Raw genomic sequence first — 57,671 nt, forward strand, 5'->3', positions numbered from 1 at the left:
TCACCCGTCCGCCGCTCGTCAGCAGAGTAGCAAGCTACTCTCTGTTACCGCTCGACTTGCATGTGTTAGGCCTGCCGCCAGCGTTCAATCTGAGCCATGATCAAACTCTTCAATTAAAAGTTTTTTGAAACCGAAGATTCGTGCTCAATGAATTCTGTATAAATTGACTATATAGTCACTCATAAGAAATTGAGACTCTAAATTTGTTTGCTCCACTTAGTAAACTAAGCTTCGCTGTTAGAACTCAATCTGTACGAGTGCCCACACAGATGATTGCTTTATATTGTTAAAGAACGTTGCGACGTTGTCGCTAGGGATGCGTATAATACACCCTTAATTTTTCGAGTCAACACTTAATTTTAAACTTTCTTTTTAGACCGTTTTAAACCGAAGCTTTACTTAACTCTGTGTCACTTTGTTCAGCGCTTTTCATTGCTGCCCGCCGTGTCAGTGGGGTCGCATTATAGGGAGATGGATTTTTTACGCAAGCACTTTTTTCAATAAAATTTAAAAAAACGTACTGTTCGCTCAGCTTTTGAACTAAACACCCTAAAACTGGCTGTTTAGCAGTCAATTTAGCTCTGTTTTGGTGTATTTATTTGCTTCGCTGTTACACTAGACTGAGCGCATTTTAAAATTAAAAGGTGAATTTATGACTATCCGTTCTTATAAAGGGATCACTCCGACATACGATAATAGTGTTTATATTGATGAGTCATCGGTTTTAGTGGGTGATATTACGCTTGGTAAAGATTCAAGTGTATGGCCTCTTGTTGCTGCGCGAGGTGATGTTAACTATATACGTATTGGTGAACGTACGAATATTCAAGACGGCAGTGTTTTACATTTAACACGTGCCTCTCAGTCAAACCCCGATGGCTACCCTCTTATTATTGGTGATGATGTCACTGTTGGTCATAAAGTTATGCTACACGGCTGCCAACTTGGTAATCGTATACTTGTTGGGATGGGCGCAATTGTGATGGACAACGCAATTGTTGAAGATGATGTGATCATTGGTGGTGGTTCATTAGTACCACCTAACAAGCGTTTAGAGTCTGGTTACCTTTATGTCGGTAGCCCTGTTAAACAGGCTCGCCCTTTAACAGAGCAAGAGCGCGCCTTTTTAAATATCTCTGCTGATAATTATGTTCAGCTTAAAGATGAATACTTAGCTGAGGGCTAAAACACCTCGGTTAATTCGATTTGTCCTGCCGAGTTATACTGCTCATCTTCGATCAGCTGCTCGGCGAGCTCTTCGTAATCGAAACGATAAGATTCAAAGTAATTAACTGCACTGCTTTGATCTGCAAAATCATACTTGCTGGTATCAATAACACACTCCACCATAAAGCCACTAACTTGGGCAAAAAACACCAACTGCTTTTCTTCAGGCTTAAATTCGAGTCTGTCTATAAATTGGATAGCTTGATTCACGCAATTTCTCCTGCTTTAAGCGCGCTAACAACGGGGATGATTTCTGGCATTTTATTGCGCCATACAAAATAAGCCTGTGCCGCTTGACCAACAAGCATGCCACAACCATCGAGAGTTAAACATGTTGGGTTAATCGACTTAACCCAACATGTAAATGTCGTATCATCATTCGCGTAAAACATATCGTAAGCGCACTGACACTTAGCAACGCACTCTTTTGCTATACCAGGCAGCTCTCCCGTTACGCTACTTGAGGTTGAATTAATCACCACATCATAGTTGTTTGCTGGGATATCATTCAAAGCAAAGCCCTGCACATCAATTTCACCATTAAAATGACTCGCTAGCGCCTTTGCTTTTTCGGCGGTACGGTTGGCTATTGTTAAGCTTTCGATTTGCTCATTCAATAATGGCTGAATGACGCCTCGCGCCGCACCACCAGCGCCAATAAGAAGTACTCGCTGCCTTTTTAAGGTGACTTTATTGGCTAAAAGATCTTTAACAAGCCCTACACCATCGGTGTTATCCCCCAGCAGGCTACCATCTTCGAGTTGTTTAATCGTGTTTACTGCTCCGGCTATTTTCGCTTGCTCTGTAAGTTCATCGACCATGGCAAACGCTTGCTCTTTAAATGGCAAGGTGACATTAGCCCCTTTACCACCCGCAGCGAAAAACTCAGCGACAGTTTTTTCAAATGCATCTGTTGGTGCTAAAATGGCGCTGTATTGTATTTGCTCGTTTAATGATGCAGCAAATTGTGCGTGTATTGCGGGTGATTTCGAATGTTTTATTGGATTTCCAAAAACCGCGTATTTGTCCATAGTGAAGCAACCTCTTCGCCCTGTAGAGCTTTATTAATATTATGATTAAACGACTTTTTTCTAAATCGAAACCAACGCCTGAAACACCTACCCCAGAAAAAACACCTTACGAAATTATTGGCGGTGAAGCAGGAGCTCGAGCAATTGCAAATCGATTTTACGACATAATGGCCACAGATGAATACGCCAAACCATTATATGATATGCATCCTCAGCCTTTAGATAGAATTCGCCAAGTCTTCTTTGAATTTTTATCGGGCTGGCTGGGCGGCCCTGACCTATTCGTTGAAAAATATGGTCACCCAATGCTAAGAAAGCGTCACATGCCTTTCCCTATTGATCAAGACCTACGTGACCAATGGATGCATTGTATGAATAAAACGCTTGATATCGAGATTGATAACCCACTCCTGCGCGAAGGGTTAAGACAATCGTTATCGCAACTCGCCAGCCATATGATCAATCAGAACTAATATTAGTAATCATATTAGACAAGTAATTCTTAACGGGTATAAGAATTACTTGTCCATAAACTTAATAACTCAAGTTTCGCTCAAAGTTTACTATGTCCACATTAGGCTTGACCTTATAGAGGTGAGCCAAGCGACCTCCGGATTTTATTTTTTCATCCACTTTTTCTAAAATATCTGCTGCATCAATACGTCTAATAATAGTCTTACGCTGAACAGGTTTTCCTAAAATTGCTTCAAGTACTGACTTAAATTGCCCAATGGTGAAAAGTTCCGGTAAACAATAAATCGGAACCATAGAATATAGAGCTTTTTGTTTAAGCCTTTGCTGAGCGTGCTCAATTATGTGCTTATGATCAAAAGCAATTGGTAATATGTCTAGCTCCTCGATCGAAACCCATTTGGCATCATCAACTGTTTCGATATGTGTTGATGCTTCCACAGCTGATGTCAAAGCATAATATACCAAAGTAACACTATACCCACGGGGATCTCTGGCAAGGCCCGAGTATGTATGTAACTGTTCAAGATACTGAGGGGCAACATTAGTTTTTTCTTTTAATTTTCGCAATGCAGTCATATCAGCACTATGATCAATATCGATGTCTATAAACCCCCCTGGCAATGCCCAGCAACCTATATAAGGCTCACTGGCACGCTTAACCAATAGTACTTTCAGCTCTTTATCGATTACGGTAAATAACACACTATCAACTGTAAACAATGGATTTTTAAAATCAGAGTCTTTATTGCCGCTCATTCTTCACCTCTATTGATGTCGTAAGGACACATTAAATATAAAACACCCCTATTTCAAGACTTACTAATTTTATAAATAGTTATTGATTATAGCTGAGCCATCTGATAAGTTAATTGTGTCACTGAGACACAAAGATAAAGGGACTTGAAATGAATATATATAGTTATAACTCAACCGGTACTAAAACACTTATTCCTTTTGAATATTTCACTTTTTCAGGTGGTGAAGAGCATATAAGGCTCTCTCACGAGCTATTATCAGACAGCGTGAAAGTCGAGATTTTTGACCGATTGACTGACTCATCAAAAATAATGCGATTGATGATAGCTGTTGATTCTTTAAAAAGAGTCATATCGGCTTACACTCCTATTGAATTAGTTATCCCATACTTTCCATATGCGCGACAGGACAGAGTATGTGTTACTGGAGAAGCCTTCGGAGCGAGAGTTATGGCTAATTTTATAAATAACTTAGGCTTTTCAAAAGTGACCATTTGGGATGCACATAGTGACGTATCCCCCGCTTTATTAGATAGAGTTGAAAATATAGAACAAGTCACAATACTTCAAAAGTGTGCGAAGTTATCAAACTTGCTTGCGAATGGAGATATCACTCTCATATCTCCTGATGCAGGTGCTAGTAAAAAAACTCTGAAAATTTCACAACAATTTAACGGCATACCCGATATTATACAAGCTAATAAGGTAAGAAACTTAAAAACAGGCGAGATCACCAAAACTGAAATTCTTGGAAATGTAAAAGGGAAGCATGTTCTGATAGTAGATGACATTTGTGACGGCGGAAGAACCTTTGTTGAACTCGCAAAAGAGCTCAAAGCTGAAGGTTCACTAAGCATTACTTTATTTATTACGCACGGAATTTTTTCAAAAGGTCTTGAAGTTTTTAATGGACTAATTGAACACATCTATACAACTGACTCATTTAAACCTGCGCATGAGTTTATTGAGAACGAAAACATTAATTTACACATCATTGAGATGTAAGGAGTACATCATGGTTATATCAGCTGCAAGTATGCAAAAAGATGTTTATAAAGAGTTTCATAGTAGAGCTTACCACCCTGACGTTACAGAGGTTTATGCCAATTACACCTCCCGCAGCGGTAAGCTCAGTAATGTGATCGACAACGACAAAGTAGCTTTTGTTGGACTGCAATACTTTATCAAAAGTTACTTGCAAGCAGAGTGGAACGATTTCTTTAATCTTGATAAACAAACCGCAGTCTCTACCCATCAACGTATAATGACTTCAATGCTCGGGTATGAAGTAGATGTGAAGTATCTAGAGGACTTGCATGACCTTGGGTATTTACCACTAAAAATAAAAGCACTTCCAGAGGGCACATTGGTACCTTATTTAGTACCACCAATAACAATAGTAAATACAAAAGCAGGGTTTCAATGGCTAACAAATATGATTGAAACTGTTTTAAGTTGTGAGAACTGGCCTATTCAAACCAGTACAACTACTTCGGTAGCATATTTAAAAACATTTAAAGAGTTTGCCAATAAAACGGGGTTACCAAAAGAATTTGTCCCGTTTCAGGGCCACGACTTCAGCTTTAGAGGGATGTTTGGCAAACAAGCTGCAGCAATGAGTGGCTTCGGTCACTTAGCATCAGGCCTAGTGGGTACTGATACTATACCTGCGGTTCTTTTTGCTGAGAAGTATTATGGAGCAAACGTCGACAAAGAACTGGTTGGCTGTTCTGTTGATGCTACAGAACATTCAGTAACTTGCTCTTGGATCTTAGAAGGCGAAATCGAATTTTTTAAGTACCTTATGAAAGAGCAATCTCCCAAAGGTATTTTAAGTGTCGTATCTGATACATGGGACTTTTGGACTTTAGTGACTGATTATCTTCCACAATTAAAAGAAGAAATCATGGCACGTGAAGGGACACTCGTTATCCGCCCAGATTCAGGAGATCCAGTCAAAATTCTTACAGGATATAAAATATCACCTATCTCAGACTATAAAGAATTATTTCAATCACAAAATGATGCTGAACTTGCTGCTAAACAGCAAGGTTATGAAGCATATAGATATAATGGCGATTACTTTGGCATAGACAATAACTGCTCTTTTAAGTTGATGGAATGTGAAGTCAAAGGGCTCATTGAGTGTTTATGGGAAACCTTTGGCGGCACTTTAACTTCAAAAGGATATAAATTATTAGATGAACATATAGGTGCAATTTATGGCGACGCTATAACATTGACACGCCAACGAGATATTCTGCAAAGGCTAATGGATAAAGGTTTTGCATCTAAAGTTGTTTTAGGTATTGGCTCTTATAGCTACCAATACGTTACTCGGGACACACATGGGTCAGCTGTAAAAGCAACAAGTGTCGTTAAAAATGGACAAAGAATTGCTATTTTTAAGGATCCCAAAACAGACGCTAAGAAAAAGTCCTCAAAGGGGTTACTTAAAGTAGAGTTAGTTGATGGTGAGCTTACATTGTTCGATGATGTTTCAGAGCATGAAGAAAAGCAAGGTTTACTTCAGACCGTATACGAAGATGGCAAACTTTTAAAAGAGACAACCCTTAAAGAAATAAGAGCGTTAATTGCTGAGCAAATTTAGTCTAAAAACATTTTATACCCTATTCGATTTAGAGATTGGCAAACTAACGAAGCTTTGCGCTATATCAATGTACGCTTTTTCTAAATAAAGATAATAAATTTTCCTTAATTTAGAAAAAGCGTCGTCAAATGAAGTCTATCCAATTTAAAATTTATGCCTTGTTGGCACTGACAGGCGTATTGGTATTATTTGCCAGTATATTCAGCAGCGCTCAGCAACAGCATGAATTAGCGCAAGATACCGTTGAAAGTAACATTAAACTGCTTGCCGATAATTATTTTGATTCTATTAACACCATGATGCTAACTGGCACCATGGCTAATCGCGAAATTCTAAGTACTAAATTAAGAAGCCATCCTAATATTGCAGACGCCCATATCATTCGTAGTCCAATCGTTAATAAAATTTATGGGCCAGGAAATGCCAACCAAGTTGCAACTAACGATGCTGAACGAAAAGCACTAACAGGCACTGAAGCACTATTTATTGATAATCAAAATAGTACGATGACTTATCTTAAGCCTATGTTTGCTCGCAGTGATTATAAAGGAACAAACTGCTTAGGCTGCCATCAAGCACAAGAAGGCGATGTGTTAGGTGTAGTAAAAATTAGTTATTCGTTGGCTGATATTGAGCAAGAAGTATCGCAAAACACCTTAATGAACACGCTACTACTAGCGGCTATTTTCATTACTGCATTTTCACTACTGGCTGTGATGTTTAGAAAAATATTCATCAAACGCTTAAAAGTCATAAGCCACACCATGCACTTGGCAACCACCAATAAAGATTTAAGCCTCACGGTAAATGACAGTAATAATGACGAGCTTAGCTCTCTCGCCACCAGCTTTAATCACATGATAGGCGCGTTTAAAGATAATATTGCCCAAGTCTCTCATTCTTCTAAGGTATTGATCCACTCTGCCGAAAGCATTTATGCCTCAGCGGATACCACCGAGCAAGCGATCTTAAAGCAAAAGCAAGGGACAGATTCGGTCGCTGCCGCCATCAACGAATTAGAAAGCTCATCAAGCGAAGTAAAAAACACCACCCATTTTGCGTCTGAGAAGTCTGAGCACAGTAATCAACTTGCGCAGCAAAGCTTACATGTTGCTGAGCACACTGAGCAAAGTATTAATCAACTTGCGGCAGATGTTAGAGCGGCAGCTGAGCAAGTAAGTCAACTACAAACGCAAACGTTAGACGTTGGTAAAGTACTCGAGGTGATCAGTAGCATTGCCGAGCAAACTAACTTACTTGCACTTAATGCTGCCATTGAGGCCGCTCGTGCTGGTGAAGCTGGCCGAGGCTTTGCTGTGGTAGCCGATGAAGTACGTACTTTAGCAACCCGTACCCATGACTCAACCGACGAAATTCGCCGCACTATCGATAAACTACAAGCTGAAGCAGCACAAACCGTTAATACCATGAATAACTCTTGCGAAGAAGCAGACGAAAGAGCAGTTCAAGTTAAGCAAGTTGCTAAAGCTCTACGTGATATTTCTTCGCAGATGAGCGAAATAAATCAACTTAACGTGCAAATCGCTGATGCCACTGAACAGCAAAATCTAGCAGCTGAAGAAATTAACCAAAGCGTTATAGCAATTAGTGACAATGCCGAGCACTCATTGGTTGATGCCCATGAAAACCAAAAAGTCAGTGAAGAGCTGTTGTCGTTAGCACGGTCACTGGATGAACAAGTAAGACGCTTCAAATTAAGCTAAATTGCGCGCTTTTCGTGCAACTGCTAGAGTTGTTATATACATTTCATAGTAAATAAGGATGTTTAAATGAAATTTATAACAACTCTTTTAGTCTGCATTGGGATTATTGCAGCGCTATTATTTACCTATCAGCACAGCGTGAATGATACTGCTGATCAACTAAGCACGATTGATCAATATATTTATCAGGATGATATTCAACAGATTGCTCAATCTCTTATCAGTCAAGATAAAACCTCACAGAGCGATAAACATGAACAAAGCATTGTTGATGGTTTTGATAAGCTTATTCAGCACCCTGAATATTTTGAGGTGAAACTTGATTTCTATGCCTGTGATATTAGTCAATGCTTAACACAGGTTAATGCCCCCATTGATACACCATCTGATAAGTTAGAGATATTAAAAGCAGAAGTGCTATTTAGTGTCTTGGCAGAGCTGCCTAACAGTGACAGTGTCGCCACCCTCGTTGAGGGTGACAACACAATGTTGATTAGAGTGGTTTCAATACTTGATTAAAGCTGCCACTGACGTGCAACTAAATCTGATTCTTTGCTGTTTAACCAATCTTGCGGACGTAAATAGTACTGATACAGCTTAGCTTCTGGGCTATCTGCAGCAGGTACATAGTTATACTCCCAACGTGCTAATGGTGGCATCGACATCAAAATTGACTCAGTACGTCCGCCGGTTTGTAAGCCAAATAATGTACCGCGGTCCCAAACAAGATTAAATTCAACATAACGACCACGACGATACAGTTGGAAATCGCGTTGCTGTTCGGTTGTCGGCGTGTCTTTACGGCGCTCAATAATAGGAAGGTAAGCATCTAAATAGCCATTTCCTACCGCCTGCATAAAGGCAAAGCTTTGTTCAAAGCCGAGCTCATTTAAATCATCAAAGAATAAGCCACCAACACCACGTGTTTCGCTACGGTGTTTTAGATAAAAGTAATCATCACACCAGTTTTTATATTTGTCGTAAACTGCTGCACCGAATGGCTGACATAAATCGCTTGCCACTTGATGCCAATGTTGTACATCTTCAAATACAGGGTAATAAGGTGTTAAATCAAAACCACCGCCAAACCACCAAATTGGATCTTCACCTTCTTTTTCGGCAATGAAGAAACGCACATTGGCGTGACTCGTTGGAATATGTGGATTATTAGGATGGATCACTAATGACACACCACATGCATGAAAACTACGACCTGCGAGCTCTGGACGATGCGCTGTTGCAGATGCTGGCATTGACGCGCCAAAAACATGCGAGTAGTTTACCCCCCCCTGTTCGATGACATTACCACCTTGGATAACACGAGTACGACCACCGCCGCCTTCTGCACGTTGCCAATTATCTTCAACAAATTTTGCTTTGCCATCGGCACTCTCAAGACCCTGACAAATTGTATCTTGTAAGGCCATTAAATAGGTTTTAACTTGTTCGAGTAGCTCGCTTTGCATGTTTATCCTCTAAATACTTTGCCGGTCGCAGCGTCTTTGATCACACTTGGTTGGCTGTTGCCTCCTAACGGCTCATCAACATAAAAATCTACCGTGTCAGCAAATTCGCTTTTCGCTTGTGCGATAGTCATTACCGTTTCTTGACCGGTTAAGTTTGCACTTGTTGAAACTAACGGCTTACCAAATTGCTGACACAGGGCTTTTACTGTTGGGTGATCAGTTACACGCACAGCAATAGTATCAAATTGACCCGTTAACCACTTTGGCGTTTCTTTTGCTGCCGGCATCACCCAAGTGATAGCACCTGGCCATTGTGAAAAGATATCAGCACGTTTATCCATGGGGATTTTGGCATCATCTACATACTTTAATAACTGGCCATAATTGTCAGCAATTAAAATTAAGCCTTTTTCTACAGGGCGTTGTTTGATGGCTAAAAGCTTTTCAACCGCAGCTTGGTTATCAGGATCGCAACCAAGACCAAAAACAGCTTCGGTTGGGTAAACAATCACACCGCCTTGCTGCAAAGCGTCAATTGCATTGGCTGGTTGTGCAACAGGATCAGACAAAGAAACTCTCCTAAATAAACAAATTACAAGTGCATTAAGATTCGACTAACTTATGCATACACGACTTCTGCGGGCATTGTAACACAACACCTGAGGCAGTTTTCTTTTCGGTCATAATTGGCCACTGACAGGCAGGACACTCGGTCGCCACAGGTTTATGATTAAGCGTATATTTACAGCGCGGATAGCCATCACAAGAATAAAAGGTTTTGCCAAACTTATTAATACGCGCAACCAGCTGGCCTTTTTTGCATTTTGGGCAAGCAGGTAATTGAGGGGCACCGTCAGGCTCTTCATCATGTGCAATATAGTGGCACTCGGGATAGCCCGTACACCCAATAAACATGCCGTAGCGGCCATTTTTAATTACCAATGGCTTGCCACATTCTGGGCAGGCACTGTCTTCGAGTACTTTTATTTGTTGGCTATCGTGATGAGCTAATGGGCGGATGTAGTCACATTTAGGGTAACTGGCACAGCCTAAAAATGGCCCTGACTTTGAGTTGCGCATAACCAATTCAGAACCGCATTTAGGGCAAACCTCATACTCTTTTTCGAGTGCATGTTTATCTGCAGAAAAAAGAGAATGGTCGATTTTACTCATAAGATTCCTGTGGGGTTGGCTAATTTTCGCCTAATATACCCAAACTCAACAAAGATACAAGCAAAGTCGAATTAATGTAATACATCGGTTGGTTCGTCAAATATTAAGTCTTCCATTTGTGCGTAAGCTTGCTCTGATCCAGGTACATTAAATAACACCATCAGCACTACCCACTTTAGATCTTCCAAAGAAATAAATGGTTTATCTAAAGCGCAAAGCCTATCTATCACCATTTCGCGGGTTACGGTGTTAATCACACCAATTTGCTCAATAAACATTAAAAAGCCGCGACACTCAACACTTAACATTTGGCACTCACTATCTGTGTAAATACGCATAGCATGTTGTGGTTGGGCATTAAGGTACGGGTAGATATCGCTTTGTTGTAAGTCTGCAAGTTGCTCTAGCCAATCAAGGGCTTTGTAGATTTCAGGTTTATTGAAGCCAGCACGAACTAACTCATCGGTAAGTTCGTTCTCTTCAGTAAAGATTTCAGCTTCACTATGGATATAGTTTTCAAAAAGATACATGAGGATGTCAAACATGTTTATGTCCTCCCAGTCTTATATAACCATCTAGTACTCGTTCGATTTTATCTGCGAGCTCTAGGTCGAGTAACCGAGCTTGTACTTCGTCTACAGGTAATTGGCTGCGCTGTGTTATTTGATCAACACTTGTTACCTCATACCCTATACTTTTGAACACTGGGCAGTCGGGTTCATCTGCTATGGGCTGTTCTATACTATATAGACTGTTTTCACAGAAAAAGCTCACTTCATCAAGAATATCACTAATATTTTCTGTCAATTTAGCGCCTTGCTTAATTAAAAAATGACTCGCCTCTGAAAGTGGGCTTTTTATAGAACCCGGCACTGCAAACACTTCTTTATTCTGCTCAAGTGCATAGCGTACGGTAACCAAAGAGCCACTTTTAATCTGCGCTTCTACAATCAACACACCTAATGATAATCCAGAGATAATACGGTTTCGGCGCGGAAAATTAGCGGCATTAGCAGCAGTGCCTGGTAAGAACTCAGAAACCAATAAACCCCGCTCTGCAACTTGTTTAATGAGCAAACTATGGCGTTTGGGATAGGCAATATCGATACCCGTACCAAGTACAGCAATGGTGTTTCCTGTTCCTGCTAATGCACCTTTATGGGCTGCGCCATCAATGCCCAAAGCCATACCAGATGTCACCGTCATGCCAACAGAAGATAATTGATGAGCAAATTCAGCGGCTATTTCAAGCCCTGTTGGTGTGGCATTACGGCTACCGACAATTGCTATTTGTGGTGACCGTAATAGCTCAGTGTTACCTAAACAAAATAATAAGATAGGTGCACTGGCTATTTGTTTGAGTAAGGGCGGATAGTTGCTATCAAAATAACTGATCACTTTGATTTTAAGCGTTGATATCTGCTCTTGATAGTGGGCGACTAATTGCCAATCGGTATTAACTAAGTTATCGGCTTGGCTTTGTGATAAGCCCAGCTGCTGAAGCTCTAAACTAGATAACTTAAATAGCTCATCCAGTGGCTGCTTTTGACTTAATGCAATAAGGCTTTTTATCCCAAGCCCTTTACATAAATAAAAGGCAAGCCAATGGGATAGCTTGCCTGAAACCTGTGCCATGCTCCCTCCTTAGAGCGCCCAAATTGTGAGTTAGTTTATAACTGCATAATCTCCAACTCGGATCGGGTGCTGATTTTTCACAATCAATGCGTAGCTAACGTTGTCATATACCTTAAACACCATTAGTTCACCGACTTTTTCCTTTGGCATATGCCATACACTACTGTCTTCGTCACTTTCGATACCGAACAGCTCATTTGCGTCAGTCATGAATTTCTCAAGGCTGTTAGAGTCTTCGCGGTAGCGAGGACCATTGCGGCCGTCATACACTTCTGGTGATTGACGTTGAATATCGAGGACGAAACCCGGTTTCACTTGGTCCGAGCCTAAGTTTAGTACAACAATATCCATGGTACTAAATTCACGCATTTCATTAGCTGACGCGATTATCGTGCCATCTAAAGCCGTGTCTGGACGTTTCATTGTGAAATAGGCAGGCAACATCTGCCCTTCCATTGCTGGCATTAAAAAGTCATGCGGCTTAATTTCTTGTTTTACTAGCTCAACCTTAACTGAGGCAGGAACGCCATTTGCTACATCACCGCTTCTAAATGAGCGAACAATCGCCACAAGCTCAGCTTTATTCGCCAATACTTCATTGGTCTTTGGATCAACAAGGTCATTTCCTTTTCGATAAACCCCATACGCTTCATTTAAATGCAGGTCACCTTTAACATAGAGTGTATGCCCCAAGGTGTTCATTTTAGTATTAACACTAGCGCCTAAAATATAGGGTTTATCAGCAATAATTTCGGCACTAATCGCTTGCTCATAGCTTAAATATGGGCGTAATAATTCCAATGGTAAGGTAGGCACTGCATTTTTGCCTTTTGGAGTGATTCGCCCTTCTGGAGAGAGTTTTTTATAACGCGCATTTTTAACTAAACGAGGATTTCCGTCTTTATCGTAAATTAAAGTGAGCGCATCACCCGGGTATATTAAATGTGGATTCGCAATTTGTGGATTCATTTGCCATAAGTCAGGCCATTGCCAAGGCTCATCTAAATACACACCAGAAATATCCCAAAGTGTGTCGCCCTTTTTTACAACGTATTGTTTTGGCGCATCTTTTTTTATTGTTAACACATCAGCAATTGCAGGAAAAGCACTGCTAAAGGCTAGCAAAGCCGCAACTAGTGGGTATCTCATTTGGCTTCCTTGTGTTGTTTTTCGATTATTATCAACCAAAACCTGTTAAAGGTGAACACGAATGGCTAAAATAAGAGCATACAATACCCTAAATGAATCACAAGTGTAAAAGGTAACTATGGCTAGGTTAGAAGTTTTAAGATTTCCGGATGAGCGTTTACGTACAATCGCGAAAGAAGTGCCAGAAGTAAACGATGAAGTTCGTCAAATCGTCAAAGACATGCTTGAAACTATGTATGACGAAAACGGTATCGGCTTAGCAGCAACGCAAGTAGATATCCACCAGCGCATTGTGGTGATCGATGTATCTGAAGAGCGCGACCAACCGTTAGTGTTAATCAACCCAGAAATCACCAAAAAAGATGGTTCAACGGTGAGTGAAGAAGGCTGTTTATCAGTTCCTTATTCATATGCAAAAGTTGACCGCGCAGAAACAGTCACTGTTAAAGCGCTTAATGAAAATGGTGAAGAATTCAGCCTAGACGCTGACGAGCTATTAGCGATTTGTATTCAGCATGAGCTTGATCACCTTAAAGGCACTCTATTTATTGATTATCTATCACCTTTAAAGCGCCAACGAATCCGTAAAAAGCTTGAGAAAGAAGCTAAGCTGGCAGCTAAATCATAAGTTAATCAATAGGAATATCTGTGACACAACCATTACGCATTATTTTTGCTGGTACGCCGGATTTTGCTGCGCGCCATTTACAAGCACTGATTGACTCAGAGCACGACATTGTTGGTGTATATAGCCAACCAGATCGCCCAGCGGGCCGAGGTAAAAAGCTAAAAGCCAGTGAAGTTAAAGAGCTGGCGCTTGCTCATGATTTACCTGTATTTCAACCGCAATCACTCAAATCAGATGAAGCGCTTGCAGAGCTTACCAGCCTGAACGCCGATATTATGATTGTAGTGGCGTACGGCTTACTGTTACCAAAAGCGATTTTAGATGCACCGCGCTTAGGCTGCTTAAACGTGCATGGCTCTATTTTACCGCGCTGGCGTGGTGCTGCACCGATCCAACGTGCTATTTGGGCTGGTGACAATGAAACCGGTGTAACAATAATGCAAATGGATGAAGGCTTAGATACAGGCGACATGCTGCATATCAGCCGTTGCCCAATTGATAGCACAGAAACCAGTAGCTCTTTATACGATAAATTAGCTGCATTGGGTCCTGATGCACTGATCAGTACAATCAACCGTCTTGCTGCAGGTGAAATCACTCCAGAAAAGCAAGATGACGCACAAGCTAATTACGCTAAAAAGTTATCAAAAGACGAAGCCAATATTGATTGGTCAATGGATGCTGCGCAAATTGAGCGTAATATCCGCGCCTTTAATCCATGGCCTGTTTGTTTTACCGAAATGGCAGGACAAACAGTAAAAATTTGGCAAGCCGAAGTTGTATCGCAAACTGCACAAGCCGGTAAAATCATTGCTGCTGATAAGCAAGGTATTACTGTTGGCTGTGGGCAAGATGCACTTAAAATCACCCTTCTTCAACCGCAAGGTAAAAAACCAATGGCTGTTACTGACTTTTTAAATGGTCGCAGTGATTGGGTCGAGCCTGGCTCAGTATTAGGTCAAAGCAATGAGTAATGTAAGAGCACTTGCTGCTGAAACCCTTTACAACGTAGTCGATAAAGGCGCGTCGCTTAATCAAGAGCTACCTTTTGCAAGCCAGGGTTTATCGCCGAAAGATAAAGCTTTACTACAACAAATTTGCTACGGTGTGCTGCGCTATTTACCTAGCCTAGAAAATTATTGCCAGCAACTTTTAGATCAACCACTAAAAGGTAAGCGCCGTATTTTCCAGTTCTTGTTGTATGTGGGTATTTACCAACTTCAACATATGCGTGTACCACCTCATGCAGCAATCAGCGAAACGGTTAATGCGCTTCAGCAAATGCGCGCACTGGGTTTAAAAGGTCTGATTAACGCGATTTTACGCAGTTTCCAACGTGAGCAAGCTGAGCTTGAAGAAAAAGCAAAGCAAATTCCTGTTTGCAAATTTAACCACCCAGGTTGGTTTATCAAACAAGTTACTGCAGCTTATCCTGATAACTGGCAAGAAATTCTTGAAGCGAATCAGTTGCAAGCACCTATGTGGTTACGTGTAAACCAAGCGCAGTACAGCACCCAAGAATACAGCGAGATGCTTAAAGCAAATGATATTGAGCATACCCTTAATGCTGATTTTCCTGATGGTATTAAACTAGCTAAACCGTGTGATGTATACGCATTACCAGAGTTTGATACCGGTGCCTGCTCAGTTCAAGATGCAGCGGCACAATTAGCAGCACGCTTTTTAGATCCACAAAATGATGATGTCATTTTAGATGCGTGTGCAGCGCCAGGTGGTAAAACGTGCCATATCCTAGAACTTGCCGACGCTGACGTATTAGCACTAGATAGCGACAGCGAGCGTCTAGAACGTGTTAAACAAAACTTAGTGCGTATTGGCTTAGCTGCCGATCTACAATGTGCCGATGCTTCACAACCCCATATCTGGTGGGATGAACAGCAATTCGACCGTATTTTGCTTGATGTGCCTTGTTCAGCAACTGGCGTGATCCGTCGTCACCCTGATATTAAGTGGTTACGTCGTGCATCTGATATTGAAGATCTAGCTAACTTACAAGGCGATATCCTAAATAGCATTTGGCCTCTACTTAAGCCTGGTGGTACGCTAGTGTATGCGACCTGCTCTGTATTACCGCAAGAGAACCAACAACAAGTTGCTAAGTTCCTTGCCAATAATCAAAGTGCTGAACACATACCTTTGCATGAAAACGACACCCCTACTTTACCTGGTCTGCAATTACTGCCTGGTGAAAGTGACGGTTTCTATTACGCAAAGCTAGTTAAAAAACACTAATAAGAACAAGCTATGAAAATAATCATACTCGGTGCCGGACAAGTTGGTGGCACATTGGCAGAAAACCTCGTAGGTGAGCAAAATGAGATCACCGTTGTCGATATCGACGGTAACCGTTTGCGAGAGCTACAAGATAAGTACGACTTACAAGGTGTTACCGGTCACAGTGCGCATCCCGATGTATTGCGTCGCGCAGGCGCAGAAGACGCCGATATGATTATTGCCGTAACCAGTTCAGATGAAGTGAACATGGTTGCTTGCCAAGTTGCTTATAGTATTTTTAACACACCAACCAAAATTGCCCGTATTCGCTCAGAGCAATACTTAAAGTACCGTGAAAAGCTATTTCATAATGACGACTTACCTGTTGATCACTACATTGCTCCTGAAGCGCTGGTAACTAAGTATATTCGTCGCTTAATCGACTATCCGGGTGCTTTACAGGTATTACAATTTGCCGATGGCATGTTATCGCTGGTTGCGGTGAAAGCCTATTACGGTGGTTTGCTGGTGGGTTATGCACTTTCAGCCTTGAAAGAGCACATCCCGAATGTCGAAACCCGGGTAGCGGCTATTTATCGTCAAGGTAAAGCGATTAAACCACTTGGCACAACCGTTATCGAAGCGGACGATGAAGTGTTCTTTATCGCTGCAACAAAGCATATTCGCGCAGTCATGAATGAACTTCAAAAGCTCGAACGTTCATACAAAAAGATCATGATCGCCGGTGGTGGTAATATCGGTGCGGGCCTTGCGCGTTCACTTGAGAAAAACCACAGCGTTAAGCTGCTTGAGCGCAATAAAGAGCGTGCAGCACAGCTTTCTGAAATGCTTGATAACACCGTCGTATTTTGTGGCGATGCCTCTGATCAAGAACTGTTATCTGAAGAACATATTGAACAAGTAGATGTTTTCATTGCTGTTACCAATGATGATGAAGCAAACATTATGTCTGCGATGCTGGCAAAGCGTATGGGCGCACAAAAAACCATGGTGCTTATTCAGCGTGGCGCATATGTTGACCTAGTACAAGGTGGTGAAATTGATATTGCTATTTCACCTCAGCAAGCCACTATCTCGGCGCTGTTAACACACGTACGTCGTGGTGACATTGTTAACGTTTATTCGTTACGTAAGGGTGCTGCGGAAGCCATTGAAGCTGTTGCTCATGGTGATGAGCATACTTCTAAAGTTGTTGGCCGAGCAATTGCTGATATTAAGCTACCAGCTGGAACAACCATTGGTGCAATTGTACGTAACGATGATGTGCTGATTGCCCATGACGATACCGTTATTCAGTCTGGCGACCACGTTATCATGTTCTTGATTGATAAAAAGCACATTACGGTTGTTGAAAAGCTATTCCAAGTAAGTGCTATCTTCTTGTAAACGAACGCTTATAAACGAAAAAAGCAGCCATGACAGCTGCTTTACGACTCTTGAAGTGAAAGTACCTAACTTTTCTAAAAGATTCTACTGAATTTGAGCAAACTCTTCTTTTGAAAGTTCGCCATTACCATCGCTATCTAGCTCTGGAAATAACTTTTCAAGCTGCATATTTGCAGATGCTTCTTCTTTGCTGATCACACCATCACCGTCGGTATCGAACGTTGCAAAGCTTACGCCTTGTGCAAAGGCTGCTGATGATGTTGCTAGTGCTAAAATTGCGATTGTTGTGCTTAACTGTTTCATAATAACTACCTTAAATTTTAAAGAGTGAAATCCGTTTCTGAGATCCTTGTTAAGTGGAAACTGGTATAACTACGTACTAATTCAGTTATTCGGCTTCAGAGAACTCAGCTTCAGTAAGAACGCCGTCGCCATTCACATCTAGTGTTTTAAACTGCGACATAATTTTTGCGTCAACGGCTGCTTCACTTTTGCTAACCACGCCATTACCGTCAACGTCTAGAGTGTCAAAGTCAGATGCTGCAAAAGCTGCTGATGATGCAAGTGCGATTAAAGCTAATGTTTTGTTTACTGTTTTCATAATCATATTCCTTCAATTTTAAGAGTGTTAGCTGATCACACTTCCAGTGTTGTCCTTTGTCATGGATTCCCTTATCCATTTAGGCTGTCTTTGGCAGCTCAGAACTAATCAGCTAAATAAACTGGTTTTGCTTAATCACATTAAGCTTTTGAAAATTCTTGTTTCGATAACTCACCGTTACCGTCAGTGTCTAGTTCACTGAATTTGCTCATAAGCTCTGCATCTACCGATGCTTCGCTTTGGCTGATAACACCATTGCCATCAACATCTAAGGTATCGAAGTCACTCATCGCAAATGCTGCAGATGAAGATACAAGTGCCATAAGTGCTAGTGTTTTATTTACTGTGTTCATAATGTCATTCCTTCAAAATGTGTTGTCTTGAGTTAGAAATCCTTTTCAGTGCGTCCTTACAATGAAATTAAGCTTTTGAGTACTCTTGTTTTGACAGCTCACCGTTGCCGTCTGTATCAAGCTCTTTAAATTGGCTCATTAATGCTTCGCTTACAGATGCTTCGCTTTTGCTGATTGCGCCATCACCATTAACATCTAATGTGTCAAAGTCAGCGGCAAATGCTGCAGATGAAGTTGCAAGAGCTACAAGTGCTAAAGTTTTGTGTAACGTTTTCATAATCACTATTCCTTCAATGTTGTCTCAACTGTGATAAAGGATATGTTCCTGAATCAGTTTTTCTCTGTGTTCGCTAAGACTATTTCAACTTCGATGCCAAAGTTAAAAAGAACAATAAAATCAGTGTATTAAATTAAAATACCGAGAATTAGGGGGAAATAACGCGATTTATTTGTTGCTGTTTTGCAACAAGCTCGGTGGTTGGTTTTTTGTCACCTTTAAAATCAATAAGTTACAAAGATTAAAATGGAGACAATAGCGATTAATTCGGATTAGAAAACAGAAAAGTTAGGGATTGGAAAATAAACTCTATCTGAACAACAAAACTTAAAGAAAAAAATCGAAATTAATTTAATTAGTAATACATTGATTTAATTGGTTATTTAAATTTATTTATAAAATAATTTTAATATCTGTAGGGTTAAATTGAGGAAAATAGCCATTTTGTTGCAAAATGGCGAATTGGCATTAACTATCCAACACTGAAAGGTCAATTAAGTGCTCTTCCATGAATTTTTTCATTTCATCTTCACTGGTATCAAGTTGCACACCAAACATAAAGCCACCCGCTCGCTTGCGTACGCTGCATACCTTGCCACTAAACTCACGTTTACTTAGGGTGATTTGGCAGCTTTGTCCTTTAAAAGCGCTTAAGTCCTCCTTGCTATTAATATCAAACTGCACACCTGTGAGAGAAATATCTTTAATAAGCCCTGCCAATTTTTGCTCCGAAATCACTAAGTTTGCAGGGAATAAAGTAGGAATACGCGCTTCACTTCGTAAGCTAAACAGCTGCACTTGCTGAGGGAAGTCAAGAAAGATTAAGCGATAAGGGTGCGATGATAAGGCGCTTATTTGCTGGCGAAAAGCAATTACTTGACCACCGCCCGCTTCGAGCACAGCCCGTATAATCACCATCACACCGTCTTTGATGAAATCACTGCCGTTCGCCAATCGCTTTGAGGAAGGGTAATTTAAGATGATGTATTGCTCATTCATCAAGCCAATAAACTCTGTTTTCACACGCTTACTATTTGTTGGTGTGATAATTTCCACATCAACTAAGCTACCAGCAGGAATACAGGTTAACTTTTCTAAATTTAATTGCTTTTGGGTTTTTGGCACTTTTTTGATCTCCATTCCTAGAGAGTTATCCGCCGTTTACCCTCGCCAAAACGTTGGGGTAAATAACACTAATAAAGTAAATATTTCTAAACGACCAAATACCATCGCAATAGTAAGTAGCCATTTTGCCGTATCAGAAATCGCGCCGTAATGAGCAGCGACTTCACCTAAACCAGGGCCTAAGTTATTTAAGCAAGCAGCGGTTGCTGAGAATGCACTGATGTTATCCATACCGGTGCCCATCAGCGCCAACATAATAATGACGAACACTAACGCATAGGCTGAGAAAAAGCCCCAAACGGCTTCTACAACTTTATCTGGGAGTGCTTTTCGGCCTAATTTAATTGAATAAATAGCCCTCGGGTGCACTAGACGATTAAGTTCACGAATACCTTGTAGGTAAAGTAAGAACACCCGCACGACCTTCATACCACCACCGGTAGATCCGGCACAGCCGCCAATAAAACTTGAAAAGATAAGTAAAATAGGTAGGAACAGCGGCCATGCTGAGAAGTTATCAGTCGCAAAGCCCGCGGTTGTACTCATTGAAACTGCTTGGAACATGGCTTGGTCGAGAGTCTCATCACCATCGGCATAAATATTATTTGATGACAGCACAGTAAAGCAGACAATAACTAAGGCTAATTGAATCAATAAAAACACTTTGAATTCAGGGTCGCGTAAATAAACACGAATATTGCGTGACGATACAGCTGCATAGTGCAGCGAAAAGTTAATGGCTGCAATCAGCAAAAACACGACACAGATAAAGTTAATTAATGGGCTATCAAACTGCCCCATTGATGCGTCGTAGGTAGAGAAGCCACCAATCGCAATCGTAGAGAATGCATGACAGATTGCATCAAACCAATCCATCCCTGCAGCCCAGTATGCAAGCGTACAGGCAATCGTCAGCGATACATAGATATACCAAAGGTGCTTTGCAGTATCGGCAATACGCGGTGTCATTTTTGAGTCTTTAACCGGACCAGGTGTTTCTGCACGGTATAGCTGCATACCACCGACACCTAGCATAGGCAGTACCGCGACCGCGAGTACGATGATCCCCATACCACCTAGCCATTGCAGTTGCTGGCGATAAAAGAGCACTGATTTAGGTAGGTATTCTATGCCCGTAAGTACGGTAGCCCCTGTCGTTGTCAGCCCAGAAAAGGCCTCAAATACGGAGTCAGCTAAGGAAAGATTAGGTTCTTGTAAGAACACTAAAGGCACCGCAGCGAAGGTACCTAGTACTAACCAAAACAAGACCACAATCAAGAAGCCTTCACGGGCTTTAAGATCACCATGTTCATGACGGTTTGGATAATAAGCCGCTAAACCAATTACAACACTAAAGATAAAAGCGAGAACGAATGGCACACCACCACCGTCTTTGTAGATCAAAGACACCAGTGCCGGTGGCACCATAGTGATACTAAATAACGCCACCAGCTGGCCGAGAATTTTTATTATGGTACGAAATTGCATCTAGGCGTATCGCTTTCTTATTAAATGTTTAGCTAATACAGTTTATTGTCTTACAGGCTTAATTGTAAGTAAACGGAATGTATTATTTTTACATTTCAAACTTTTCTGACTTTTAGGCTAACTTCGCCATGAGTCAATTCATGGATATCATCAATCGCTTGCTCTGCCTGACGGCTATCGATTTCAATTTGCCAAGTGATGTTCTCTGCAAATTGTTTTTCGATATTAAGCACCTGATACTGATTTTTTAATAACTGCTCTATTGCACCTTGTACGCTGTAATCACTTTGACCTATCAGCTCAATACTCGGTACCTTGGTAATGGTTTTAAGCTCACGCATGGCATTATTTAAACTACCGCCGTAAGCACGAACTAGCCCACCTGTACCAAGCTTGATGCCCCCGAAATAACGGGTTACCACCGCTGTAATTTCACCAATACCAGAGCCAGTTAATACATTGAGCATTGGTTTACCTGCTGTGCCATTGGGTTCACCATCATCAGAAAAGCCATACACATGACTGCCACCAGGGTTACCCGCAACATGTGCCCAGCAATTATGACGAGCATCGCTGTATTTATCTTGAATTTCTTTAATAAAGGCTTTTGCTGCCGCAAGATCAGGAGTGTGGGCAATATGCACAATAAAGGTGCTTTTTTTGATTTCTTCTTGGTAAAAAACCGGCTCAGCCGGATATTGGTATTCAGACATAATTGCTTATCTAAAAAAATGGGGCCTATTGGCCCCGATATTCACGAACCTTTATCGTTAATCTAAGTGTAGATCACGCGTCATGTTTTCTAGGCTATCTTCATGAACGATAATATTATCTTCAATACGGATACCGCCAAATGGCTTAAGCGCTTCAACTTTTTCCCAGTTAATAAACTGTTTGTTGTCAGTTTGCGCAAGGTCACCTAATAACGAGTCGATAAAGTATAAACCAGGTTCAATAGTAAATACTTGGTTCTTTTCGATTAAGCGAGTGCAACGTAGGAAAGGATGACCTTCCGGTGGTGCTTGGTGCGCACCTGTATCATCAGCCATAAAACCACCCATATCGTGAACTTGTAAACCAAGGTGGTGACCAAGACCATGCGGGAAGAACGTCGACGTAATACCACGTTCCACAATTTCAGCGGCTGGTAATTTCACAATATTAAAGTCGCTTAGTACTTGCGCTACACGCTGGTGACAATCTAAATGCAATTCACCGTATAACAGACCTGGCTTTAATGCTTTACCTAAAGCGATTTGATGCTCAGTCATTACTTTAATTAAATCGCTAAATTCACCTGACTTTTTAAAGTCATAAGTACGTGTGATATCAGCAGCATAACCATTAAAGTTTGCACCAGCGTCAATAAGGAAAGAATGATGCGTTTGCGGCGCTTTAGGTTCAAAATGCGTGTAATGTAAAATTGCACAGTTCTCATTTAGTGCAACGATATTACCGTAAGGCATTTCGTTTTCACTCTGGCGGGTAGCCATGAGGTAAGCTTGCTGAATATCAAACTCTGAACCACCAGCAAAAAACGTATCACGTGCTGCTTTATGGCCATCTACCGCGATACGGTTAGCTTGTCGTAAACACTCAAGCTCGTATTGTGTTTTATAAGCACGATGAAAATGCAAGTAGTTCATCACTGGCTCTGGATTCATAATGCTAAAGCCCAGTGCTTGCGCTACTTCTAAATATTCACCGATATAAGCATATTTAGCTTTATCATAAGGAAGCAGTTTTTCTACCTGATCTGGCTGTACTAATAATTCAATATCAAAATACTCAGCCCAAAAATCACGTGGTTCGTCAGGCACTTTATGCCAAAAGTCGACAGGACGATAAAAAATCAGTTTCGGCTTAGATGCACCATCAACCACAATCCAGCAATGTGGGTTGTCGATCACTGGTAACCAAGCTTTAAATTGCGGATTCACCTTAAACGGATAATACATGTCATCTAAAAACTGACGTTTAGCCTGACCTGAGTGAATTACTAACCCTTCTAAACCTTCACGCTCTGTAATTGTACGAGTGCGTTGTTGCAAGGTTGCAATATGTTCGGCGTATAGCACCGCTAATTTATCCATAGTAAACCCATCTTTAGTAAATTTAACTTGTTAGAAGTCTATCATAGCCAGCACTATCCCCCAACTGAGGGAGAATAGTGTGGCAAATCGAGTTTAACCACCCATCGACATATCAAGGATTGGCGCTAGAACATTGCCATCGCGTCCTAATCGAGTGTGATAAACCTGCCTGTAAGCAAACACGTTTTTAACGTAGTTTCGTGTTTCTGTGTAAGGAATTAACTCAATCCACAGCTCTGCTGGCATAGCTTGCTCTGGGATCCAACGTTTAATACGATGGTAGCCCGCATTATAAGAAGCCGTTGCTAGGATTTCGTTGCCATGATTTTTCTTTTTCAAATACTGCAAATACTCACTACCAAGACGAATATTAGTACGAGGCTGATATAACTGTTTTCGTGATACCGAGCTCTTATTCATGTATTTAGCAGTGCTTGGCAACAACTGCATTAAACCATGGGCATTGGCATGAGAACGCGCATCCGGTGCAAAAGAGCTTTCACGGCGTGAAATTGCAATGCTCCAAGCGACATCAATATGGCTACGACTACTATAAGTGGCAAACACATTCTTAAATGCAAATGGGAAACGTAAGTCGACATAGTCCCACTCTTTTATTTGCGCTAAGGTGTAGATGGTACTGTCATACCAATCAAGTTCAGCAGCAAGCAAAGACGCAGCGAGCTTTTCTTCTTTGGTTGATGTATCCGTTAAATAATTCCATTCACGACGCGCAGAAGTAAAACGCTCAAGCTCATACAAAGCGCGAGCGCGCTTAAAGCCAGGGGCATTGGCCACCTCAAGCTTTAACTTGTTACTTATATTAATTTCTTTATTATTTAAGCTAACCGGAACACCTAAGCGTGCAGACGCTAAAAAGCCGTAATAGTCACGCTCTTTAGCCACTGTTTGCCAAATCTCACGAGCACGTTCGACTTCACCACGTTGATTTAAGCTATACGCCAGCCAATATTGCTGACCAAGGCTCAAGTTTTCTTTACCTGTGAAAAACGCCACTATGCCAGACCAATCTTGCCTCTCTAGCATATTACCAAGTTGCCATTGCATTAACTTTTGAGTTTGGCGTTCTTTAGGCACCTTATTTAACCAAAAGCGTGCTTGTTGATGACCGCTTGAGGCAAGCGATAACGCAAAGCTGTAGTAAACGTCTGCTTTTTGCTCGTCAGTGTAATTAAACATGGTTTCGAGTTTTTCCCATGCACGTAATGCAAGGTCTTTATCTCGCCATACTAAGCGCTTCACACCATAAATCGCGATTTGCCCTTCTTTAGCAGACTTTTTCTTATAACGATAAAGACCCGCCGAAGCACTTGGGTCTTTGCGTACCTTTAAATATAAATCAGCTAAATATTGATCAGCACGAGGCAATAATGTTTTTAAATATGGAATTAAACTCGATGAGCCTCCTTCGGCAGCTAAACTAATACGCTGCCAAACTCGCTCTTCGGTCTGGTAGCCTTTTTTCTTCCAAAGTGAGAACAACTCATCACATTCTTTTGGCTGAGATTTTCCTACCACCCATAAATCTGTTACTTGGTTCATGATGGCTTTTTCAGGGGCACCTAAGTCCAATTGAAAACTTAAATAAGGACAAGTTAATTCGTTATTGCTTGTTTCGCGGTAGTTACGAATATAAGCCGCTTTTTTATTATACTTTTTTAAATAATTAAGCCATGCCTTACGCACAGGCCACTCTAATGGCGTGTTTTGGTAAACATTGAGGTAGTCCTCGATTTCGGTCTGGTGTTTAAGGCTTGGATTCCGTTGCCAATAAGCCTTTTCGACATAAGGTTTCAACGGGTGATCAAGCCCATTTGCCGCCTCTTTCATGTCTTGATAATCACCGTAACGCGCCTTTTTTTCTGCTTTTAAAAAAGCGTCATGTTTATCGTTGGCTTCAGCTGCAAAAAAAGGAAAAAGTAATGCGGCAGCTGTCCAACCAAAGAGTTGTTTTTTCATGATGACCTTTAACAAAAATTAAAGAATTAATAACAAAAAACTTCTGCTACACCTTAGCACCAAACCAGCTATATTTTAACCAATCGCGATAAAGCGTAGTAAATTTTTCGTTGCATTTTCATTTTAAAGCAAGCACACTGATTGAAATGCAAACTCATCGTACCAGTCTTAGTTAATAAACTAGGGAGAATAATAATGTTATATAAAAGCGATTCATTTGAAGTTGCTTTCATCAAGGACAACATCGCCGAGTTTAAGTTCTGTGCAGACGGCTCAGTAAATAAACTTTCGCAGCAAACCTTGCAAGATTGCGCTTTAGCATTAAAAGAATTGGCAACAAACTCAGATATCAAAGGCATGGTGTTCACCAGCGATAAAGATCATTTCATTATCGGTGCCGACATTTTCGAATTTTTACCTACCTTCACTAAGCCTCAAGAAGAACTTGTTGCATGGATCAAAAATGCAACTGACGTTTTTGATGCAATTGAAGATTTACCTTTCCCAACGCTAAGTGCTGTAAACGGCATGGCGCTAGGTGGTGGATGTGAGTGGGCACTTGCTACCGATTACCGCGTTGCTAGCTCTAACGCTAAAATTGGCCTACCTGAAGTTAAACTAGGTATTATGCCTGGTTTTGGTGGTACAGTTCGCCTTCCACGCCTTATTGGCGCTGATAATGCGATGACATGGATCACTACAGGTAAAGAAAACCGCGCTGCGGATGCCCTAAAAGTAGGTGCATTTGATGCAGTAGTTAGTGCTGACAAACTTCTAGAGTCAAGTATTGCAACACTTGAGCAAGCAATTGCTGGCAAGCTAGATTGGCAAGCAAAACGACAAGTAAAATTACAGCCACTGAAAATGAACCGTGTTGAGCAAGGTATGAGCTTTGCGATGGCGGAAGGCATGGTAATGGGTCAGACAAAAGGTCACTACCCAGCACCTGTTATGGCTGTAAAAACAATCAAAGCTGCAGCAAACTGTGAACGCGCTGAAGCAATGGCGATTGAAAACGCTAACTTTGCTAAATTAGCAGCAACAAGCGAAGCTGCTGCGCAAACAGGTATTTTCTTAGCTGACCAATACATTAAAGGTAAAGCGAAGAAGCAAGCTAAACACAGTGAGCTTGAGATCAAACAAGCTGCTGTATTAGGTGCAGGTATTATGGGCGGTGGTATTGCATACCAGTCTGCTTATAAAGGCACACCTATTATCATGAAAGACATCAACCAAGATGCACTTGATTTAGGTATGGGTGAAGCATCTAAGCTACTTGGCAAAAAAGTACAACGTGGCCATATGGCGATGGATAAGATGGTTGCTACCTTAGGCAAGATCAAGCCAACGCTAAACGATGCAGACTTACAAAGCGCAGACATCGTTGTTGAAGCTGTGGTTGAAAACCCTAAAGTGAAGCAAGCTGTTCTTGCGGGCCTTGAAAAAGACTTACCAGCGGGCACTATCCTAACTTCAAATACCTCAACAATTCGTATTGACGAGTTAGCATCGGCACTTGAAAAACCAGAAAATTTCTGTGGTATGCACTTCTTTAACCCAGTGCCAAAAATGCCATTAGTAGAAATCATTCGTGGTGAAAAAACATCAGAAGCAACAATTAATGCCGTTGTTGATTACGCATTAAAACTTGGTAAATCACCAATCGTTGTAAACGACTGCCCTGGTTTCTTTGTAAACCGCGTACTATTCCCTTACTTTGCAGGTTTCAGCAAACTTGTTGTTGAAGGTGCTGACTTCACTAAAGTTGATAAAGTGATGGAAAATGTATTTGGTTGGCCAATGGGTCCTGCCTATCTTCTTGATGTTGTAGGTATCGATACAGCTTACCACTGTACTGGTGTAATGGCTGACGGTTTCCCTGAGCGTATGGCTCGCCAAGATAAAGACCCTGTTACTGTATTTGCAAACGAAAAACGCTTTGGTCAGAAAAATGGTGCTGGTTTCTACCAATACGCGCCAGACCGTCGTGGTCGCCTGAAAAAAGCAAAAGATGCTACAGCAACTGAGTTACTGAGTGCTATTACTGATGCACCTAAAGATTTCGATAAACAAGAAATCATTGACCGTTGTATGATCCCGATGATCAACGAAGTACTACTTTGTTTACAAGAAGGTATCGTAGCGTCACCACAAGAAGCTGACATGGCGCTAATTTACGGCATTGGTTTCCCTCCATTTAGAGGCGGTGCATTCCGTTACTTAGATCAAACTGGTTTAGCGAACTTTGTTGCAACAGCAGACAAATACGCTCACTTAGGTGCGATTTACCAAGTATCAGATGAAACTCGCAAGTGGGCCGAAGAAGGCCGTGTATTCTATAAGGTGGAAGGATAAGAAACATGAATAATCCAGTAATCGTAGATTGTATCCGCACACCAATGGGTCGTTCAAAGAACGGCGTATTCAAAAACAAGCGTGCGGAAGATTTAAGTGCTCACTTAATGAAAGGTTTGTTAGACCGTAACCCAGCCGTTGATCCAGCATCAATTGATGATATTTACTGGGGCTGTGTACAACAAACTTTAGAGCAAGGTTTTAACATTGCTCGTAACGCAGCACTACTAGCCGGTATCCCTCACTCAGTACCAGCTGTCACAGTTAACCGTTTATGTGGTTCATCAATGCAAGCATTACACGATGCAGCACGCGCTATTATGACTGGCGCTGGTGATACCTACATCATTGGTGGTGTTGAGCACATGGGTCACGTACCTATGACTCACGGTAATGATTTTCACCCAGGTTTATCAACGTCTGTAGCACAAGCTGCTGGCGTAATGGGTTTAACTGCAGAATACCTTGCTACGCTACACGGCATTAGCCGCGAGCAACAAGACGAATTTGCTTACCGTTCACACCAACGTGCACACGCGGCAACTGTTGAAGGTCGTTTCCGTCGTGAAATCCTGCCAATGGAAGGTCACGATGCAGATGGTTCTTTAATCTTAGTTGAAGACGATGAAGTAATCCGTCCTGAGACAACTGTTGAAGGTTTATCGCAACTTCGCCCTGTATTCAATCCAGCATCAGGTAGCGTAACCGCAGGTACTTCTTCTGCACTTTCTGACGGCGCATCAGCAATGCTTGTAATGAGCGAAGAGAAAGCAAAAGAACTTGGTTTACCAATTCGTGCGCGTATTAAATCAATGGCTGTTGCAGGTTGCGATCCATCAATCATGGGTTACGGCCCTGTTCCTGCATCGCAAAAAGCACTTCAACAAGCAGGTATCACTATTGACGATATCGATGTTGCAGAGCTTAACGAAGCCTTCGCAGCACAATCTCTACCAGTATTAAAAGACCTAGGTCTGATGGATGTGGTAGATGAAAAAGTTAACCTAAATGGTGGTGCAATTGCACTTGGTCACCCACTTGGTTGTTCTGGTTCACGTATTAGCACAACGCTTGTTCACCTAATGGAAGACAAGAACGCTAAATACGGCCTAGCAACTATGTGTATTGGTTTAGGCCAAGGTATTGCAACTGTATTTGAGCGCGTAGAATAACGAGCTCACAACAAACATCTTGGTGATAAAAAGGCGCACTGACTTGCTCAGTGCGCCTTTTTTATTTGCTTTGCTTTCGGTTATTGAAACTGGCGGCAATAGAAAGTTAAAATAGCCGCTTATTAATCGTCTCTTTCACCTAAAAGGTCAGCCATGAGTTTTGATAATCCCGATCACCAATTAGATGCACTTGGCCTTCGTTGTCCAGAACCCGTGATGATGGTGCGTGGTGCAGTACGTAAAATGAAAGATGGCGAAACCTTACTTATCATCGCCGACGACCCATCAACCACCCGCGATATCCCAAGCTTTTGTACTTTTATGGATCACACACTTGTGGCTAAAGATGTAGAACAAGCACCGTACCGATACTTGGTGAAGAAAGGGTTGTAACAACGAGTTTCGAGTTTCGAGTTTCGAGTTTCGAGTTTCGAGTTTCGAGTTTCGAGTTTCGAGTTTCGAGTTTCGAGTTTCGAGTTTCGAGTTTCGAGTTTCGAGTTTCGAGTTAATCAATTAAAATTAAAAGTGAGCATTTATCAATATTAAACGCTCACTCGATCGGCTTAAAACTGACAGCTGAAAGCTTAAAGCTATTTCTTCGTTACTGTCACTTTTGGTTGATTACTATTGCGGTAATCAAAGCTCACTACATACACGCCTTTTGCAGCGGGTTTAAAGCTGAAATAATTGTAGATGGTATTACAATCTGCATTGGCGGCTTGGCCTAGAACCAATGATTGCCCTGCTGGGTCCATATCACTGTAACCACAATTATAGCCTTCGCTAAAATCAGCATCCGCCACTTTGAATTCATAAACCTTACCTGGTGTTGAAAACTTAACGTCGGTTTGGAATATGCCCGGTGCAACTTGCTCTAATTGATACTGCGGCTCGGCATCCCACAAAGTAAAATCACCACGTAAATACATAGTACGGTCAAGCTCTTTACTTGGCAGAATATCGTCAATGCTTGGCATTTGCATTTGGCTAGAACAGGCTGTTAATAAGCCTGCTAATGCTAAAGTAATTACACGTTTCATTACTGTTCCTTATGCTACAAAAAAGCCAGCACTGAGCTGGCTTTTATTAATTGGCTACTGCTTACTTCTGAAGTACAGAAATATCAGCAATATCTAAAAACAGACGGCTTAGTTGGCTTAACAATGCTAAACGGTTTTGTTTAACCGCTTCGTCATCAGCCATTACCATGACGTTATCGAAGAAGTTATCAACACTCTCACGGATACCCGCAAGTTGTGATAATGCTTCTTGGTAATCGCCATTTGCATATAAAGGTGCAAGCTCAGTTGCAAACTTAGCAACGTGTGACGCTAATACTTTTTCTGCGTCATCGCTTAATAGGCTCTCATTCACATCACCTTGTGTTGTGATGTCATTTTTAGCCAAGATATTACTTACACGTTTATTTGCTGCTGCAAGCGCTTCTGCTGCGTCTAATGTACGGAAGTGACTTACTGCTTTAACACGGCGGTCGAAATCAACTGGTTTAGTTGGGCGACGTGCTAGCACTGCTTGAATGACATCAACTTCGATACCTTCATCTTGATACCATGCGCGGAAACGACCTAACATAAACTCAAACACATCTGTTGATACGTTTAGGTTCGTTAGCTTTTCACCGAATAGCGTTTGCGACTTAGCAACAAGGTCTAAAATATCTAGCGGTAATGATTTTTCAACCATGATGCGTAATGCACCAATTGCTGCACGGCGAAGTGCAAATGGGTCTTTGTCGCCTTTTGGCGCTTGACCAATACCAAAAATACCCACCAGCGTATCAAACTTATCAGCAATTGCGACCGCACAGCTGATCACATTTGTTGGTAAGTTATCACCCGCGAAGCGTGGCATATATTGTTCGTTTTGCGCGAGTGCAACTTCTTCAGCTTCACCGTCGTGACGAGCGTAATGCATACCCATTACACCTTGTACGTCGGTAAACTCCATAACCATTTCGGTCATTAAGTCTGTTTTACTTAATAAACCTGCTCGCTTAGCCAGCTCGGCATCGGCACCTAATTGCTCAGCAATGTAACCGGCTAGTTCACTAATACGTTCAGATTTATCTTTCAGCGTACCAAGTTGCTTTTGGAATAAAACGGTATCTAGCGATTCTAAACGGCTCTCTAGCGTTTTCTTCTTATCGGTTTCGTAGAAGAACTGTGCATCAGCTAAACGAGGACGAACAACTTTTTCGTTACCGGCAATGACCACGCTTGGATCTTTACTTTCAATATTAGAAACAAATAGGAACTTGTTAAGTAAGTTGCCATCTTGGTCTAATAATGGGAAGTACTTTTGGTCGTCCTTCATGGTATAGATAAGCGCTTCTGAAGGAACGTCTAAGAATGCTTCTTCGAATGTTGCAGTCAGCGTTACTGGCCATTCAACCAAGGATGTTACTTCTTCAAGTAAGTCTTCATCCATAGCTACTTTTGCATTTACAGCGCTAGCTGCTGCTTCAATTTGTTCGCGAATTTGTGCTTTACGCGCTTCGAAGTCTGCGACAACGTAAGCAGATTTCAGCACATCAAACACATCATCAGCGTGGTTGATTGTTACTTTTTCTGGATGATGGAAACGGTGACCTTGTAATTGGTTGCCAACTTGCTTACCAAGTATTTCGCCTTCGATCAGCGTGCTACCAAATAAAATAGTCGCTGTGTGTACTGGGCGAATAAATTGTGTTTTATTTGCACCCCAACGCATTGGTTTAGGGATAGGTAATTTAGCAAGTGCTTTGTTTACTGCATCACTCATAAGCGATGTAGTTGCTTGACCTTCAACCTGTGCTTTATGTAATAACCAAGCGCCTTTATCTGTTTCTAGTGTTTGTGCATCGCTTACATCGATACCACAACCACGCGCCCAACCCATTGCTGCTTTAGTTGGATTACCATCGGCATCAAAAGCGGCTGCAACTGCAGGACCACGCTTTTCTACAACCTTGTCACTTTGTTTTGCTTCAAGTGCAGTAACACGTAAGCCTAAACGACGTGGTGATGCGTACCAGTTAACGCCTTGATGATTTAATTCTAAGCTTGCAAGCTCAGCTGCTAAGTTCTCAGCAAACGACTCAGCAAGTTTACGAAGTGCTTTCGGTGGCAACTCTTCAGTGCCAATTTCTACTAATAAATTTTCTGCTGACATGCTAATTCTTAATCCTTACAAAGCGGGAAACCAAGAGCTTCACGGGCATCATAGTAACTTTGCGCACATGCTTTAGATAAAGCACGAACACGTAAGATATAACGTTGACGTTCTGTTACTGAGATAGCGTGACGAGCGTCTAATAAGTTAAACGCATGTGATGCTTTCATTACTTGCTCATAAGCTGGTAATGGTAAGCCTGCTTCAATTAGCTTTTCGCTTTCTTTTTCACAGTGATCGAACTGTGCAAATAAGAACTCAACATCCGCTTGTTCGAAGTTATAAGCTGACTGCTCTACTTCATTTTGATGGAATACATCGCCGTAGGTTACACGACCCATAGGACCGTCTGCCCATACTAGGTCATAGATACTATCTACGCCCTGAATATACATTGCTAAACGCTCAAGACCATAAGTGATTTCACCGGTTACTGGTGAGCACTCTAAGCCACCTACTTGCTGGAAGTAAGTGAACTGAGTTACTTCCATGCCGTTTAACCAAATTTCCCAACCTAGACCCCAAGCACCTAATGTAGGCGACTCCCAGTTGTCTTCTACGAAGCGAACTTCATCAGTTAGCGTATCGATACCAACAGCAGCTAAAGAGCCTAAATAAAGCTCCTGGATGTTTTCTGGTGATGGTTTTAATACTACTTGGAATTGGTAGTAATGCTGTAAACGGTTCGGGTTTTCACCATAACGACCATCAGTTGGACGGCGGCATGGTTGAACATACGCGCTCGACATTGGCTCTGGGCCAATCGACTTTAAGAAAGTTAACGGGTGAAATGTCCCTGCTCCCACTTCCATATCGAGTGGTTGAGCAATCACACAGCCTTGCTGTGCCCAATAGTCCTGTAAAGCCAGGATCAAACCTTGAAAGGTTTTAACGTCATATTTTTGCATATTTGGCTTATAGTATCTGGTGCGTTTAGTCTGAAAATTGCTCTCAGTATACCTTGTGTGCAGTAAGGTTTTAAGCAGTTTGTGCTTTTTCAGCAATAAAAAAAGGAGCCTGTTGGCTCCTTTTTAATTCTTAATTTAGCGTTATACGTCTAGGTTAACTACACGTAGCGCATTCGTTTCGATGAAGTCACGACGCGGCTCAACTTGGTCACCCATTAGAGTCGCGAACAATTGGTCTGCAGCTACGGCATCTTCAATTGTTACTTTCAACATACGACGAGCATCTGGGTCCATAGTGGTTTCCCAAAGCTGATCAGGGTTCATCTCACCGAGTCCTTTATAGCGTTGGATATAAAGGCCGCGTTTCGATTCATTGATTAACCACTCTAATGCATCTACAAAGTTATCAACAGCAAGAGTTTTCTCACCGCGTTGAACATATGCCCCTTCTTCAAGTAAGTTAGCAATGTTTACGCCTGTCGCTGCAATGCGTTTGTAGTCACGCGATGTGATGAAGTCATGGTTTAGTACATGTGCTTTATCCACACCATGCTGACGAATATTCACAACAGGATAATACATGTTGCGCTCAGTATCGTGCTCAGTACCTGCATGGAAGATAGTTGCATCTTCATCACGTGCAATTAAATCGTCAACTAGCGTGTTAGTCCACTCTTTAACTTTTGCTTCATCTGCTAAATCAGCTTCAGTAATTTCGCTTTGATAAATTAAACGTTCCATAACCGAGTTTGGATATTTACGTTTTAAGCGCTCAATCACTTTAACTGTATTTTGATAGTCGTGAACTATTCTTTCTAGTTCTTCACCTTCAAGTGCAGATGCACCTTCGCTTGTATAAAGTGCTGCATTGTTTAATGCTAATGATGTTAAGTAATCAACAAGCGCAGGGTCATCTTTAATGTAGCGTTCTTGCTTACCTTTTTTCACTTTATAAAGTGGTGGTTGCGCAATATAGATAAAGCCTTTTTCTACAATCTCTGGCATTTGACGGTAGAAGAAAGTCAGTAGTAAGGTACGAATGTGAGAACCATCCACGTCCGCATCGGTCATGATAATGATACGATGATAACGTAGCTTTTCTGGGTCATATTCATCACGACCAATACCACAGCCTAATGCAGTGATTAGAGTTGCGACTTCTTGAGAAGAAAGCATCTTATCAAAGCGCGCTTTTTCAACGTTAAGAATCTTACCTTTAAGTGGCAAGATAGCTTGGTTTTTACGGTTACGACCCTGCTTAGCTGAACCCCCTGCAGAGTCACCCTCCACTATGTATAGTTCAGAAAGTGCTGGATCTTTTTCTTGGCAGTCTGCCAATTTACCTGGTAAACCAGCTAAATCCATTGCACCTTTACGGCGTGTCATTTCACGTGCTTTACGTGCTGCTTCACGAGCTCGTGCTGCATCAATAATTTTGCCAACAACTGTTTTAGCATCAACAGGGTTTTCTAATAAGAACTCTGTTAGTTTTTCTGCCATTGCTTGTTCTACAGCAGACTTAACTTCACTTGATACTAGTTTGTCTTTCGTTTGTGATGAGAACTTAGGATCAGGTACTTTAACACTTACAACCGCAGTTAAGCCTTCACGAGCATCATCACCCGTCGCATTGCTTGTTGTTTTCGCTTTTTTATTAAAGCCTTCTTTTTCCATGTAGTTATTTAGCGTACGTGTTAATGCAGCTCTAAAGCCAGCTAAGTGCGTACCACCATCACGTTGTGGAATGTTGTTTGTGAAACAGTAAATGCTTTCTTGGAAACCATCGTTCCACTGCATTGAAACTTCTACACTAATACCGTCTTCTTCACGCTCATGGGTAAAGTGGAAAACACTTTTATGTACAGGTGTTTTGTTACGGTTTAGATATTCTACGAATGCTTGGATACCACCGTCATATTTGAAGTGGTCATTCTTAGATTCTTCGCGCTCATCAGTAAGAATAATACTTACACCAGAGTTTAAGAACGAAAGCTCACGCAAACGTTTTGCTAAGATATCGTAGTGGAAGTTAAGGTCACTGAATGTTTCACCACTTGGCCAGAAACGTAATTCAGTACCTGTGTCTGTTGCGTCACCAATTATAGCTAATGGCGCATCTGGTACACCCATAGTATATGTTTGTTGGTGAATTTTGCCTTCACGACGAATAGTCAGTTGTAGCTTTTCAGATAGTGCATTTACTACTGAAACACCTACACCGTGTAAGCCACCTGATACTTTATATGAGTTATCATCAAACTTACCACCAGCGTGAAGTACCGTCATGATAACTTCAGCCGCAGAAACACCTTCTTCTTCGTGAATAGAGGTAGGAATACCACGACCGTTATCTCTTACAGAGACTGAACCGTCTAAGTGAATCGTTACAAAAATATCATCACAATGACCAGCTAAGGCTTCATCGATAGAGTTATCAACAACCTCAAACACCATATGGTGAAGGCCTGTACCGTCATCGGTGTCCCCTATATACATTCCTGGACGCTTTCTTACTGCGTCTAATCCTTTAAGTACTTTAATACTCGACGAATCGTAATTCTCAGACATGGTTAATCCCACTTATCTTGTTATTAGGTTGCCATGTTTCACGTGGAACATTTTTAGTTCTCGTTGCATGGGTTCCACCACAGCAGAAATACTTTCAGATAAAATTGATGAGATAAAAATTTGCGAATCGCAATGAGTCAAAAGCTGACCCACTTTTTCTTTTGTATCTTCACCCAGTTCTGAAGGTAAGTCATCTATTAGCAATATAGATTGCTTATCAGTTTCTGACTCAATTAAGCTATTTTGCGTTACTTTTAACGCATAAAGCAAGAGCTTCAATTGACCGCGAGAAAATGTATTTTCTACACTGTTACCAGAAACACTAAAACTAAAATCAGCTTTATGCGGACCTTTACTTGTGAAACCTTGTTTAGCATCACGTTCAAAGCTTTGCTCAAGCGCCTCTGAGAGCGTTTCACTCTCTTTCCAGCCCGCATGAAAGTTAATTTCTAAATCGCTTACAAGCGTTAATTCTGCACACATTTTATCAAAAAACTGCTGCTTAAACCTACTTATATACGCGATTCTTAGATTATTTATTTGTTCAGCTAGTCTAACAAATTCTTTATCCCAAAACTTGATCTGTTCAAAATAATCTCTAGGTTTACTTTTTAATAAAGCATTACGTTGTTTTAGTACTTTATTAAAAGACTGCCACAAGTAAAAAAAGTCATGTTCCACGTGGAACAATCCTAAATCGAGAAATTTTCTACGCTCTTTTGGGCCACCAAAAAACAATGAATAGCTTTCTGGAGTAATAACTTGCACCGGCACTAGTTGAGCTAATTCAGAGATTTTACGGCTCGTTTTTCCCTGAATTTTTAAAGATGTTTCACCCGCTTGATTTTTACTTATACCAATCGGAATAGACAAATCATGCAGCGCTTTGCGCCCATGAATCACAAACTTGTCTTGTTGATGCTGAATGATATTTTTATGTTTGGCGGTACGAAATGATTTACCGTGAGAAAGGAAATATATCGCCTCAAGGAGACTGGTTTTTCCGCTGCCATTTTCACCATAGATAATGTTAATGCCATTAACCGGCTCAAGTGTCAGCGCCTCAATATTCCGAAAATTATTGAGGCTTAAATGACTTAAACTCATATAAGCTTATAGGCGCATCGGCATTACAACGTACATAGCTTCTTCGTCACCTGCACCTTCAATTAGCGCACTGCTATTAGAGTCTGCAAGTGTAAAGGTTACATCTTCTGTTTTTAATGTATTAAGTACATCAAGCACATAAGAAACGTTAAAGCCAATTTCAAGTTCGCCGCCCTGGTACATTACCTCAACAACCTCTTCAGCTTGCTCTTGCTCAGGGTTGTTAGCAGTAATTTTTAATAAACCTTCAGATAGGTTTAATCGTACACCACGGAATTTTTCATTCGATAAAATAGACACACGTTGGAAAGCACTGCGCAACCATTCACGGTTAGCAGTAATCACTTTATCACCACCACGTGGCAATACTCGACGATAATCAGGGAAACGACCATCCACCAGCTTACTGGTAAACGTAAACTCAGTATCAATAATACGAATATGGTTAGCACCAAATTGAATGGTAACTAGCTCATCATCAGCCACCATTAGGCGCATAATTTCTTGTACACCTTTACGTGGAATAATTAACTGACGTTGTGTATTTAAAGACTGTGGTAATTGCTTTTGTGCAATCGCCAAACGGTGACCATCTGTAGCCACTGTTTTAATATCTGCGTTATCAACTTCAAATGACATACCGTTTAAATAATAACGTACGTCTTGATTCGCCATAGAAAAGTGCGTGCTTTCTAAAAGCTTACGCAGTTCTAAACGCGTTAGTTGAAATTCAACTTCACCATCCCACTGCTCAAGATTCGGAAAATCTTCAGCGGCCAGCGTAGTTAAAGAAAAACGGCTTTTACCACTTGTTAATAGTAACTGATGATCTTGGCTACTTAACGTAAGGTCTGAGCCATCAGGTAAACTTTTACAAATATCGAGTAACTTTTTAGCTGGTAAAGTGAGTTGCGTATCAGTGGTATCTTCACCGACAAACACACTCGCCACTAACTCAATTTCAAGATCAGTACCCGTCATAGAAAGTTGTCCGTTTTCAACAACTAACAGTACGTTCGATAAAATCGGTAAGGTGTGCTTACGCTCAATCGCACCAGACACTTGAACTAAAGGTTTTAAAAATTGCTCTCTTGATATTGTTATTTGCATAATAAAGTCGGCCTTAAGATGACAAGGTTCTTATTAAGTTTTGATAATCTTCTTTCACTTCATGGCTTTCGTCACGGAGTGATTTAACTTTACGACAAGCGTGTAATACAGTTGTGTGATCACGGCCGCCAAAGGCGTCACCAATCTCTGGTAAACTGTGATTTGTAAGTTCTTTTGATAATGCCATGGCCACTTGACGTGGTCTTGCTACTGAACGGCTACGGCGTTTAGATAGTAAATCTGATACACGAATACGGTAATACTCAGCAACAGTGCGTTGAATATTATCTATCGTTACCAGTTTATCTTGCAGCGCAAGTAAGTCACGTAGCGCTTCTTTTACAAAGTCGATTGAAATCGGACGACCAGTAAAGTTTGCATTAGCAATAACGCGGTTTAACGCCCCTTCTAATTCACGCACATTTGAGCGTAATTTTTTCGCGATAAAAAAGGCAACTTCGTGAGGTAAATTGATTTTACTTTGCTGCGCTTTTTTCATCAAAATAGCAACGCGCGTTTCAAGTTCTGGTGGCTCAATAGCAATTGTTAAGCCCCAACCAAAACGTGATTTAAGGCGATCTTCAACCCCTTCTATCTCTTTAGGATAGCGGTCTGAAGTTAAGATAATTTGTTGATTTCCTTCAAGTAAAGCATTGAAGGTATGAAAGAACTCTTCTTGTGAGCGTTCTTTATTAGCGAAAAATTGAATGTCATCGATCATCAATGCATCAACACTTCGGTAATAACGTTTAAATTCTTCTATGGCATTATTTTGTAACGCTTTAACCATGTCTTGCACAAATCGCTCAGAGTGCATATAAACAATTTTCGCGTCTGGCTTATTAGCCATAATACCGTTACCAACAGCGTGTAATAAGTGAGTTTTACCTAAGCCCGTACCACCGTATATAAATACAGGGTTAAATGCTGAACCTGGGTTATCTGCAACTTGAGTCGCTGCAGCTTTTGCTAATTGGTTTGATTTACCTTCAACAAAGCTATCAAAGGTGTAATTTTCTTTAATGTTTGATTTATAGCCTGATTTTGGTGCAGGTTCGACCGCTGCTTTTTCAGGTTTTGGCTGTTGCTTTTCAGCAGTTTGTTGTGGAACAGATGCGCTTGCTTCTGTTGCAGCCGGTGCAGATGCCACTTGGGCATTTAAAATAGGTTTACTACCAACATCAAAACGTAATTCAGGTGCTTCATCACCACAAATTTCAACGAGTAGTTCATTAATACGGTTTAAATACTTTTCTCTCACCCAATCCAAAACAAAACGGTTAGGTGCATATATAGTCAACGTATCTTCGGTACTTTCTGCTTGAAGTGGTCTTACCCACATACTGAATTGCTGTGAAGGCAATTCATCTTGCAATACATATAAACAACTTTGCCAAACCGACAGATACACAGTTAAACTCCCAGAGATTTAATTTTTATTCCCGTTCATCTTTAATGATGGAAAATCAAACATTTATTGCTAATCTTTGACCAACTTTCTTGGCCCAGACCGACTATTATGAAGGTACTTTATCCACAAGTACAAGATTGATTTTTATGAAAAATATGATCTCAGCAACATAAAAGAATAAAACACTGATTTTTAAGAAAATTATTTTTTAAGCTCGAACAGTGATCATAACAAATTTGCAGCCAGATCGCGATCAAATTCTACGATCGAATTGGCTTTTCCCAAGCTTTTATTCACTTTTTATACAGAGGCTGTGGAAAACTTCTTATTTATGATGATCCTATATGATCAGTTAAAAGGATCCTTTATAATTACGGCGTCTGCAGCGTTTTAATGATTGACTTTTGTTGTCTTCATCTATAATATCTCGCGCTCGCAATGGCACCTGTGCCAGGATCGCGACCTGCATAGGATGTTTTAACCTTAACCGATCGGATGGAATTGTTATGAAAAGAACTTTTCAACCTAGCGTTTTAAAACGCAAACGTACACACGGTTTCCGTGCTCGTATGGCAACAGCAAATGGCCGTAAAGTATTAGCTCGTCGTCGTGCTAAAGGCCGTAAAGTTCTTTCTGCTTAATATATAAGTGGAAGACTTTAGCTTCAGCAGGGAGTTACGTCTGTTAACTCCCTCGCATTACTCTCGAATCTTTAATGAACCAGCACGCGCTGCGACTCCTTTCTTTACCCTATTAGCTAAACGCAATGACCAAACTAATCCTCGATTAGGTCTTACGGTCGCAAAAAAACGCGTTAAAAAAGCCTGTCAACGTAATCGAATTAAACGACTTGCTCGCGAAAGTTTCCGTTTAAATCAACATAAACTCGATAACATTGATATTGTGCTTATGGTTAAAAGTGGTATTGATGAACAGTCCAACGAAGAGCTAACAAAGCAACTAAATAAATTGTGGCGAAAAATTAACGAACGCTGCAAGCCTGGCGCACCTAAACCACCACCATTTAAAAAACGCCCGAATAAATCAGCTAAATCTAATAAACAAGCCTGATAGCAATAGAATTACAGGCTTAATTAAGGTATCTTTAGCTCACCTTTTAATCATGCATTTAAAATTCTACGATGGGAATTTAAATTCATGGTATCCATTGACTAAATTAACGCAGGGGCAGACACATCATGAGGTTACTTAAACCACTTGTTGCTATTCCAAAGCGCTGTTTAGTCATGCTAATACGCGGCTATCAAAAATGGATAAGCCCACTATTAGGCCCGCATTGTCGTTTTAATCCAACCTGCTCTAGTTACGCTATTCAAGCAATTAATTTGCATGGAAGTGTAAAAGGCAGTTGGTTAGCTGTTAAACGCATATTAAAATGCCACCCTTTACATGCTGGTGGGGATGATCCCGTACCGGCAAAAAATCATATTAACCACCAACACGAGAAATAAGAGCTGTTATGGAATCGCAACGCACGTTTTTATTAATCGGCTTGATGCTTGTGTCGTTTTTATTATTTCAAGAATGGAATAACGACTACAACGCACCAAAGGCTGATCCAAGTGCCACAACACAAACACTAGGCGCAACAACACCAGAATCTGATGACTTTATTCCTGCATCATCTGACGGTGAAGTTCCAGCTGTAACGACAGCAAAGCGCTCAGTTATCGATGTAACAACTGATGTATTCACTGTTAAAATTGACACCCGTGGTGGTGACATCATTGAAACAGACTTACTTCAGTACGAAGAAGAAAAAGGCAGTAACACACCTTACATGCTATTAGGTGAGTTCGATGGTAAGCAATACTTCTCGCAAAGTGGCTTAATTGGTTTAAATGGTCCTGACGCAACTGTTGCTGGTCGCCCTGTTTATAAAACCACACAAAAAGCATTCACTTTAACAGGTGATGAGCTACGTGTACCACTTGAGTTTACTGACAGTAAAGGTGTGACATTTACTAAAACTTATATCTTCAAAAAAGGCGACTACGCTGTAGATTTAGAGTACACAGTAAACAACGTAACAACTGATCCAATTCAAGTTCAGTTATACACGCAAGTAAAACGCACAGTACAAGAAAAAGGTAGCTTAGTAGATCAAAACTACTTAGGTGCAGCATTTGGTACTGAAGAAGAGCCATACGAAAAGTACAGCTTCTCAGACATGGCTGATAAAAATCTTAACATCACCACATCTGGCGGCTACATTGCATTTATCCAACACTACTTTGTAAGTGCGTGGGTACCAAAGCAAGACCAACAAAATACCCTTTACAGCAAATTAGTTGCTGGTAATGCGGCAATTATTGGTACTAAAGGTGAAGCAGTTAACGTACAAGCTGGTACGCAAGCAACACTTAGCTCAACTTATTACATGGGCCCGAAAGAGTCTGACGTACTAGAAGCTATTCACCCAGACTTAGACCTTACTGTAGACTACGGTTGGTTATGGTTTATTTCACAACCATTATTCGTACTACTTAAGTGGTTACACAGCATCCTAGGTAACTGGGGTCTAGCTATCATTGCAATCACGGTTATCGTTAAAACGGCAATGTACCCACTTACTAAAGCACAATACACGTCAATGGCGAAGATGCGTGCACTTCAGCCTAAAATGGCTGCCCTAAAAGAGAAGTATGGTGATGACCGTCAAAAATTCGGTCAAGCTATGATGGAAATGTACCGCAAAGAAAAAGTGAACCCTATGGGTGGCTGTTTCCCGCTGTTACTACAAATGCCAATATTCTTAGCATTATTCTACGTATTCTTAGAATCAACTGAGCTACGTCATGCTGAATTCGTTTTATGGTTAAATGACTTATCAGCAATGGACCCATACTACGTATTACCTGTTCTATTTGGTTTAAGTATGTTCATCACTCAAAAGCTGCAACCTATGACGGTTACTGACCCTATGCAGCAAAAAATGATGACCTTTATGCCAGTAGTATTCTCTATTTTCTTCTTATGGTTCCCATCTGGCCTAGTACTTTACTGGTTAGTATCGAACCTTATCTCAATCGCTCAGATGCTAATCATCTACCGCGGTATGGAGAAAAAAGGTATTAAGGTAAGAGGCTAAACTCTTAACCCAATAAAAAAGGCGCTAACTGCGCCTTTTTTAATGCCTGAAAAAAGCTATCCGAGAATAGGAGAATAAACTTGATTAGGCACATTGCGTTCAGTAAAGCTCAAACTCGTTGTTAGTAACGACGCAACCACCAGACCGATTGCAATCACCCCAGATAAACCAAGCCACTTTACAGCCGTTGATTTACGCTTAACCCTAAGCCAACTCATATAGATGCCAGCAGCGCTTACAAAGCTCATCAATGCACCAAATAGCCCCCAAATAAGCTTGGAACCAATTCCTGCAAAGTTACCAAAGTGCAGCGGATCAGCGGTGTCTTTAATTCGTGGAAGCAGGTTTAGTTCTTCCCCTTTTTGTATGCCTAGAACTTCACCGGAGCTTGGTTTTAAATAAACCCGGTTAGCACGCAGGCGCAATAAAATATCATCGTTATAACCACGCACTTCTATAGGCTGATCCGCTTTATTAGGATAACGAATATAGCGAATATCAAGGCTAGGAAACGCCTGTTGAGCGGCTGTATAAGCTGTAGCTAAACTAATTGGCGATAGACCTTTACGAGGGCTTTGTTTTTTATACTTACTCAAGGCTGGTGGACTAGAGACATAGTGAGGTACCTTCGCAGTTTGCAGCCCATGTTCTACCAGATACCAAACCCCTGTGATGGCCATCACAGCAATAAACCATAAACTCCAAAGCCCTAACAGCTTATGCCAATCAGACCAACTACTACGTTTATCTAGGCTTAGCGCAGCAGGCTTTTTCATAAAGCCTTGCCACCAGCGCCGATACACATAAAAACTCGAAACCAATAAAATAACGAGTAAAATACTCAAACTGGTGACGATTAATTTACCCGTCCAGCCCATCGATAAGTTCATATGCCAGTTACGTAAAAACCGCGATATCCGCGCCCACTCTCCTTCACCGAGTAAGCGACCCGTTGCAGCATCTAAATATACAAAGCGAAATGAATCACCGACTTTAAGAGCCGCTTCAATGGCAAGGTAATCTTGCTTATGACGTTGGATATAAAGTAATTGAGCTTGCGGATAATGCTTATTAAGGGTGTTTTCGAGAGCAGGGTAGTTAATAGAGGCAGAAGAAGTTAATGCACGGTACTTAGCGTCTGTTAAGTACTCGAGTTCATGACTTAACGTAGCGAGTGTTCCCGATACGCAGGTAACAAAAAGCAGGACTCCAACAAAGAGTCCTGCCCAAGAATGTAAGTTAAACCAACTTTTAGCGTTCACACGCCACCATTAAAAGCTGTATTTAGCACTTAAATAAACACGACGTGGTTCACCAGGAAAGTGCCCAGTTCGTTCGATAAAGCCACTGCTTGCGTATTCTTTATCAAATAGGTTCTTAACTGATAGCTGCCATTGCCAGTTATCAACGGTTGTTTGCCACGCCATGTTGTAAACAGTGTAAGGTTTAACACGTTGACCGCCTAAACTAAGCTGTTCATCAACATAATCTAAGCCTGCAGAAATAGATGACGATAAGCTAGGTAGCTCATAGCGTGTCCATATACCTAGAGTATTTTGCGGCGCGTTAGCAAATTTATCGCTATCAGGAATTTGATTGGTAATACTGTCGTTTGCTTCAGTAATACGGGTATCATTATAAGCGTAGCTTGCAGTCACTACCCAGCTATCAGTAATATCGCCAACCACCTCTAGTTCAAAACCTTTACTTTGTACTTCACCAACGGCAACTAAATCATCAACGCCGTCACCTGCAACATCACCTAATAAGCTAGGTTGTAGGATGTTTTCGCGGACAATATCGTACACAGCCATATTAACAGCAAGTGTGTCTGCTAATAGTTTGGTTCTTAAGCCTAACTCGTTAATACGGCTAGTCTCTGGCGAGAACGGACCGCCCTTTGCTGTTTCTTGATTACTCGCACTTTGCGGCACAAAGCCAGTGCCATGTAGCGCATAAGGGAAAAACATATTATTAATGTTATAGCTGGTACCAATACGGTAGGTTAAGTCGCTATCAGAAAACTCTGTTTGATTTAACAGATCTTTGTCTTCAAAACGATCATACCTTAAGCCAGCAGTCACACTCCAATTAGCGGTGATATCTAGCTGGTCTTGTAAGTACGCACCAAAGCGGGTGCTATTCGTTTTGCCAAGCCGTGGGGTAATACTATCAAGATCATAATCATCAGCAGAGGTTAAACCATACTCAGGGTTGTTAAGATCAAGTCCTGGTACTGGGCCACCTTTACTTTGTTGCGTAGCTGTACGGTAGACGCTTTCAAAATCATGTTCATACCAATCACTACCAAACAGCACTTGATGCTGCATATTAGCAAATGCAAACTCCGCAATCGCATTAGCTGTTAAGCTAAAGCCTTCGTTCTCACGAACTTGATCACGAAACTCACGATGGCTCCAATCAACAATACCGTCGTCATCTGTATCTACGAGGCCTCTTGGTTCATGATAGTTTTGCACTTCTTTGTTATCAAAATAACGTGCTGTGACATCTGTGCGCCAAACATCATTAAACTCATGTTTTAAAGTTGCCTGATAGACATGGGCTTCAACATTTTGAAAGTCTGTCGCCTCGTTATGATTCCAGCTAATATCAGTTAGAAAATTACCGTTATCATCAGCAGGTACACCACGTAAACGTGCCCCACCCAACTCTTGCTCTATATAGGTATACTGAGTGGTTAATTCGGTTGCACTGTTGATAAGCCACGTATAACCAAGATCAACAATGGTATTATCGCTGCTAGTATTAGCACGGAATGGCTTTTCAGTATCACGGTAAAGACCAACACGGTAAGCATGATTATCAAGTGATTCACTCAATGTTCCAGTGCTTTCTAATGCACCACTGAAGAAGTCATCATTACCTACTTCAACTTCAATACTGTGTTCACTGGTGAATTTAGGCTTCTTAGTTACATAGTTAATAATACCACCCGGATTACCACTACCGTATATAGCGCCAGCAGGCCCTTTTAACACCGCAACTTGTTCAATATTAAATAATTGCGGTACAGCAAAGCCATTGAAAGGGTCGCCCTTTACACCATCATATAAAATCTCATCCTGGCGGAAACCACGGAATGTCACGCCTGAATAACTAAAGGCATTAACACCAGCAATATTGCTATAAAGATCGGTAATTTGACGAGCAGCCTGATCGCTAATCAGCTCCTGCGGCAAAATTTGAATTGACTGAGGAATTTTCTCTAACGGTGTATTAGTACGAGTAGCAAAGCTAGACTCGGTTGGGCGATATAAAGAAAACGCACGGCCAACAACTTCTATTTTTTCGAGTTCTTTTGAATCACTTTGATCCGAAGTAGTCACTTCAGTTTGAGCATGGGCAACGCCCGAAAAACCAGCAGCAAGTGCAATAAAAACAGCAGAAAGACGCATAATAAAAAACGATAAGATTTAGAATGCGCAACATGTTAATGAATATAGTTATCATTTTCAATGAGTGTTTATTATTAATTAAAGCTAAATAAAGTATTACTTACATCAGACTTTTGCTACCTCATTACTCAAACAGCTATTCGCATGAAATTAAGCCATAGGTTACAATAGAGCCAGCATTCATTCTTTTATTGGCATTATTTCATCGCATGATTAATCAAGACACAATTGCAGCACAAGCGACCGCACCAGGACGTGGTGGGGTTGGTATTATTCGCGTCTCTGGTAGCTTAGCTAAAACAGTGGCAGAACAGATTATTGGCCGTTGTCCTAAAACGCGTTACGCAGACTATGTACCATTTAAAAGCTTGAGCGGTGAACAGCTTGACCAAGGTATTGCTATTTACTTCCAAGGGCCAAATTCATTTACCGGCGAAGACGTACTAGAACTACAAGGTCACGGCGGCCCTGTCGTATTAGATATGCTATTAAAAGAAATTAGCCAAATTGACGGTGTACGTTTAGCAAAACCAGGTGAGTTCTCTGAGCGCGCATTTATGAATGATAAGCTTGATTTAACTCAAGCAGAGGCAATTGCCGATTTAATTAATGCAACCAGTGAACAGGCAGCAAAAAGCGCCCTCCAATCACTGCAAGGTGAATTCTCTAAACATATTGAAACGCTGGTGGAGAAAGTCATTCACCTACGTATGTATGTTGAAGCCGCAATTGATTTTCCTGATGAAGAAATCGACTTTTTATCAGACGGTAAAGTATCAACAGATCTCAATGCCATTATTGATCAGTTAGAGAATGTAACTCAGCAAGCTAAACAAGGTAGCATCATGCGTGAAGGTATGCGTGTTGTTATTGCGGGTCGCCCTAACGCAGGTAAATCAAGCCTACTTAATGCGTTAGCTGGCCGTGATGCAGCCATCGTTACCGAAATAGCAGGTACAACACGTGACGTATTACGCGAACATATCCACATTGATGGTATGCCACTACATATTATTGATACCGCTGGCCTGCGTGAAAGCCCAGATAAAGTAGAGCAAATTGGTATTGAGCGCGCATGGGATGAAATTAACCAAGCCGATCGCGTACTATTTATGTTAGACGGCACTGATACATCAGCCACTGACCCTCATGATATTTGGCCAGAGTTTATGGCCAAGTTACCAGAGGGTATGGGTGTTACTGTGATCCGAAATAAAGCCGATATTTCCGGTGAAAATGTCGGTATGGATGAACATGATCAATATCCGGTGATCCGTTTGAGTGCTAAAAATGCAGAGGGTATAGAGTTAGTTCGTACTCACTTAAAGGCATGTATAGGTTTCCAAGGTGCCACAGAAGGTGGATTTATGGCACGCCGTCGTCACTTAGATGCACTTGATCATGCTGCCTATCATTTAAACACAGGCAAAGAGCAATTAGAGATGCATATTGCTGGTGAGATCTTGGCTGAAGAGTTACGCCTAACTCAACAGTTCTTAAATGAGATAACAGGTGAATTTACCTCTGATGACTTGCTTGGGAAAATCTTTAGTTCGTTCTGTATCGGTAAATAAATTCCGGTCATCAATATTATAAAAAAGAGTCGCAAGACTCTTTTTTGTTTTTAGTCCAGTAATCAATTATCGGTTCAGGGCCGAAACCAGCCAGTAATAAACCTCATATCAATTAGTCTAGCGATGTCATTAAACGGAGGACATCATGGACAAATATCAACTCTTTCACCAATTACACCACCAGCATGGGGGCTTTGTACTCGCTAATGCATGGGATCTTAGTTCAGCACAATTCATCCAAGCTGCGGGAGCTAAAGCCGTAGCAACAACTAGCTGGGGTATTGCGGCAAGTTTAGGATTAGCTGATGGTGAAAACATCTCTTTTAAAACTCAATTAGCGCTGGTTAAAAGCTTAACCGAACACCTTCATATTCCACTCTCTGTCGATATAGAGTCAGGCTACAGTAACGATCCGCTGCAAATTAGCGAAAACGTTTTAGCGTTAGCAAGATTAGGAGTTGTAGGCATCAACATAGAGGACTCAGATAAAGACACTAACGCACTGAGATCTACCGAGCAGCAATGCACTATTATTAGTGAAATAAAGAAAGTACTTAACGAAAATGGCTTCGGTGGTTTATTTATAAACGCCAGAACCGATACCTACTTTGTTAGTGACTCCCCTTTTCAAGCAACATTAAAGCGAGCAAAAGCGTATCAAGATGCAGGTGCAGACGGTCTGTTTGTGCCCGGCTTAACTAACATAGAGCACATAACCGGCTTAGCTAACACAATAGATATGCCATTAAATGTGATGGCAATGAGCAATTTTAACTCAGCAAAAGCCGCTTTCGCTGGTGGTGCAAAACGGTTTTCATTGGGTAATTCGCTCTATGATCTAGTCGGTAATACGATAAAAACCAGTTTAACACAGATCGAAAACTAACTTAGCGAGCTAAAAAATCAGATCAAAACAGCTTTTAAGATCGAATTTAGCTAAAAATGTTATCCACATTTGGGGCTTTTTTAGATCTAAAGGCTGATTTGATCATAAAAAAACGCGAAAATTTGAATTTATTTTCATACAACAGCCCTTTTTGATAACTAATTTTCTTAAAAACAGCCTTTATTAGCGCTTATTTAAGATTTTTTCGATCTATTTTATTGATCGCAAATTGCAAACCGATCGTTATCAACAAGCGATCTATCCACAAAACGATCATACTCACTATTTTTATCAGATCTGAAAATTTAAGCGCTTACACATAATTAAAGATCAACAACTTAGCAAAGTTATACAGTTTCCAATATTTAGCTTGATCAGAACTTTCCCCAAATTTATTAACAGCTTGATCAAAGGGTTTAATTTATGAATAAATATAAAAAACTATTAAAAACAGTAGATTATAAAAAACATTGAATTAAAGCTGTCATTTTAAGCAGAAAAACTTATTCAGATCGTAATTCAACGCTTTACTCACACCCTAACTTAGTTATCATGTGGCCACTTATTTCTATACATGATCAATCACATGCAATCAGTAAATATCATCGTTGGCAGCCAAATGGGATCTGCAGAATACGTGGCAGAGCAACTAGCAGAAGCCCTTGAACAACAAGGGATCCAAGTGCAGCTTCATGAACAGCCTATATTTGATGATATTGATCAGCAAGATACTATTTGGTTGTTATGTACTTCTACATACGGCGCGGGAGACTACCCAGAGAACCTACTGCCATTTGTTGAGTCTATTAACCAACAGGCTGATCTTAAAGGATTAAACTACAGTGTGATCGGATTAGGTGACACTAGTTACGACACCTATAACTATGCAGGCCGTAATCTAGATGAGTTATTAGCTAATAAAGGCGCAAACCGCGTGGCAGAACGCTTAGAGCTAAATATTCTTGATGAAGCATTGCCAGAAGACACGGCATTAGCCTGGTTACCAAGCTGGATCGAATCAGCAGGGCTCAATTAAGCCGATCGGTGTTGATCGTTGTTATAAAAGTTACCAACAATTTACTGATAATTTAGATCAGATTGTGGATAAACACTGATCTAACTGCGATTTTAACCTAGTTTATCCCTTGGATAAGATCCAATCGATATTGCCCTGTGTATAAATAGCCCTTTTGATCAAAGCTTTTACGCGGGAAGATCCGATCATATTAACACCTTTAGATCTGCGTTAAGATCATGTTTTTAATAGTAAAGCGAACATTATCAACAGATCTAGCCGTTACTAGTAGTAAGAGTAATAAAAGATCTCTTTAAAAGATCCTTTATATTATTAGAGATCACCCACTTAGATCTTGAGCACTGTTTAATCATTTATCTTCTCTAAATTTCTAGGTAGAATACGCTCCCTTTACAAAGTTTTGCTGGTCGATTAAGTAGGATCCCATAAATGATTTTTCACGAACGTTTTGATGTTATTGTTGTAGGTGGTGGACATGCAGGTACTGAAGCTGCATTAGCATCTGCTCGCATGGGCATGAATACCCTATTGCTAACTCATAATATGGATACCCTTGGTCAAATGTCTTGTAATCCGGCAATTGGCGGTATTGGTAAAGGCCATTTAGTTAAAGAGATCGATGCTCTTGGTGGTGCAATGGCTCAGGCTATTGATAAAGGTGGTATTCAATTTCGTACTTTAAACTCATCTAAAGGCCCTGCAGTACGTGCTACACGTGCACAAGCTGACCGTGCTTTGTATAAAGCAGCTATTCAACATACTTTACAACATCAAGAAAACTTAAAGATCTTCCAACAATCATGTGACGATCTAATCGTTGAAGGTGATCGAGTAATCGGTGTTGTAACGCAAATGGGTCTTCGTTTTAGCGCGCCTTCTGTGGTTCTTACCGTAGGTACTTTCTTAGGTGGTCAGATCCATATTGGTTTAGAGAACTTCAAAGGCGGTCGTGCCGGTGATCCACCTTCAATTGCACTTGCTGAGCGATTACGTGAATTACCTTTCCGTGTTGATCGCTTAAAAACAGGCACACCTCCTCGTATTGATGCGCGAACTGTTGATTTTAGCAAGATGCAAGAACAGCCAGGTGATACCCCAACGCCTGTATTCTCATTTATGGGTAAACAATCGGATCACCCACAGCAGATCCCGTGTTACATCACTTATACAAATGAAAAAACACATGATGTGATCCGCAATAACTTACATCGCTCACCTATGTATTCAGGTGTAATTGAAGGTATTGGTCCGCGTTACTGCCCTTCAATCGAAGATAAGATCGTACGTTTTGCTGATAAAGACAAACATCAAATCTTTGTTGAGCCAGAAGGTTTAACATCATACGAATTATATCCAAATGGTATTTCAACGAGCTTACCGTTTGATGTACAGCTTGAAATTGTGCAATCAATCACTGGTTTTGAAAATGCACATATTTGTCGTCCTGGTTATGCAATTGAGTATGACTTCTTTGATCCGCGCGACTTAAAGCAATCATTAGAAACTAAGTTTATTAATGGTTTATTCTTCGCAGGCCAAATTAATGGTACAACCGGTTACGAAGAAGCAGGCGCACAAGGTTTAATTGCGGGTATGAATGCGGCATTACAAGTACAAGGTAAAGAGTCATGGACACCTCGCCGTGATGAAGCATACACAGGTGTACTCATTGACGACTTAGCAACATTAGGTACTAAAGAACCATACCGTATGTTTACTAGCCGTGCTGAATACCGTTTATTACTTCGTGAAGATAATGCCGACATTCGTTTAACTGAAAAAGGCCGTGAACTTGGCTTAGTTGACGATGCTCGTTGGGCTGCATTTAACGAAAAAATGGAAATCATCGAAAAAGAAACGCAACGTTTAAAAGAAACATGGATCCACAAAGATCACGTTGCTGTTGATCAAGTAAATGCGTTATTAAAAACACCACTGACTCGTGAAGCGAGCCTTGAAGATCTGATCCGCCGCCCTGAAATTCGTTATAACGACTTAATGGCAATCGATGGTTTAGGTTCTGAGTTTGATAACCAAGCTGCACTTGAGCAAGTTGAGATCCATACTAAGTACGCAGGCTATATTGCTCGTCAGCAAGATGAGATCAATAAGCAGCTACGTCATGAACAAACTGTATTACCAAAAGACTTTGATTATTCAACTGTTTCTGGCTTATCAAATGAGGTTATCGCAAAGCTTACAGATAGTCGTCCAGATACAATTGGCCAAGCGTCACGTATTTCAGGTATCACCCCTGCTGCTATTTCGCTATTATTAGTCTATCTGAAAAAGCAAGGCTTACTGCGCAAGACTGCGTAGTTGGTGAGGAATACAGTGTTACAACAACAATTAACTTCGCTGTTAGCGCAAACTGATATTGCGCTAACAGAAAAACAGCAACAACAACTTGTGCAATATGTTGAATTATTAGACAAGTGGAACAAAGCGTATAACTTAACCTCTGTTCGTTTACCTGAAGAAATGATGGTTAAGCATATTATGGATAGCTTAGTTGTTGCACCACACCTTAAAGGCAAACATTACATTGATGTAGGTACCGGTCCTGGTTTACCGGGTATCGTATTAGCCATCGCTTTACCTGATACACAATTTGTATTGTTAGATAGTTTAGGTAAACGCGTGCGCTTTTTGATGCAGGTAAAACATGCACTTGGCCTTGAAAATGTAACCCCAGTGCAGTCTAGAGTTGAAGAATATCAACCAAGTGTTAAATTAGATGGTGTATTAAGTCGTGCATTCGCCTCTTTACAAGATATGGTTGACTGGTGTGCGCACTTGATTGATCATTCAGGTAAATTTATCGCCTTAAAAGGCGTATTTCCGAGCGAAGAACTAGACTCATTACCGAAAGGTATTAAGTTTGATGAAAAAATCAGCTTGGAAGTACCTGAGTTAGATGCGCAAAGACATCTAATCATTCTATCTAAAGACTAGGGATCAGAGCACTGTGGCAAAAGTCATCGCATTAGCAAACCAAAAAGGTGGTGTTGGTAAAACAACCACCGCTGTGAATCTCGCGGCATCGATGGCCGCGACGAAGCGTAAAGTGTTATTAATCGATCTTGATCCGCAAGGAAACGCTACCATGGGTAGTGGTGTCGATAAATACGGTGATGTTGCGACTATTTACGATTTATTGATTGAAGAAACACCAATCGATGAAGTGATCAATAAAGAAACCTCAGGTGAGTATCACTTAATTGCTGCTAATGGCGATGTGACTGCCGCTGAAGTTAAACTAATGGAATTGTTTGCTCGTGAAGTGCGTTTACGTAATGCGCTTGAACAAATTCAAGATCAATACGATTTCATTTTTATCGACTGCCCGCCTTCACTTAACATGCTTACTGTTAATGCCATGGCTGCCGCAGATTCGATTTTAGTTCCGATGCAATGTGAGTATTATGCCCTTGAAGGTTTAACGGCATTAATGGATACCATTACGCAGCTATCTAAGCTAGTAAATCCAGCGTTAACAATTGAAGGGATTTTGCGCACCATGTATGATCCGCGCAATCGCCTTGCAAATGATGTATCAGAACAATTAAAACAACATTTTGGCGATAAAGTATATCGTACCGTTATCCCACGTAATGTCCGTTTAGCAGAAGCGCCGAGTTTTGGTGCCCCTGCCATGTATTATGACCGTGCATCAAGTGGTGCTAAAGCTTACTTAGCCCTAGCCGGCGAAATGTTACGTAGAAAAGAGAAAACATCTTCAGCAGTAGCCTAACTTCGAGGTAAAAAAATAACATGTCTGCTAAAAAACGCGGTTTAGGCCGAGGACTCGACGCTTTATTAAGTTCATCAAAACCTGCCCCAAGTGCAAATAATCAGCAACAAGCGACAGCAACACCAGAGCAAGTCTCTGAAGTAGTTGCAGAGCAAAGCAAAGGTGAGCTGCAAAAATTAGCGATTGAGTTTTTACAATCGGGTAAATATCAACCGCGTAAAGACATGTCTGAAGAAGCGCTAGAAGAGTTAGCCAGCTCAATTCGTGCTCAAGGTATCATTCAGCCAATTGTTGTGCGCCAAATTGGTGCAGACAAATATGAAATTATTGCTGGTGAGCGTCGTTGGCGTGCTGCTCAACTTGCAAAATTAGATGCTGTTCCATGTATCATCAAAGATGTACCAGATGAAGCAGCCGTTGCTATCGCATTGATTGAAAATATCCAACGTGAAGACCTAAACGCGATGGAAGAAGCGATAGCATTAAATCGTTTACTTAACGAATTTGAACTCACTCATCAACAAGTCGCCGAAGCAGTTGGTAAATCGCGTACGACTGTGACTAATTTACTACGTCTAAATAACCTTAACGAAGATGTTAAAATCTTGTTAGAACATGGCGACATCGAAATGGGTCATGCACGTTGTTTATTGGCACTTGAAGGCGAAGCGCAGTCAGATGCTGCTAGATTAGCGGTTGCTAAAGCGTTGACTGTTCGTGAAACTGAGAAATTAGTTCGCTCTATCTTAGAACCAGCTCCGAAAAAAGAAGTGCAAGAAAAAGATCCGGATGTCAAACAGTTAGAACAAAAACTTGCTGAAAATTTAGGCGCCAAAGTAGAAATAAACTACAATAAAAAAGGCAAAGGCAAACTGGTTATCTCTTATACAACTCTTGATGAGTTGGATGGCATTTTAAGCCGTATAAATTAAGACTATTCCCGTCATTAATTAATAACATGTCCAAAAAGAGACATTTGTGGTGTTTTTGCACTACAAAGGGTCGACTCAAGTTGCAAAACTGGTAGGAATCAGTATAATTTCGCCAGTTTTCATACCCTGACAATTTAACGTTCTAAAGGTTAACAAAACGTGACTAATAGGTTAGCAAGGCCGTATAGGCTTGCCGCATTTAAATTAATTTGTCTTCAGGGTATCGTAGCATTAATCGCTGCAGTAATTGTTTTTATAGGTTGGGGAGTCAATGCCGGCCAGTCAGCGCTTGCTGGCGGAGCTGTTGCACTACTCCCTAATTTTGTATTTGCTGTCTATGCATTCCGTTATATGGGTGCAAGTCGAGTAAATCAAGTGTATGCCTCGCTAAAGCGCGGCAACGGATTAAAATTTATGCTAACAATCGTTTTGTTTGCACTGATACTGAAGTCTTACACGGTCGTTTTATTACCGTTTTTCTGTGTTTATGTATTGGTGTTATTTAGCGGATTGTTTGCGCCCGTTTTTTTTAATCATTAACTTTTGGGATATAACATGGCTGCAGAAGAAGTAACTCTATCAAGCCATATTCAGCACCACTTAACTAACGCTAAGATGTGCTCGACCGACGCTGGTCTTGCCTTCAACAAAGCGTGTGCAGACAGTGGTTTCTGGACATGGAATATAGATACCCTCGCATGGTCAATCGGTCTAGGTCTTGTATTTTTATGGATCTTCCGTAGTGCCGCTAAGAAAGCAAATACCGGTGTACCTGGTAAATTTCAGTGTTTCATTGAAATGATCGTTGAGTTCGTTGGCGACAACGTACGTGACACATACCACGGTAAAAGCGCATTAATCGCTCCATTAGCTCTAACGATTTTCGTTTGGGTGTTCTTAATGAACTTAATGGACTTGATTCCGGTTGATTTCCTACCTGCATTCGCTGGCTTCGTTGGCGAGCAAGCATTTGGTATGGATTCTCACGACGTTTACATGAAGATTGTACCTACCACAGACATCAACATGACTGCTGCACTTGCTATTGGTGTATTCATTCTGATGATCGGTTACGCAATCAAAATCAAAGGGATTGGCGGATTCTTAGCTGAATTAACGCTTCACCCGTTTAGCTCTAATAACAAGCTAGCGATGGTGTTCTTAATCCCATGTAACTTATTACTAGAAACAATCGCTTTAGTTGCTAAGCCGTTCTCGTTAGCACTGCGTTTATTCGGTAACTTATATGCTGGTGAGTTGATTTTCATCTTGATCGGCGCAGTTGGTTTAATGCAACTACCGTTGCACTTTATTTGGGCTGTATTCCACATCTTAGTAATCGTACTGCAAGCATTCGTATTCATGATGCTTACAATCGTATACCTAAGCATGGCAAGCTCAGATAATCACTAATTTTTTACACTTTTAAATTTTAACTTTAATTTACAATTGAAACTTTGGAGAAAAAAATGGAACTAATGATTGGTCTTAAGTACATCGCTGTTGCTCTACTTATCGGCTTCGGTGCAATCGGTACTGCTATCGGCTTCGGTAACATGGGTGGTAAATTCCTAGAAGCTTGTGCTCGTCAACCTGAACTTGCACCTTCATTACAAGTTAAGATGTTCATCCTTGCTGGTCTAATCGATGCCGTAGCTATGATCGGTGTTGGTATCGCAATGGTATTGTTGTTCGTACTTTAATATTATTTTTTGAACAGCTTACTATTTTAAGGAGGAGCGGTCGTGAACTTAACAGCCACTCTTATCGGTGAATTAATTGCATTTACGGTTTTCGTACTTTTCTGTATGAAATACGTATGGCCACCACTAAATGGTGCAATTGAAGCTCGCCAGAAGAAAATCGAAGATGGTTTAGCTGCCTCTGATAGAGCCGAAAAAGACTTAGAACTTGCGCAAAAGAAAGCTGCTGAGCAGCTTAAAGAGGCAAAAGCTCAAGCGGCTGATATCATTGAACAAGCTAAAAAGCGTGCCACGCTAATCGTTGACGAAGAAACTGTTCGTGGTCAACAAGAGCGTGAAAAAATTATTGCTCAAGGGCACTCTGAAATCGAAGCAGAGCGTAACCGTGTAACAGAAGAACTACGTAAACAAGTAGCGACGCTGGCAGTGGTTGGTGCTGAGAAGATTTTAGAGCGCGAAATCAATCAAGCCGCACACAGTGACATCGTTGAAAAACTTGTCGCTGAGCTGTAATTAGGAGGGTATGAGCATGTCTGAATTGGCTACTATCGCTCGCCCATACGCTAAAGCGGCTTTTGAACTTGCCGTTGAAAAAGGCACTGTTGAAAGTTGGAACGACATGCTGTTCTTTGCTGGCCACGTTGCCAGCAACGAGCAAGCCGCTGCCGCGCTAGCTGGATTGCCTACTGCTACTGAACAAGCAGATCTGTTTATCAAGATCTGTGCAGAGCAGCTCAACGAACAAGGTCAGAACCTAATCAAGGTGATGGCTGAAAATGGACGTTTAGTTGCACTGCCTGCTGTTGCTGAGTTATTCGCTGAATTTAAAGCGGACTACGACAAAGAAATCGACGTTGACGTGATTTCTGCAACACCGCTTGCTGCTGAGCAGCAAGCAACATTGGTAGCGGCACTTGAAAAACGTTTCGCACGCAAAGTTAAGCTGAATTGTAGTGAAGATACTACAGTTGTTGGCGGTCTTATCATTAAGGCGGGTGACACTGTAATCGACGGCTCAGTACGTGGCAAATTAGCCCGCTTAGCTACATCACTACAATCGTAATTGGGAAAAAGAGCATGCAACTTAATTCCACTGAAATTTCAGATCTGATCAAACAACGTATTGAGCAGTTCGAAGTTGTAAGTGAAGCTCGTAACGAAGGTACTATCGTATCTGTTACTGACGGTATCATCCGCATCCACGGTCTTGCTGACTGTATGCAAGGTGAGATGATCGAGCTTCCTGGCAACCGTTATGCTATCGCACTAAACCTTGAGCGTGACTCAGTAGGTGCTGTAGTAATGGGTCCTTACGCTGACCTTAAAGAAGGCGTAAAAGTTAAATCAACTGGTCGTATCCTAGAGGTTCCTGTTGGTCGTGGTCTACTTGGTCGTGTTGTTAACACACTAGGTGCACCTATCGACGGTAAAGGCGCTTTAGATAACGACGGTTTTGAACCTGTTGAGAAAATCGCACCAGGCGTTATCGAACGTCAATCAGTAGATGAGCCAGTACAAACTGGTTATAAATCTATCGATGCGATGATCCCAGTAGGTCGTGGTCAACGTGAGCTTGTGATCGGTGACCGCCAAACTGGTAAAACTGCATTAGCAATCGATGCTATCATCAACCAAAAAGGTACAGGCGTTAAGTGTGTGTACGTTGCAGTTGGTCAAAAAGCATCTACTATCGCTAACGTAGTACGTAAATTAGAAGAGCACGGTGCATTAGAAAACACGATTGTTGTTGTTGCATCTGCTTCTGAATCTGCGGCACTTCAGTACCTAGCACCATTCTCTGGTTGTACTATGGGTGAATACTTCCGTGACCGTGGTGAAGACGCGCTAATCGTATATGATGATTTATCTAAGCAAGCTGTTGCTTACCGTCAAATCTCATTACTACTTAAGCGTCCACCAGGCCGTGAAGCATACCCAGGTGACGTATTCTACCTTCACTCACGTCTTCTAGAGCGTGCATCACGTGTAAACGCTGATTACGTTGAGAAGTTCACTAATGG

Annotated in this window: 57 protein-coding genes and 1 rRNA gene (1 of these 58 running past the window's edge); 30 read left to right on the forward strand and 28 right to left on the reverse strand. The window is 41.2% G+C overall.

All coding sequences use genetic code 11. The features are described from left to right. Positions 1 to 116: ribosomal RNA gene (locus L1266_RS16675) — 16S ribosomal RNA — on the reverse strand; the annotation flags it as partial. A gap of 536 nt (positions 117 to 652) precedes the next feature. Here L1266_RS16675 and L1266_RS16680 point away from each other — a divergent pair. Then, positions 653 to 1,186 carry a gamma carbonic anhydrase family protein gene (locus L1266_RS16680; RefSeq protein ID WP_054554755.1) on the forward strand — a complete coding sequence of 178 codons (534 nt, stop codon included), beginning with the start codon at positions 653 to 655 and terminating at the stop codon, positions 1,184 to 1,186. Here the strand turns inward: L1266_RS16680 and L1266_RS16685 are convergent. After that, positions 1,183 to 1,437 (reverse strand): DUF1488 domain-containing protein, encoded by a 255-nt coding sequence (locus L1266_RS16685; RefSeq protein ID WP_054554756.1) that lies wholly within the window; start codon positions 1,435 to 1,437, stop codon positions 1,183 to 1,185. The genes L1266_RS16680 and L1266_RS16685 overlap by 4 nt on opposite strands. Then, the gene (gene aroE, locus L1266_RS16690) at positions 1,434 to 2,258 is read right to left on the reverse strand and encodes a shikimate dehydrogenase (RefSeq protein ID WP_138617961.1); all 825 of its coding nucleotides are present in this window, start codon (positions 2,256 to 2,258) and stop codon (positions 1,434 to 1,436) included. Before aroE ends, L1266_RS16685 begins: the two co-directional genes overlap by 4 nt. A 41-nt stretch (positions 2,259 to 2,299) precedes the next feature. On the opposite strand from aroE, the gene L1266_RS16695 reads away from it, so the two are divergent. Further along, complete coding sequence (locus L1266_RS16695) at positions 2,300 to 2,731, forward strand: group II truncated hemoglobin (RefSeq protein WP_054554758.1); 432 nt, start codon at positions 2,300 to 2,302, stop codon at positions 2,729 to 2,731. A gap of 61 nt (positions 2,732 to 2,792) precedes the next feature. Here L1266_RS16695 and L1266_RS16700 read toward each other — a convergent pair whose 3' ends face one another. Next, positions 2,793 to 3,488, reverse strand: a complete 696-nt coding sequence (locus L1266_RS16700) for an NUDIX hydrolase (RefSeq protein ID WP_235377954.1) — start codon at positions 3,486 to 3,488, stop codon at positions 2,793 to 2,795. A 149-nt stretch (positions 3,489 to 3,637) separates the two neighbouring features. On the opposite strand from L1266_RS16700, the gene prs reads away from it, so the two are divergent. The 4 genes from prs to L1266_RS16720 all read left to right on the forward strand — a co-directional run bounded on the left by prs (position 3,638) and on the right by L1266_RS16720 (position 8,341). After that, positions 3,638 to 4,492, forward strand: a complete 855-nt coding sequence (prs, locus tag L1266_RS16705; protein ID WP_235377955.1) for a ribose-phosphate diphosphokinase — start codon at positions 3,638 to 3,640, stop codon at positions 4,490 to 4,492. 10 nt (positions 4,493 to 4,502) lie between these two features. Further along, positions 4,503 to 6,098 carry a nicotinate phosphoribosyltransferase gene (locus L1266_RS16710; RefSeq protein WP_235377956.1) on the forward strand — a complete coding sequence of 532 codons (1,596 nt, stop codon included), beginning with the start codon at positions 4,503 to 4,505 and terminating at the stop codon, positions 6,096 to 6,098. Between the two features lie 128 nt (positions 6,099 to 6,226). Further along, positions 6,227 to 7,822 carry a methyl-accepting chemotaxis protein gene (locus L1266_RS16715; RefSeq protein ID WP_054554762.1) on the forward strand — a complete coding sequence of 532 codons (1,596 nt, stop codon included), beginning with the start codon at positions 6,227 to 6,229 and terminating at the stop codon, positions 7,820 to 7,822. Positions 7,823 to 7,888: 66 nt separating this feature from the next. Next, positions 7,889 to 8,341 (forward strand): hypothetical protein, encoded by a 453-nt coding sequence (locus L1266_RS16720; protein ID WP_235374141.1) that lies wholly within the window; start codon positions 7,889 to 7,891, stop codon positions 8,339 to 8,341. On the opposite strand, the gene hemF is transcribed toward L1266_RS16720, so the two are convergent. From hemF to L1266_RS16750, 6 genes are all read right to left on the reverse strand, one after another. Then, positions 8,338 to 9,288, reverse strand: a complete 951-nt coding sequence (hemF, locus tag L1266_RS16725) for an oxygen-dependent coproporphyrinogen oxidase (RefSeq protein ID WP_235377957.1) — start codon at positions 9,286 to 9,288, stop codon at positions 8,338 to 8,340. The genes L1266_RS16720 and hemF overlap by 4 nt on opposite strands. Before the next feature lie 2 nt (positions 9,289 to 9,290). Continuing rightward, entirely contained in the window at positions 9,291 to 9,857 is a 567-nt protein-coding gene (locus tag L1266_RS16730; RefSeq protein ID WP_062564610.1) for an L-threonylcarbamoyladenylate synthase, read from the reverse strand. Positions 9,858 to 9,891: 34 nt separating this feature from the next. Continuing rightward, positions 9,892 to 10,461 (reverse strand): DNA topoisomerase family protein, encoded by a 570-nt coding sequence (locus L1266_RS16735; RefSeq protein WP_235377958.1) that lies wholly within the window; start codon positions 10,459 to 10,461, stop codon positions 9,892 to 9,894. A gap of 71 nt (positions 10,462 to 10,532) precedes the next feature. Beyond that, the gene (locus L1266_RS16740) at positions 10,533 to 11,006 is read right to left on the reverse strand and encodes a DUF494 family protein (protein ID WP_054554767.1); all 474 of its coding nucleotides are present in this window, start codon (positions 11,004 to 11,006) and stop codon (positions 10,533 to 10,535) included. Further along, positions 10,999 to 12,096 carry a DNA-processing protein DprA gene (dprA, locus tag L1266_RS16745; RefSeq protein WP_054554768.1) on the reverse strand — a complete coding sequence of 366 codons (1,098 nt, stop codon included), beginning with the start codon at positions 12,094 to 12,096 and terminating at the stop codon, positions 10,999 to 11,001. The genes L1266_RS16740 and dprA overlap by 8 nt, the downstream gene beginning before the upstream one ends. Positions 12,097 to 12,126: 30 nt before the next feature. Next, on the reverse strand, positions 12,127 to 13,245 hold the full coding sequence (locus tag L1266_RS16750) for a LysM peptidoglycan-binding domain-containing protein (protein WP_054554769.1): 1,119 nt from the start codon (positions 13,243 to 13,245) through the stop codon (positions 12,127 to 12,129). Positions 13,246 to 13,363: 118 nt separating this feature from the next. On the opposite strand from L1266_RS16750, the gene def reads away from it, so the two are divergent. Genes def through trkA form a run of 4 tightly spaced genes read left to right on the forward strand, consistent with a single transcriptional unit; the run spans position 13,364 to position 17,515 of the window. After that, complete coding sequence (gene def, locus L1266_RS16755; RefSeq protein WP_054554770.1) at positions 13,364 to 13,873, forward strand: peptide deformylase; 510 nt, start codon at positions 13,364 to 13,366, stop codon at positions 13,871 to 13,873. Between the two features lie 20 nt (positions 13,874 to 13,893). Continuing rightward, complete coding sequence (gene fmt, locus L1266_RS16760) at positions 13,894 to 14,847, forward strand: methionyl-tRNA formyltransferase (RefSeq protein WP_054554771.1); 954 nt, start codon at positions 13,894 to 13,896, stop codon at positions 14,845 to 14,847. Beyond that, the gene (gene rsmB / locus L1266_RS16765; RefSeq protein WP_054554772.1) at positions 14,840 to 16,126 is read left to right on the forward strand and encodes a 16S rRNA (cytosine(967)-C(5))-methyltransferase RsmB; all 1,287 of its coding nucleotides are present in this window, start codon (positions 14,840 to 14,842) and stop codon (positions 16,124 to 16,126) included. Before fmt ends, rsmB begins: the two co-directional genes overlap by 8 nt. 12 nt (positions 16,127 to 16,138) lie before the next feature. Continuing rightward, entirely contained in the window at positions 16,139 to 17,515 is a 1,377-nt protein-coding gene (trkA, locus tag L1266_RS16770; protein ID WP_054563775.1) for a Trk system potassium transporter TrkA, read from the forward strand. 84 nt (positions 17,516 to 17,599) lie between these two features. On the opposite strand, the gene L1266_RS16775 is transcribed toward trkA, so the two are convergent. The 9 genes from L1266_RS16775 to L1266_RS16815 all read right to left on the reverse strand — a co-directional run bounded on the left by L1266_RS16775 (position 17,600) and on the right by L1266_RS16815 (position 25,432). Next, positions 17,600 to 17,818 carry an EF-hand domain-containing protein gene (locus L1266_RS16775; protein WP_054554774.1) on the reverse strand — a complete coding sequence of 73 codons (219 nt, stop codon included), beginning with the start codon at positions 17,816 to 17,818 and terminating at the stop codon, positions 17,600 to 17,602. A gap of 85 nt (positions 17,819 to 17,903) precedes the next feature. Continuing rightward, positions 17,904 to 18,116 (reverse strand): calmodulin, encoded by a 213-nt coding sequence (locus L1266_RS16780; RefSeq protein WP_235377959.1) that lies wholly within the window; start codon positions 18,114 to 18,116, stop codon positions 17,904 to 17,906. A 140-nt stretch (positions 18,117 to 18,256) separates the two neighbouring features. Next, complete coding sequence (locus L1266_RS16785) at positions 18,257 to 18,469, reverse strand: calmodulin (protein ID WP_054554776.1); 213 nt, start codon at positions 18,467 to 18,469, stop codon at positions 18,257 to 18,259. A 67-nt stretch (positions 18,470 to 18,536) separates the two neighbouring features. Further along, a complete protein-coding gene (locus tag L1266_RS16790; RefSeq protein WP_054554777.1) occupies positions 18,537 to 18,746 on the reverse strand; it encodes a calmodulin in 210 nt (69 codons plus the stop codon). 468 nt (positions 18,747 to 19,214) lie between these two features. Continuing rightward, the gene (locus L1266_RS16795; protein ID WP_235377960.1) at positions 19,215 to 19,871 is read right to left on the reverse strand and encodes a flagellar brake domain-containing protein; all 657 of its coding nucleotides are present in this window, start codon (positions 19,869 to 19,871) and stop codon (positions 19,215 to 19,217) included. A 36-nt stretch (positions 19,872 to 19,907) separates the two neighbouring features. Continuing rightward, the gene (locus L1266_RS16800; protein ID WP_054554779.1) at positions 19,908 to 21,359 is read right to left on the reverse strand and encodes a TrkH family potassium uptake protein; all 1,452 of its coding nucleotides are present in this window, start codon (positions 21,357 to 21,359) and stop codon (positions 19,908 to 19,910) included. A 95-nt stretch (positions 21,360 to 21,454) separates the two neighbouring features. Next, positions 21,455 to 22,072 (reverse strand): YigZ family protein, encoded by a 618-nt coding sequence (locus tag L1266_RS16805; RefSeq protein ID WP_235377961.1) that lies wholly within the window; start codon positions 22,070 to 22,072, stop codon positions 21,455 to 21,457. A gap of 57 nt (positions 22,073 to 22,129) precedes the next feature. After that, positions 22,130 to 23,452 carry a Xaa-Pro dipeptidase gene (gene pepQ / locus L1266_RS16810; protein ID WP_054554781.1) on the reverse strand — a complete coding sequence of 441 codons (1,323 nt, stop codon included), beginning with the start codon at positions 23,450 to 23,452 and terminating at the stop codon, positions 22,130 to 22,132. A 93-nt stretch (positions 23,453 to 23,545) separates the two neighbouring features. After that, a complete protein-coding gene (locus L1266_RS16815) occupies positions 23,546 to 25,432 on the reverse strand; it encodes a transglycosylase SLT domain-containing protein (RefSeq protein ID WP_166339776.1) in 1,887 nt (628 codons plus the stop codon). A 195-nt stretch (positions 25,433 to 25,627) separates the two neighbouring features. Here L1266_RS16815 and fadB point away from each other — a divergent pair, with 195 nt between their 5' ends. The 3 genes from fadB to tusA all read left to right on the forward strand — a co-directional run bounded on the left by fadB (position 25,628) and on the right by tusA (position 29,352). After that, positions 25,628 to 27,787 carry a fatty acid oxidation complex subunit alpha FadB gene (gene fadB / locus L1266_RS16820; protein ID WP_054554783.1) on the forward strand — a complete coding sequence of 720 codons (2,160 nt, stop codon included), beginning with the start codon at positions 25,628 to 25,630 and terminating at the stop codon, positions 27,785 to 27,787. A gap of 5 nt (positions 27,788 to 27,792) precedes the next feature. Further along, positions 27,793 to 28,959 carry an acetyl-CoA C-acyltransferase FadA gene (fadA, locus tag L1266_RS16825; RefSeq protein WP_054554784.1) on the forward strand — a complete coding sequence of 389 codons (1,167 nt, stop codon included), beginning with the start codon at positions 27,793 to 27,795 and terminating at the stop codon, positions 28,957 to 28,959. 153 nt (positions 28,960 to 29,112) lie between these two features. Further along, positions 29,113 to 29,352, forward strand: a complete 240-nt coding sequence (gene tusA, locus L1266_RS16830) for a sulfurtransferase TusA (protein ID WP_054554785.1) — start codon at positions 29,113 to 29,115, stop codon at positions 29,350 to 29,352. 197 nt (positions 29,353 to 29,549) lie between these two features. On the opposite strand, the gene L1266_RS16835 is transcribed toward tusA, so the two are convergent. From L1266_RS16835 to dnaA, 7 genes are all read right to left on the reverse strand, one after another. Continuing rightward, entirely contained in the window at positions 29,550 to 29,999 is a 450-nt protein-coding gene (locus L1266_RS16835) for a hypothetical protein (RefSeq protein WP_054563764.1), read from the reverse strand. Positions 30,000 to 30,060: 61 nt separating this feature from the next. Next, on the reverse strand, positions 30,061 to 32,130 hold the full coding sequence (gene glyS / locus L1266_RS16840) for a glycine--tRNA ligase subunit beta (protein ID WP_138618662.1): 2,070 nt from the start codon (positions 32,128 to 32,130) through the stop codon (positions 30,061 to 30,063). An 8-nt stretch (positions 32,131 to 32,138) separates the two neighbouring features. Beyond that, a complete protein-coding gene (gene glyQ / locus L1266_RS16845; RefSeq protein WP_054554789.1) occupies positions 32,139 to 33,038 on the reverse strand; it encodes a glycine--tRNA ligase subunit alpha in 900 nt (299 codons plus the stop codon). Positions 33,039 to 33,179: 141 nt separating this feature from the next. Next, positions 33,180 to 35,606 (reverse strand): DNA topoisomerase (ATP-hydrolyzing) subunit B, encoded by a 2,427-nt coding sequence (gene gyrB, locus L1266_RS16850; RefSeq protein WP_054554790.1) that lies wholly within the window; start codon positions 35,604 to 35,606, stop codon positions 33,180 to 33,182. Between the two features lie 12 nt (positions 35,607 to 35,618). After that, on the reverse strand, positions 35,619 to 36,713 hold the full coding sequence (gene recF / locus L1266_RS16855) for a DNA replication/repair protein RecF (protein WP_235377962.1): 1,095 nt from the start codon (positions 36,711 to 36,713) through the stop codon (positions 35,619 to 35,621). A gap of 6 nt (positions 36,714 to 36,719) precedes the next feature. Then, the gene (dnaN, locus tag L1266_RS16860) at positions 36,720 to 37,823 is read right to left on the reverse strand and encodes a DNA polymerase III subunit beta (RefSeq protein ID WP_054563760.1); all 1,104 of its coding nucleotides are present in this window, start codon (positions 37,821 to 37,823) and stop codon (positions 36,720 to 36,722) included. 13 nt (positions 37,824 to 37,836) lie between these two features. Beyond that, positions 37,837 to 39,234 carry a chromosomal replication initiator protein DnaA gene (dnaA, locus tag L1266_RS16865; RefSeq protein ID WP_055022065.1) on the reverse strand — a complete coding sequence of 466 codons (1,398 nt, stop codon included), beginning with the start codon at positions 39,232 to 39,234 and terminating at the stop codon, positions 37,837 to 37,839. Between the two features lie 506 nt (positions 39,235 to 39,740). Between dnaA and rpmH the strand changes: the two genes are divergently transcribed. From rpmH to yidC, 4 genes are all read left to right on the forward strand, one after another. After that, the gene (rpmH, locus tag L1266_RS16870; protein ID WP_008488847.1) at positions 39,741 to 39,875 is read left to right on the forward strand and encodes a 50S ribosomal protein L34; all 135 of its coding nucleotides are present in this window, start codon (positions 39,741 to 39,743) and stop codon (positions 39,873 to 39,875) included. Between the two features lie 7 nt (positions 39,876 to 39,882). After that, entirely contained in the window at positions 39,883 to 40,305 is a 423-nt protein-coding gene (gene rnpA / locus L1266_RS16875) for a ribonuclease P protein component (RefSeq protein WP_058583673.1), read from the forward strand. A 128-nt stretch (positions 40,306 to 40,433) separates the two neighbouring features. Continuing rightward, positions 40,434 to 40,706, forward strand: a complete 273-nt coding sequence (gene yidD / locus L1266_RS16880) for a membrane protein insertion efficiency factor YidD (RefSeq protein ID WP_054563758.1) — start codon at positions 40,434 to 40,436, stop codon at positions 40,704 to 40,706. A gap of 8 nt (positions 40,707 to 40,714) precedes the next feature. Then, the gene (yidC, locus tag L1266_RS16885) at positions 40,715 to 42,346 is read left to right on the forward strand and encodes a membrane protein insertase YidC (protein ID WP_235377963.1); all 1,632 of its coding nucleotides are present in this window, start codon (positions 40,715 to 40,717) and stop codon (positions 42,344 to 42,346) included. A gap of 56 nt (positions 42,347 to 42,402) precedes the next feature. Here the strand turns inward: yidC and L1266_RS16890 are convergent, their stop codons facing one another. Both L1266_RS16890 and L1266_RS16895 read right to left on the reverse strand, forming a co-directional pair. Further along, positions 42,403 to 43,608 carry a PepSY-associated TM helix domain-containing protein gene (locus tag L1266_RS16890; protein WP_235377964.1) on the reverse strand — a complete coding sequence of 402 codons (1,206 nt, stop codon included), beginning with the start codon at positions 43,606 to 43,608 and terminating at the stop codon, positions 42,403 to 42,405. Between the two features lie 9 nt (positions 43,609 to 43,617). Further along, positions 43,618 to 45,765 (reverse strand): TonB-dependent siderophore receptor, encoded by a 2,148-nt coding sequence (locus L1266_RS16895; protein WP_166339765.1) that lies wholly within the window; start codon positions 45,763 to 45,765, stop codon positions 43,618 to 43,620. A 209-nt stretch (positions 45,766 to 45,974) separates the two neighbouring features. Between L1266_RS16895 and mnmE the strand changes: the two genes are divergently transcribed. The 13 genes from mnmE to atpA all read left to right on the forward strand — a co-directional run. After that, positions 45,975 to 47,339, forward strand: coding sequence for a tRNA uridine-5-carboxymethylaminomethyl(34) synthesis GTPase MnmE (gene mnmE / locus L1266_RS16900; protein ID WP_130166143.1), 1,365 nt, complete (start codon positions 45,975 to 45,977; stop codon positions 47,337 to 47,339). A gap of 145 nt (positions 47,340 to 47,484) precedes the next feature. Further along, positions 47,485 to 48,225, forward strand: a complete 741-nt coding sequence (locus tag L1266_RS16905) for an isocitrate lyase/PEP mutase family protein (RefSeq protein WP_235377965.1) — start codon at positions 47,485 to 47,487, stop codon at positions 48,223 to 48,225. A 586-nt stretch (positions 48,226 to 48,811) separates the two neighbouring features. Then, positions 48,812 to 49,261, forward strand: a complete 450-nt coding sequence (mioC, locus tag L1266_RS16910) for an FMN-binding protein MioC (protein WP_199529380.1) — start codon at positions 48,812 to 48,814, stop codon at positions 49,259 to 49,261. Positions 49,262 to 49,690: 429 nt separating this feature from the next. Further along, on the forward strand, positions 49,691 to 51,580 hold the full coding sequence (mnmG, locus tag L1266_RS16915) for a tRNA uridine-5-carboxymethylaminomethyl(34) synthesis enzyme MnmG (RefSeq protein ID WP_054554801.1): 1,890 nt from the start codon (positions 49,691 to 49,693) through the stop codon (positions 51,578 to 51,580). A 15-nt stretch (positions 51,581 to 51,595) separates the two neighbouring features. Then, entirely contained in the window at positions 51,596 to 52,216 is a 621-nt protein-coding gene (rsmG, locus tag L1266_RS16920) for a 16S rRNA (guanine(527)-N(7))-methyltransferase RsmG (protein ID WP_054554802.1), read from the forward strand. A 13-nt stretch (positions 52,217 to 52,229) separates the two neighbouring features. After that, complete coding sequence (locus L1266_RS16925) at positions 52,230 to 53,015, forward strand: ParA family protein (RefSeq protein ID WP_054554803.1); 786 nt, start codon at positions 52,230 to 52,232, stop codon at positions 53,013 to 53,015. Between the two features lie 20 nt (positions 53,016 to 53,035). After that, entirely contained in the window at positions 53,036 to 53,947 is a 912-nt protein-coding gene (locus L1266_RS16930) for a ParB/RepB/Spo0J family partition protein (RefSeq protein ID WP_054554804.1), read from the forward strand. A gap of 159 nt (positions 53,948 to 54,106) precedes the next feature. Continuing rightward, on the forward strand, positions 54,107 to 54,487 hold the full coding sequence (locus L1266_RS16935) for an ATP synthase subunit I (RefSeq protein ID WP_054554805.1): 381 nt from the start codon (positions 54,107 to 54,109) through the stop codon (positions 54,485 to 54,487). 15 nt (positions 54,488 to 54,502) lie between these two features. Continuing rightward, a complete protein-coding gene (gene atpB, locus L1266_RS16940) occupies positions 54,503 to 55,360 on the forward strand; it encodes a F0F1 ATP synthase subunit A (RefSeq protein WP_054554806.1) in 858 nt (285 codons plus the stop codon). Positions 55,361 to 55,416: 56 nt separating this feature from the next. Continuing rightward, positions 55,417 to 55,650 carry a F0F1 ATP synthase subunit C gene (atpE, locus tag L1266_RS16945; protein WP_010561330.1) on the forward strand — a complete coding sequence of 78 codons (234 nt, stop codon included), beginning with the start codon at positions 55,417 to 55,419 and terminating at the stop codon, positions 55,648 to 55,650. A gap of 42 nt (positions 55,651 to 55,692) precedes the next feature. After that, on the forward strand, positions 55,693 to 56,163 hold the full coding sequence (gene atpF / locus L1266_RS16950; protein WP_054554807.1) for a F0F1 ATP synthase subunit B: 471 nt from the start codon (positions 55,693 to 55,695) through the stop codon (positions 56,161 to 56,163). 16 nt (positions 56,164 to 56,179) lie between these two features. Next, on the forward strand, positions 56,180 to 56,713 hold the full coding sequence (atpH, locus tag L1266_RS16955) for a F0F1 ATP synthase subunit delta (RefSeq protein ID WP_054554808.1): 534 nt from the start codon (positions 56,180 to 56,182) through the stop codon (positions 56,711 to 56,713). Between the two features lie 14 nt (positions 56,714 to 56,727). Next, positions 56,728 to 57,671 carry the 5' portion of a F0F1 ATP synthase subunit alpha gene (gene atpA, locus L1266_RS16960; RefSeq protein ID WP_054554809.1) on the forward strand. 598 nt of this gene lie beyond the right edge of the window, so the window shows 944 of its 1,542 coding nt (coding positions 1-944); it begins with the start codon at positions 56,728 to 56,730; its stop codon lies off the right edge, out of view.

Source organism: Pseudoalteromonas sp. Cn5-37 (assembly GCF_021532495.1).
Classification (GTDB): domain Bacteria; phylum Pseudomonadota; class Gammaproteobacteria; order Enterobacterales; family Alteromonadaceae; genus Pseudoalteromonas; species Pseudoalteromonas simplex.

What these genes read in the sequence shown, in the direction of transcription:
- atpE (WP_010561330.1), top strand. Translation starts at nt 55,417, where the DNA reads ATGGAACTAATGATTGGTCTTAAGTACATCGCTGTTGCTCTACTTATC.
- mnmG (WP_054554801.1), top strand. Translation starts at nt 49,691, where the DNA reads ATGATTTTTCACGAACGTTTTGATGTTATTGTTGTAGGTGGTGGACAT.
- L1266_RS16710 (WP_235377956.1), top strand. Translation starts at nt 4,503, where the DNA reads ATGGTTATATCAGCTGCAAGTATGCAAAAAGATGTTTATAAAGAGTTT.
- L1266_RS16800 (WP_054554779.1), bottom strand. Translation starts at nt 21,359, where the DNA reads ATGCAATTTCGTACCATAATAAAAATTCTCGGCCAGCTGGTGGCGTTA.
- mnmE (WP_130166143.1), top strand. Translation starts at nt 45,975, where the DNA reads ATGATTAATCAAGACACAATTGCAGCACAAGCGACCGCACCAGGACGT.
- L1266_RS16790 (WP_054554777.1), bottom strand. Translation starts at nt 18,746, where the DNA reads ATGAAAACGTTACACAAAACTTTAGCACTTGTAGCTCTTGCAACTTCA.
- yidC (WP_235377963.1), top strand. Translation starts at nt 40,715, where the DNA reads ATGGAATCGCAACGCACGTTTTTATTAATCGGCTTGATGCTTGTGTCG.
- L1266_RS16740 (WP_054554767.1), bottom strand. Translation starts at nt 11,006, where the DNA reads ATGTTTGACATCCTCATGTATCTTTTTGAAAACTATATCCATAGTGAA.
- atpH (WP_054554808.1), top strand. Translation starts at nt 56,180, where the DNA reads ATGTCTGAATTGGCTACTATCGCTCGCCCATACGCTAAAGCGGCTTTT.
- L1266_RS16805 (WP_235377961.1), bottom strand. Translation starts at nt 22,072, where the DNA reads ATGTCTGAATACCAATATCCGGCTGAGCCGGTTTTTTACCAAGAAGAA.
- L1266_RS16895 (WP_166339765.1), bottom strand. Translation starts at nt 45,765, where the DNA reads ATGCGTCTTTCTGCTGTTTTTATTGCACTTGCTGCTGGTTTTTCGGGC.
- L1266_RS16785 (WP_054554776.1), bottom strand. Translation starts at nt 18,469, where the DNA reads ATGAACACAGTAAATAAAACACTAGCACTTATGGCACTTGTATCTTCA.
- yidD (WP_054563758.1), top strand. Translation starts at nt 40,434, where the DNA reads ATGAGGTTACTTAAACCACTTGTTGCTATTCCAAAGCGCTGTTTAGTC.
- glyQ (WP_054554789.1), bottom strand. Translation starts at nt 33,038, where the DNA reads ATGCAAAAATATGACGTTAAAACCTTTCAAGGTTTGATCCTGGCTTTA.
- fadA (WP_054554784.1), top strand. Translation starts at nt 27,793, where the DNA reads ATGAATAATCCAGTAATCGTAGATTGTATCCGCACACCAATGGGTCGT.
- L1266_RS16780 (WP_235377959.1), bottom strand. Translation starts at nt 18,116, where the DNA reads ATGAAAACAGTAAACAAAACATTAGCTTTAATCGCACTTGCATCATCA.
- L1266_RS16930 (WP_054554804.1), top strand. Translation starts at nt 53,036, where the DNA reads ATGTCTGCTAAAAAACGCGGTTTAGGCCGAGGACTCGACGCTTTATTA.
- trkA (WP_054563775.1), top strand. Translation starts at nt 16,139, where the DNA reads ATGAAAATAATCATACTCGGTGCCGGACAAGTTGGTGGCACATTGGCA.
- L1266_RS16695 (WP_054554758.1), top strand. Translation starts at nt 2,300, where the DNA reads ATGATTAAACGACTTTTTTCTAAATCGAAACCAACGCCTGAAACACCT.
- glyS (WP_138618662.1), bottom strand. Translation starts at nt 32,130, where the DNA reads ATGTCAGCAGAAAATTTATTAGTAGAAATTGGCACTGAAGAGTTGCCA.
- L1266_RS16680 (WP_054554755.1), top strand. Translation starts at nt 653, where the DNA reads ATGACTATCCGTTCTTATAAAGGGATCACTCCGACATACGATAATAGT.
- fadB (WP_054554783.1), top strand. Translation starts at nt 25,628, where the DNA reads ATGTTATATAAAAGCGATTCATTTGAAGTTGCTTTCATCAAGGACAAC.
- dnaN (WP_054563760.1), bottom strand. Translation starts at nt 37,823, where the DNA reads ATGCAAATAACAATATCAAGAGAGCAATTTTTAAAACCTTTAGTTCAA.
- L1266_RS16715 (WP_054554762.1), top strand. Translation starts at nt 6,227, where the DNA reads ATGAAGTCTATCCAATTTAAAATTTATGCCTTGTTGGCACTGACAGGC.
- rsmB (WP_054554772.1), top strand. Translation starts at nt 14,840, where the DNA reads ATGAGTAATGTAAGAGCACTTGCTGCTGAAACCCTTTACAACGTAGTC.
- def (WP_054554770.1), top strand. Translation starts at nt 13,364, where the DNA reads ATGGCTAGGTTAGAAGTTTTAAGATTTCCGGATGAGCGTTTACGTACA.
- L1266_RS16750 (WP_054554769.1), bottom strand. Translation starts at nt 13,245, where the DNA reads ATGAGATACCCACTAGTTGCGGCTTTGCTAGCCTTTAGCAGTGCTTTT.
- pepQ (WP_054554781.1), bottom strand. Translation starts at nt 23,452, where the DNA reads ATGGATAAATTAGCGGTGCTATACGCCGAACATATTGCAACCTTGCAA.
- tusA (WP_054554785.1), top strand. Translation starts at nt 29,113, where the DNA reads ATGAGTTTTGATAATCCCGATCACCAATTAGATGCACTTGGCCTTCGT.
- prs (WP_235377955.1), top strand. Translation starts at nt 3,638, where the DNA reads ATGAATATATATAGTTATAACTCAACCGGTACTAAAACACTTATTCCT.
- atpB (WP_054554806.1), top strand. Translation starts at nt 54,503, where the DNA reads ATGGCTGCAGAAGAAGTAACTCTATCAAGCCATATTCAGCACCACTTA.
- aroE (WP_138617961.1), bottom strand. Translation starts at nt 2,258, where the DNA reads ATGGACAAATACGCGGTTTTTGGAAATCCAATAAAACATTCGAAATCA.
- dprA (WP_054554768.1), bottom strand. Translation starts at nt 12,096, where the DNA reads ATGGCACAGGTTTCAGGCAAGCTATCCCATTGGCTTGCCTTTTATTTA.
- mioC (WP_199529380.1), top strand. Translation starts at nt 48,812, where the DNA reads ATGCAATCAGTAAATATCATCGTTGGCAGCCAAATGGGATCTGCAGAA.
- recF (WP_235377962.1), bottom strand. Translation starts at nt 36,713, where the DNA reads ATGAGTTTAAGTCATTTAAGCCTCAATAATTTTCGGAATATTGAGGCG.
- gyrB (WP_054554790.1), bottom strand. Translation starts at nt 35,606, where the DNA reads ATGTCTGAGAATTACGATTCGTCGAGTATTAAAGTACTTAAAGGATTA.
- L1266_RS16905 (WP_235377965.1), top strand. Translation starts at nt 47,485, where the DNA reads ATGGACAAATATCAACTCTTTCACCAATTACACCACCAGCATGGGGGC.
- L1266_RS16835 (WP_054563764.1), bottom strand. Translation starts at nt 29,999, where the DNA reads ATGAAACGTGTAATTACTTTAGCATTAGCAGGCTTATTAACAGCCTGT.
- L1266_RS16700 (WP_235377954.1), bottom strand. Translation starts at nt 3,488, where the DNA reads ATGAGCGGCAATAAAGACTCTGATTTTAAAAATCCATTGTTTACAGTT.
- L1266_RS16720 (WP_235374141.1), top strand. Translation starts at nt 7,889, where the DNA reads ATGAAATTTATAACAACTCTTTTAGTCTGCATTGGGATTATTGCAGCG.
- L1266_RS16735 (WP_235377958.1), bottom strand. Translation starts at nt 10,461, where the DNA reads ATGAGTAAAATCGACCATTCTCTTTTTTCTGCAGATAAACATGCACTC.
- rpmH (WP_008488847.1), top strand. Translation starts at nt 39,741, where the DNA reads ATGAAAAGAACTTTTCAACCTAGCGTTTTAAAACGCAAACGTACACAC.
- hemF (WP_235377957.1), bottom strand. Translation starts at nt 9,288, where the DNA reads ATGCAAAGCGAGCTACTCGAACAAGTTAAAACCTATTTAATGGCCTTA.
- L1266_RS16815 (WP_166339776.1), bottom strand. Translation starts at nt 25,432, where the DNA reads ATGAAAAAACAACTCTTTGGTTGGACAGCTGCCGCATTACTTTTTCCT.
- L1266_RS16775 (WP_054554774.1), bottom strand. Translation starts at nt 17,818, where the DNA reads ATGAAACAGTTAAGCACAACAATCGCAATTTTAGCACTAGCAACATCA.